At 60.9% G+C, this 54,964-nt stretch carries 60 protein-coding genes and 3 tRNA genes (1 of these 63 cut by a window edge); 30 read left to right on the top strand and 33 right to left on the bottom strand.

Annotated features, from left to right (window positions below):
* On the top strand, positions 1 to 308 hold the 3' portion of the coding sequence (locus QFX32_03915; protein MDI9633184.1) for a histone deacetylase. It extends 676 nt beyond the left edge of the window; the window shows 308 of its 984 coding nt (coding positions 677–984); its start codon lies beyond the left edge, outside the window; the stop codon is at positions 306 to 308.
* A gap of 25 nt (positions 309 to 333) precedes the next feature.
* Here the strand turns inward: QFX32_03915 and QFX32_03910 are convergent, their stop codons facing one another.
* Entirely contained in the window at positions 334 to 1,512 is a 1,179-nt protein-coding gene (locus QFX32_03910; protein MDI9633183.1) for a YcaO-like family protein, read from the bottom strand.
* A 56-nt stretch (positions 1,513 to 1,568) separates the two neighbouring features.
* Between QFX32_03910 and QFX32_03905 the strand changes: the two genes are divergently transcribed.
* A complete protein-coding gene (locus tag QFX32_03905) occupies positions 1,569 to 1,862 on the top strand; it encodes a DUF2098 domain-containing protein (protein ID MDI9633182.1) in 294 nt (97 codons plus the stop codon).
* Here the strand turns inward: QFX32_03905 and nikR are convergent.
* The gene (nikR, locus tag QFX32_03900; GenBank protein ID MDI9633181.1) at positions 1,859 to 2,281 is read right to left on the bottom strand and encodes a nickel-responsive transcriptional regulator NikR; all 423 of its coding nucleotides are present in this window, start codon (positions 2,279 to 2,281) and stop codon (positions 1,859 to 1,861) included. The genes QFX32_03905 and nikR overlap by 4 nt on opposite strands.
* 152 nt (positions 2,282 to 2,433) lie before the next feature.
* Between nikR and QFX32_03895 the strand changes: the two genes are divergently transcribed.
* From QFX32_03895 to QFX32_03840, 12 genes are all read left to right on the top strand, one after another.
* Complete coding sequence (locus QFX32_03895; GenBank protein MDI9633180.1) at positions 2,434 to 3,093, top strand: SpoIIE family protein phosphatase; 660 nt, start codon at positions 2,434 to 2,436, stop codon at positions 3,091 to 3,093.
* 45 nt (positions 3,094 to 3,138) lie between these two features.
* Positions 3,139 to 4,029: a metal-dependent hydrolase gene (locus QFX32_03890; GenBank protein ID MDI9633179.1), complete on the top strand. Its 891-nt coding sequence runs from the start codon at positions 3,139 to 3,141 to the stop codon at positions 4,027 to 4,029.
* 93 nt (positions 4,030 to 4,122) lie between these two features.
* Positions 4,123 to 5,358 carry a translation initiation factor IF-2 subunit gamma gene (locus QFX32_03885; GenBank protein ID MDI9633178.1) on the top strand — a complete coding sequence of 412 codons (1,236 nt, stop codon included), beginning with the start codon at positions 4,123 to 4,125 and terminating at the stop codon, positions 5,356 to 5,358.
* The gene (locus QFX32_03880) at positions 5,355 to 5,735 is read left to right on the top strand and encodes a DUF5615 family PIN-like protein (protein ID MDI9633177.1); all 381 of its coding nucleotides are present in this window, start codon (positions 5,355 to 5,357) and stop codon (positions 5,733 to 5,735) included. The genes QFX32_03885 and QFX32_03880 overlap by 4 nt, the downstream gene beginning before the upstream one ends.
* A gap of 16 nt (positions 5,736 to 5,751) precedes the next feature.
* Positions 5,752 to 6,339: a DNA-directed RNA polymerase gene (locus QFX32_03875; protein ID MDI9633176.1), complete on the top strand. Its 588-nt coding sequence runs from the start codon at positions 5,752 to 5,754 to the stop codon at positions 6,337 to 6,339.
* Positions 6,326 to 6,529 (top strand): transcription elongation factor subunit Spt4, encoded by a 204-nt coding sequence (spt4, locus tag QFX32_03870; GenBank protein MDI9633175.1) that lies wholly within the window; start codon positions 6,326 to 6,328, stop codon positions 6,527 to 6,529. Before QFX32_03875 ends, spt4 begins: the two co-directional genes overlap by 14 nt.
* Positions 6,529 to 7,035, top strand: coding sequence for a GTP-dependent dephospho-CoA kinase family protein (locus tag QFX32_03865; protein ID MDI9633174.1), 507 nt, complete (start codon positions 6,529 to 6,531; stop codon positions 7,033 to 7,035). The genes spt4 and QFX32_03865 overlap by 1 nt, the downstream gene beginning before the upstream one ends.
* Before the next feature lie 135 nt (positions 7,036 to 7,170).
* The gene (locus tag QFX32_03860) at positions 7,171 to 7,467 is read left to right on the top strand and encodes a 30S ribosomal protein S24e (protein MDI9633173.1); all 297 of its coding nucleotides are present in this window, start codon (positions 7,171 to 7,173) and stop codon (positions 7,465 to 7,467) included.
* A 3-nt stretch (positions 7,468 to 7,470) separates the two neighbouring features.
* Entirely contained in the window at positions 7,471 to 7,662 is a 192-nt protein-coding gene (locus QFX32_03855) for a 30S ribosomal protein S27ae (GenBank protein ID MDI9633172.1), read from the top strand.
* A 60-nt stretch (positions 7,663 to 7,722) separates the two neighbouring features.
* The gene (locus QFX32_03850; GenBank protein ID MDI9633171.1) at positions 7,723 to 9,294 is read left to right on the top strand and encodes a bifunctional N(6)-L-threonylcarbamoyladenine synthase/serine/threonine protein kinase; all 1,572 of its coding nucleotides are present in this window, start codon (positions 7,723 to 7,725) and stop codon (positions 9,292 to 9,294) included.
* Complete coding sequence (gene rdgB / locus QFX32_03845) at positions 9,291 to 9,833, top strand: RdgB/HAM1 family non-canonical purine NTP pyrophosphatase (GenBank protein ID MDI9633170.1); 543 nt, start codon at positions 9,291 to 9,293, stop codon at positions 9,831 to 9,833. Before QFX32_03850 ends, rdgB begins: the two co-directional genes overlap by 4 nt.
* Before the next feature lie 87 nt (positions 9,834 to 9,920).
* Positions 9,921 to 10,067, top strand: coding sequence for a 50S ribosomal protein L40e (locus tag QFX32_03840; GenBank protein MDI9633169.1), 147 nt, complete (start codon positions 9,921 to 9,923; stop codon positions 10,065 to 10,067).
* A gap of 4 nt (positions 10,068 to 10,071) precedes the next feature.
* Here QFX32_03840 and QFX32_03835 read toward each other — a convergent pair whose 3' ends face one another.
* Together QFX32_03835 and QFX32_03830 are read right to left on the bottom strand one after the other, a co-directional pair.
* Positions 10,072 to 10,722, bottom strand: a complete 651-nt coding sequence (locus QFX32_03835) for a DUF1917 domain-containing protein (protein ID MDI9633168.1) — start codon at positions 10,720 to 10,722, stop codon at positions 10,072 to 10,074.
* A gap of 44 nt (positions 10,723 to 10,766) precedes the next feature.
* Positions 10,767 to 11,531 carry a sulfide-dependent adenosine diphosphate thiazole synthase gene (locus QFX32_03830; protein MDI9633167.1) on the bottom strand — a complete coding sequence of 255 codons (765 nt, stop codon included), beginning with the start codon at positions 11,529 to 11,531 and terminating at the stop codon, positions 10,767 to 10,769.
* A 112-nt stretch (positions 11,532 to 11,643) separates the two neighbouring features.
* On the opposite strand from QFX32_03830, the gene htpX reads away from it, so the two are divergent.
* From htpX to QFX32_03810, 4 genes are all read left to right on the top strand, one after another.
* Complete coding sequence (gene htpX, locus QFX32_03825) at positions 11,644 to 12,522, top strand: zinc metalloprotease HtpX (GenBank protein MDI9633166.1); 879 nt, start codon at positions 11,644 to 11,646, stop codon at positions 12,520 to 12,522.
* A gap of 125 nt (positions 12,523 to 12,647) precedes the next feature.
* Positions 12,648 to 12,718 (top strand) — tRNA-Gly (locus QFX32_03820).
* 3 nt (positions 12,719 to 12,721) lie between these two features.
* A tRNA-Val gene (locus QFX32_03815) sits at positions 12,722 to 12,795 on the top strand.
* Positions 12,796 to 13,096: 301 nt separating this feature from the next.
* A complete protein-coding gene (locus QFX32_03810; protein ID MDI9633165.1) occupies positions 13,097 to 14,041 on the top strand; it encodes an IS5 family transposase in 945 nt (314 codons plus the stop codon).
* Positions 14,042 to 14,261: 220 nt separating this feature from the next.
* Here the strand turns inward: QFX32_03810 and QFX32_03805 are convergent, their stop codons facing one another.
* The 5 genes from QFX32_03805 to QFX32_03785 form a co-directional block, all read right to left on the bottom strand.
* Positions 14,262 to 14,591, bottom strand: coding sequence for a type II toxin-antitoxin system PemK/MazF family toxin (locus tag QFX32_03805; GenBank protein ID MDI9633164.1), 330 nt, complete (start codon positions 14,589 to 14,591; stop codon positions 14,262 to 14,264).
* Positions 14,588 to 14,779 carry a hypothetical protein gene (locus QFX32_03800; protein ID MDI9633163.1) on the bottom strand — a complete coding sequence of 64 codons (192 nt, stop codon included), beginning with the start codon at positions 14,777 to 14,779 and terminating at the stop codon, positions 14,588 to 14,590. Before QFX32_03800 ends, QFX32_03805 begins: the two co-directional genes overlap by 4 nt.
* A 67-nt stretch (positions 14,780 to 14,846) precedes the next feature.
* Positions 14,847 to 15,323 (bottom strand): hypothetical protein, encoded by a 477-nt coding sequence (locus tag QFX32_03795; protein ID MDI9633162.1) that lies wholly within the window; start codon positions 15,321 to 15,323, stop codon positions 14,847 to 14,849.
* A 373-nt stretch (positions 15,324 to 15,696) separates the two neighbouring features.
* Positions 15,697 to 16,467: a hypothetical protein gene (locus QFX32_03790; GenBank protein ID MDI9633161.1), complete on the bottom strand. Its 771-nt coding sequence runs from the start codon at positions 16,465 to 16,467 to the stop codon at positions 15,697 to 15,699.
* A 159-nt stretch (positions 16,468 to 16,626) separates the two neighbouring features.
* Positions 16,627 to 16,902, bottom strand: coding sequence for a DUF4405 domain-containing protein (locus QFX32_03785; GenBank protein ID MDI9633160.1), 276 nt, complete (start codon positions 16,900 to 16,902; stop codon positions 16,627 to 16,629).
* 568 nt (positions 16,903 to 17,470) lie between these two features.
* On the opposite strand from QFX32_03785, the gene QFX32_03780 reads away from it, so the two are divergent.
* The gene (locus QFX32_03780) at positions 17,471 to 18,334 is read left to right on the top strand and encodes a tetratricopeptide repeat protein (GenBank protein MDI9633159.1); all 864 of its coding nucleotides are present in this window, start codon (positions 17,471 to 17,473) and stop codon (positions 18,332 to 18,334) included.
* 17 nt (positions 18,335 to 18,351) lie between these two features.
* On the top strand, positions 18,352 to 19,479 hold the full coding sequence (locus QFX32_03775) for a TIGR04084 family radical SAM/SPASM domain-containing protein (GenBank protein MDI9633158.1): 1,128 nt from the start codon (positions 18,352 to 18,354) through the stop codon (positions 19,477 to 19,479).
* A gap of 4 nt (positions 19,480 to 19,483) precedes the next feature.
* Here the strand turns inward: QFX32_03775 and rlmH are convergent, their stop codons facing one another.
* From rlmH to QFX32_03725, 10 genes are all read right to left on the bottom strand, one after another.
* Positions 19,484 to 19,963: a 23S rRNA (pseudouridine(1915)-N(3))-methyltransferase RlmH gene (gene rlmH, locus QFX32_03770; GenBank protein ID MDI9633157.1), complete on the bottom strand. Its 480-nt coding sequence runs from the start codon at positions 19,961 to 19,963 to the stop codon at positions 19,484 to 19,486.
* 306 nt (positions 19,964 to 20,269) lie between these two features.
* The gene (gene sepS, locus QFX32_03765; GenBank protein ID MDI9633156.1) at positions 20,270 to 21,850 is read right to left on the bottom strand and encodes an O-phosphoserine--tRNA ligase; all 1,581 of its coding nucleotides are present in this window, start codon (positions 21,848 to 21,850) and stop codon (positions 20,270 to 20,272) included.
* Complete coding sequence (twy1, locus tag QFX32_03760; GenBank protein ID MDI9633155.1) at positions 21,847 to 22,749, bottom strand: 4-demethylwyosine synthase TYW1; 903 nt, start codon at positions 22,747 to 22,749, stop codon at positions 21,847 to 21,849. The genes sepS and twy1 overlap by 4 nt, the downstream gene beginning before the upstream one ends.
* Complete coding sequence (gene argS / locus QFX32_03755; protein MDI9633154.1) at positions 22,721 to 24,391, bottom strand: arginine--tRNA ligase; 1,671 nt, start codon at positions 24,389 to 24,391, stop codon at positions 22,721 to 22,723. The genes twy1 and argS overlap by 29 nt, the downstream gene beginning before the upstream one ends.
* 1 nt (position 24,392) lies before the next feature.
* Positions 24,393 to 25,667: a peptide chain release factor aRF-1 gene (gene prf1, locus QFX32_03750; protein ID MDI9633153.1), complete on the bottom strand. Its 1,275-nt coding sequence runs from the start codon at positions 25,665 to 25,667 to the stop codon at positions 24,393 to 24,395.
* A 34-nt stretch (positions 25,668 to 25,701) separates the two neighbouring features.
* Positions 25,702 to 26,592, bottom strand: coding sequence for an alpha/beta fold hydrolase (locus QFX32_03745; protein MDI9633152.1), 891 nt, complete (start codon positions 26,590 to 26,592; stop codon positions 25,702 to 25,704).
* A complete protein-coding gene (locus QFX32_03740; protein MDI9633151.1) occupies positions 26,589 to 27,098 on the bottom strand; it encodes an NUDIX hydrolase in 510 nt (169 codons plus the stop codon). Before QFX32_03740 ends, QFX32_03745 begins: the two co-directional genes overlap by 4 nt.
* A complete protein-coding gene (queC, locus tag QFX32_03735; protein MDI9633150.1) occupies positions 27,095 to 27,766 on the bottom strand; it encodes a 7-cyano-7-deazaguanine synthase QueC in 672 nt (223 codons plus the stop codon). The genes QFX32_03740 and queC overlap by 4 nt, the downstream gene beginning before the upstream one ends.
* Positions 27,767 to 27,770: 4 nt before the next feature.
* On the bottom strand, positions 27,771 to 28,379 hold the full coding sequence (locus QFX32_03730; GenBank protein MDI9633149.1) for a radical SAM protein: 609 nt from the start codon (positions 28,377 to 28,379) through the stop codon (positions 27,771 to 27,773).
* Positions 28,366 to 28,779 carry a 6-carboxytetrahydropterin synthase gene (locus QFX32_03725; protein MDI9633148.1) on the bottom strand — a complete coding sequence of 138 codons (414 nt, stop codon included), beginning with the start codon at positions 28,777 to 28,779 and terminating at the stop codon, positions 28,366 to 28,368. Before QFX32_03725 ends, QFX32_03730 begins: the two co-directional genes overlap by 14 nt.
* A gap of 170 nt (positions 28,780 to 28,949) precedes the next feature.
* Here QFX32_03725 and QFX32_03720 point away from each other — a divergent pair, with 170 nt between their 5' ends.
* From QFX32_03720 to QFX32_03705, 4 genes are all read left to right on the top strand, one after another.
* Positions 28,950 to 29,378, top strand: coding sequence for a 30S ribosomal protein S12 (locus QFX32_03720; protein MDI9633147.1), 429 nt, complete (start codon positions 28,950 to 28,952; stop codon positions 29,376 to 29,378).
* 6 nt (positions 29,379 to 29,384) lie between these two features.
* Positions 29,385 to 29,966: a 30S ribosomal protein S7 gene (locus tag QFX32_03715; protein ID MDI9633146.1), complete on the top strand. Its 582-nt coding sequence runs from the start codon at positions 29,385 to 29,387 to the stop codon at positions 29,964 to 29,966.
* A 31-nt stretch (positions 29,967 to 29,997) separates the two neighbouring features.
* Positions 29,998 to 32,190 carry an elongation factor EF-2 gene (locus QFX32_03710; GenBank protein MDI9633145.1) on the top strand — a complete coding sequence of 731 codons (2,193 nt, stop codon included), beginning with the start codon at positions 29,998 to 30,000 and terminating at the stop codon, positions 32,188 to 32,190.
* A 181-nt stretch (positions 32,191 to 32,371) separates the two neighbouring features.
* Positions 32,372 to 32,872 (top strand): GTP-binding protein, encoded by a 501-nt coding sequence (locus QFX32_03705; protein MDI9633144.1) that lies wholly within the window; start codon positions 32,372 to 32,374, stop codon positions 32,870 to 32,872.
* A gap of 27 nt (positions 32,873 to 32,899) precedes the next feature.
* Here QFX32_03705 and QFX32_03700 read toward each other — a convergent pair whose 3' ends face one another.
* The 7 genes from QFX32_03700 to mptA all read right to left on the bottom strand — a co-directional run bounded on the left by QFX32_03700 (position 32,900) and on the right by mptA (position 39,316).
* Positions 32,900 to 33,382, bottom strand: a complete 483-nt coding sequence (locus QFX32_03700; GenBank protein ID MDI9633143.1) for a DUF2124 family protein — start codon at positions 33,380 to 33,382, stop codon at positions 32,900 to 32,902.
* Between the two features lie 166 nt (positions 33,383 to 33,548).
* Positions 33,549 to 34,193 carry a protease inhibitor I42 family protein gene (locus tag QFX32_03695; GenBank protein MDI9633142.1) on the bottom strand — a complete coding sequence of 215 codons (645 nt, stop codon included), beginning with the start codon at positions 34,191 to 34,193 and terminating at the stop codon, positions 33,549 to 33,551.
* A gap of 132 nt (positions 34,194 to 34,325) precedes the next feature.
* Complete coding sequence (frhB, locus tag QFX32_03690) at positions 34,326 to 35,204, bottom strand: coenzyme F420 hydrogenase subunit beta (GenBank protein ID MDI9633141.1); 879 nt, start codon at positions 35,202 to 35,204, stop codon at positions 34,326 to 34,328.
* Between the two features lie 11 nt (positions 35,205 to 35,215).
* Positions 35,216 to 35,977, bottom strand: a complete 762-nt coding sequence (gene frhG / locus QFX32_03685) for a coenzyme F420 hydrogenase subunit gamma (GenBank protein MDI9633140.1) — start codon at positions 35,975 to 35,977, stop codon at positions 35,216 to 35,218.
* Between the two features lie 25 nt (positions 35,978 to 36,002).
* Complete coding sequence (gene frhD / locus QFX32_03680; GenBank protein ID MDI9633139.1) at positions 36,003 to 36,551, bottom strand: coenzyme F420-reducing hydrogenase, FrhD protein; 549 nt, start codon at positions 36,549 to 36,551, stop codon at positions 36,003 to 36,005.
* A gap of 10 nt (positions 36,552 to 36,561) precedes the next feature.
* Complete coding sequence (frhA, locus tag QFX32_03675; protein MDI9633138.1) at positions 36,562 to 37,929, bottom strand: coenzyme F420 hydrogenase subunit alpha; 1,368 nt, start codon at positions 37,927 to 37,929, stop codon at positions 36,562 to 36,564.
* A 415-nt stretch (positions 37,930 to 38,344) separates the two neighbouring features.
* Positions 38,345 to 39,316, bottom strand: coding sequence for a GTP cyclohydrolase MptA (mptA, locus tag QFX32_03670; protein ID MDI9633137.1), 972 nt, complete (start codon positions 39,314 to 39,316; stop codon positions 38,345 to 38,347).
* A 98-nt stretch (positions 39,317 to 39,414) separates the two neighbouring features.
* Here mptA and ilvC point away from each other — a divergent pair, with 98 nt between their 5' ends.
* The 3 genes from ilvC (at position 39,415) to QFX32_03655 (ending at position 41,736) form a co-directional block, all read left to right on the top strand.
* Entirely contained in the window at positions 39,415 to 40,416 is a 1,002-nt protein-coding gene (gene ilvC, locus QFX32_03665) for a ketol-acid reductoisomerase (protein ID MDI9633136.1), read from the top strand.
* Between the two features lie 280 nt (positions 40,417 to 40,696).
* Positions 40,697 to 41,392 carry a transposase gene (locus QFX32_03660; protein MDI9633135.1) on the top strand — a complete coding sequence of 232 codons (696 nt, stop codon included), beginning with the start codon at positions 40,697 to 40,699 and terminating at the stop codon, positions 41,390 to 41,392.
* Entirely contained in the window at positions 41,356 to 41,736 is a 381-nt protein-coding gene (locus tag QFX32_03655) for a transposase (protein MDI9633134.1), read from the top strand. The genes QFX32_03660 and QFX32_03655 overlap by 37 nt, the downstream gene beginning before the upstream one ends.
* Before the next feature lie 140 nt (positions 41,737 to 41,876).
* Here QFX32_03655 and QFX32_03650 read toward each other — a convergent pair whose 3' ends face one another.
* Positions 41,877 to 42,839, bottom strand: a complete 963-nt coding sequence (locus QFX32_03650) for a glycosyltransferase (GenBank protein ID MDI9633133.1) — start codon at positions 42,837 to 42,839, stop codon at positions 41,877 to 41,879.
* Positions 42,840 to 43,221: 382 nt separating this feature from the next.
* Between QFX32_03650 and QFX32_03645 the strand changes: the two genes are divergently transcribed.
* Entirely contained in the window at positions 43,222 to 44,262 is a 1,041-nt protein-coding gene (locus QFX32_03645) for a transposase (protein ID MDI9633132.1), read from the top strand.
* Between the two features lie 255 nt (positions 44,263 to 44,517).
* Here QFX32_03645 and QFX32_03640 read toward each other — a convergent pair whose 3' ends face one another.
* Positions 44,518 to 45,525, bottom strand: coding sequence for a D-glucuronyl C5-epimerase family protein (locus QFX32_03640; protein MDI9633131.1), 1,008 nt, complete (start codon positions 45,523 to 45,525; stop codon positions 44,518 to 44,520).
* Positions 45,510 to 46,568 carry a GDP-mannose 4,6-dehydratase gene (gmd, locus tag QFX32_03635; protein ID MDI9633130.1) on the bottom strand — a complete coding sequence of 353 codons (1,059 nt, stop codon included), beginning with the start codon at positions 46,566 to 46,568 and terminating at the stop codon, positions 45,510 to 45,512. Before gmd ends, QFX32_03640 begins: the two co-directional genes overlap by 16 nt.
* Positions 46,569 to 46,708: 140 nt before the next feature.
* On the opposite strand from gmd, the gene QFX32_03630 reads away from it, so the two are divergent.
* A tRNA-Arg gene (locus QFX32_03630) sits at positions 46,709 to 46,780 on the top strand.
* A 31-nt stretch (positions 46,781 to 46,811) separates the two neighbouring features.
* Here the strand turns inward: QFX32_03630 and QFX32_03625 are convergent.
* Positions 46,812 to 47,762 carry a radical SAM protein gene (locus QFX32_03625; protein ID MDI9633129.1) on the bottom strand — a complete coding sequence of 317 codons (951 nt, stop codon included), beginning with the start codon at positions 47,760 to 47,762 and terminating at the stop codon, positions 46,812 to 46,814.
* Positions 47,763 to 47,914: 152 nt separating this feature from the next.
* Between QFX32_03625 and QFX32_03620 the strand changes: the two genes are divergently transcribed.
* Entirely contained in the window at positions 47,915 to 48,319 is a 405-nt protein-coding gene (locus QFX32_03620; GenBank protein MDI9633128.1) for a pyridoxamine 5'-phosphate oxidase family protein, read from the top strand.
* Positions 48,320 to 48,667: 348 nt separating this feature from the next.
* Here the strand turns inward: QFX32_03620 and QFX32_03615 are convergent, their stop codons facing one another.
* From QFX32_03615 to carA, 3 genes are all read right to left on the bottom strand, one after another.
* Positions 48,668 to 49,873 (bottom strand): argininosuccinate synthase, encoded by a 1,206-nt coding sequence (locus QFX32_03615; GenBank protein ID MDI9633127.1) that lies wholly within the window; start codon positions 49,871 to 49,873, stop codon positions 48,668 to 48,670.
* A gap of 321 nt (positions 49,874 to 50,194) precedes the next feature.
* Positions 50,195 to 53,362 carry a carbamoyl-phosphate synthase large subunit gene (gene carB, locus QFX32_03610; protein MDI9633126.1) on the bottom strand — a complete coding sequence of 1,056 codons (3,168 nt, stop codon included), beginning with the start codon at positions 53,360 to 53,362 and terminating at the stop codon, positions 50,195 to 50,197.
* The gene (gene carA, locus QFX32_03605) at positions 53,362 to 54,417 is read right to left on the bottom strand and encodes a glutamine-hydrolyzing carbamoyl-phosphate synthase small subunit (GenBank protein ID MDI9633125.1); all 1,056 of its coding nucleotides are present in this window, start codon (positions 54,415 to 54,417) and stop codon (positions 53,362 to 53,364) included. Before carA ends, carB begins: the two co-directional genes overlap by 1 nt.
* Positions 54,418 to 54,964 lie beyond the last annotated feature (547 nt).

Raw genomic sequence — 54,964 nt, 5'->3', positions numbered from 1 at the left:
CACTCGCGCACTTCGAGCCGGACGCGCTCATCGTCTCGGCGGGGTTCGATCCCCTCCACGACGACCCGAAGGGTGGGATGAGGCTCCATCCCCGCGACTTCGCCGTCCTCTGCTCGCTCCTGCGGGAAGCCGCGTCCTGCCCGCCCGCCCTCGTCCTCGAGGGGGGTTACGGCCCGTCGCTCGGGGAGGCGGTCCGCGCCGTCCTCGAGATACTCGGGAGCGACGAGGCCTGTCCCTGCCCCCCCGGACTCGTGCCGCGGGCGAGCACGGCGAGAATCGCCCGGCTCCTGCGGAAAGTGATGTTCTGAAGGGACAAGGTCCGACCCGCGACCCCTATTCCTGCCGCCCCGTCGCCACCCGGTCCTTGTGGTGGTGCGAGACCTCTAGGCCGGGGACGACCACCCTGACGACGGGGAGGGGAGGGGGTTTTAGGTCCACCACGCAGACCCGTCCGGTCCAATGCCGGAGGTCGTCGAGGAGGGCCGCGATGTCCCCGTCGATGAAGGTCGTGCTGCAGCCGGGGATCGACGAGAGGGAGACTTCCGGCGCGGGCGCAAACCACTCCCGGTTTATCCGCTTCATCCTCTCGTACCCCGCGCGAGAGAGGAACATGTCCCGCTGCGGCGTCGAGATCTCCCCCGAGAGGTAGGAGGCCCGGGAGAACGCGACGTCGAGCAGTGCCCTCTCGACCGCGATCTCCGGGTCTGTATGGCAGGACGCCCCCATGACGAGGAGTCCCGGGTCTTTCTGCTGCGTGTCGTCCGCCGCGGCGGCGACGACGGGGGCCCTCGTCCTGCCGTCAAGCAGCCAGAGGTGGATATCGATGCCGGCGGCCGTGAACTTTTCGAGCAATTCCCGCGCGAATCCCCCTGTGTCGACCACGATCTTCCTGCCCATGTCCCTGCGGCGTTCCGCGCGGCTCATTGCATCCCTCTCGAGGACCTCGAGGAGGCCGTGGAGGATGGCCTCTTCCCTCGTGTTCCCGCACGCGAGGCCGACCGGGTCGCTCTGGAAGAGCTGCGCCGCGAGACCGCGCGAGACGTACGGGTGGAAAACAGCGTTGCTCGGGACGAGAACTCCCTCGCCCGCGAGGAGGTCCCACCCCTCCGACCAGTGGAGAACCTCCCCGGCGGGAAGCGGTCTAGGGAGGATGAGCGACCGGGGGTCGATCGCACCGCGGGAAGAGAGGGCTTCGTAGCTGTCCGTCTCCAGCGGCTGTCCCTGGTATTCCCCGAAAGAGCGCTCGATTGCGGCCACCATCGCGGCGACCCGCGCGAGGAGGCGTGTCCGGCCCGTGCCGGGGAGGAGCCGCGATGCACCGCGGGGAGCCCGGCGGCGCCGGGCAGCGAGGCAGGGGATGCCGAGCCTGTCCTTCTTCCCGAGGTCCACGATCTTCTCCACGCCGACGGCATCCATCAGCGGCCTTGCAGCCTTCTCGGTGTCCCGCGGGTGCGCTGCCCTGTGTGTCCCGTCCTGGAATACCTTTTTCGTGCGGGAGAGCCCGGAATTCATGGTAAACCCGTATACACGGGAAGCGTTTTATATTTTCCACGCACCGGTGAGACTGTATGGAGACTCCAAGGGTCGAAGTCGGGATGCGGGTGCGGTACCCGCGGACCGGGACAACGGGCACCGTGGTCGCTCTCACGGTCGAGGGTGGGCAGACGTTCGCGGAACTGGACTCGACCCACCTCCGCTACCGCGTCGACCAGCTCGTCCCCGCGAGGAGCGTCGAACAGGAGAAGGGCGGCGCGATCGAGGACGTGGTCGAGAAGGTACGGAAAGAGAGGGACATCTACTCCGTGTCGGGGTTCCAGGAGGCAATCGCCCGCACGGACCAGAGCTGCGAGGGTGGTGGCTAGTCGGACACGGGGATCGTCGTGAGCTTCACCGACTCCACGCCCTTTTGTGACATCAGCCGCTCCGCGAGTGCCTTCAGCTGGGACCCGTCGCCCCTCACGAGGACGACCTCGAGGCACCTGTCGTGCGTGAGATGGGAGTGGAGCGATGCCTGGATGATGCTCATGAACTCGTGCTGGATGTCCGTGAGGGTCTGGAGGAGATTCCGCTGGCCGTGGTCGTAGATCATGGTGATCACGCCCTGGCGTTCCCCCTTCACGTCTGACATCCACTTGTAGTACGTGATGTAATTCCGGATCGCGTCCCTGATCCCCTCGGACCGGGAAGAGTATCCCCTGTAATTGATGATCTCGTCGAACTTGTCGAGCAGGTGTTTCGGGAGCGAGATGCCGATACGGGCGAGTTCCGTCTCAACTGTCATGCGATGATGCCTCTCTCACACTATCTTCCCAATGCCACGACTTAAAACTTCGTAACACCAGGATTTATTGATGCGAATTCGTGCTACCGGCACGGCGTCCCCGGGGGCATACAGGCTTTAAGAGGTCAGGGTGCAGAGAATTGGGGGAGAAGATGCAGGCAGTCGAGTTCTTCGGGCTCTCCGAGAAGGGGTTGCGGGAGAGGAACGAGGATGCCTTCGTTGCAGCGGACCTCGGGGGCATCCACGTCTTTGCGGTCGCGGAGGGGATGGGAGGGCCCCGCGGGACCCGGACTGCCGCGGCGGTCGCGGTGGAAGCCCTCGGGAAGGGCGAGGTCGCGCGGGACAAGCCCCTCGCCGGGATCCTCGAGGACCTCCTCGGAAACGCGGAGAGGGCGCTCTACACGTTCGAGTCCGAGAATCCGGGCGTCGAGCCGTCGGCCGTCGCGATGGCGGTCGCGGTCCTCTCGGCTGACGGCAGGTGCGTGGTGAGCAGCCCGGGTCCCCGCAAGGTCTTCTTCCTCGCGGAGGGAGACCCGGGTCAGGCCGGGGACGCGGGAGACGGGGGACAGGGACGGTTCGTCGTCCACGATCCCGGCGCCGGGATGCACGAGGCAGAGCTGCCCCCCGGGTACCTCGTCTTCTGCTCGGACGGCATCACGGACTTCCTGAGCGATGCCCGCATACAGGCGATAATTGCCGAACGCGGCGGGGATCTCGAGGGTGCCTGCCGGAAGATAGTCGCAGAGGCATTCAACAACGGCAGCGACGACAACCTCACCGTGGTGCTGGTCAGGCGCCATGGCGCGCGGTGAGGGTTCCCCCGCGGCACTTTGGGTTCTCAAGGAGGAGTCGGCCCGGTGGACAGCATCACCCACGCGATAGTCGCAGTCGCGTGCTTCCACGTCTCGTTCCACGGGCACGCCCTCGTCGCCTGCGTGCTGGGGGCGGTCCTCTCCGACATCGACGTGTTCCTCCACGCGGTCGCGGAACGGAACCCGCACCTCTTCCTCTTCACCCACGGCGGGTTCACCCACACGGTCCCCGGCGTCCTCGTGGTCGCAGCCGGGATCTCGGCGGGCTTCTCGGCATTCGCCGCGGCAACGGGGCAGCCGGGTTTGATCCCGGAGATCCCCGCGGTGGTTTTCGTCCCCGCACTCGCGGGCGCGCTGACGCACGTATCCCTCGATGCCCTCGCCCTCCCCGGGATTCCGCTCCTCTATCCCCTCTCCGAGAGGAAGGTGACGGCGGGGATATTCCCCGGGCCGAGCATCCTTCTCCTCTCGACGAGCGCCGCGTACCTCGCGCTCTCCCTCTCGGTGCCGGGTGCGTCCCGGTGGCTCCCCGCCTACGCGGGATTCGTCGCCCTCGTCATCCTCGCGAGGGGCGTCCTGCGGGCGGTCGCCGTGCACCGTTTCGGGAAGGGGGCGATCCCCACGTTCGACCCGCTGCAGTGGCTCATCGTGGAGGATGCGGGCGATTCTTTCAGGGTCTCCACCGCACGCCTCTTCTCGGGGCCCACCACGGAGAAGGTGTACGCGAAGGGGACGGGGGATCTCCCCGGGAACGCTCCTGCACCGCTCCCCGACCCCGAGGTCCGGCGGTTCCTCTACAACTCCTACATCGTCGTCGCCGAGAAACAGGAGGGGGGGACGCTGTTCCGCGACCCGTTGAGGGAGGATGGTTTCGTCTTCTACCCGCCCCGGCACACGCGCGTCCTGATCAGGAGGGAGGGCGGGGGGAAACACTGATCTCGTATCCACGCCGTCCCCGGGGGCCGGATCGCCGTCCAATGGGTATTAAGTAGGTGTGTTTTTATATAGTAAAGGGAGGTTCGATCGGCATTGCAGGACGTGTTGATTCCCAGCGTGAATATCGGGGTGGTAGGGCATGTTGACCATGGGAAGACGACCCTCGTCTATGGCCTGACCGGGACGTGGACCGACCGCCACAGCGAGGAGATAAAGAGGGGGATCTCGATACGCCTGGGATACGCGGATGCCACCTTCTACCGGTGCGAAAGGTGCGAGGGTTCCGAATCCTACACGACGCATCCTACCTGCCCGGTCTGCGGGGGGAAGGCAGTGCCGTTCCGGTCCGTCTCGTTCGTCGACTCCCCGGGCCACGAGACCCTGATGGCGACGATGCTCTCGGGGTCCGCGCTGATGGACGGCGCGATGCTCGTGATCGCGGCAAACGAGGCGTGCCCGCAGCCCCAGACGAAGGAACACCTGATGGCACTCCAGCTCGTCGGCATCCGCAACATCGTCATCGTCCAGAACAAGGTGGACGTCGTCTCGCAGAAGGAGGCGCTCAAGCACTACGAGCAGATAAAGGCGTTCGTGAAGGGGACGATCGCCGAGAACGCGCCGATCATCCCTGTCTCGGCCCAGAAGGGCATCAACCTCGGGGCGCTCGTGGAAGCCCTCGACCAGACGATCCCCGTGCCTGCCCGCGACCCGACCGCGGATCCCCTCATGCTGGTCGCGAGGTCCTTTGACATCAACAAGCCCGGATCGAGCTGGCGTGACCTGAAGGGAGGGGTGATCGGCGGGTCCCTGATAAGGGGAGTCTTCCACGAGGCAGACGACATCGAGATCAGGCCGGGTCGCCAGGTCCAGGTGGAGAACAAGATCCGCTGGGAGCCGATCGGGACGAAGATCACGACAATCCACAAGGGGCAAAGGAGGGTGACCGAGGCCACGCCGGGCGGGCTCCTCGGGATCGGGACGAAGCTCGATCCCGCGCTCACGAAGAGCGATGCCCTCGCGGGCCAGGTAGCCGGGTACCCCGGGCAGCTCCCGCCGGTGTGGGACAGGATAAGGTTCCAGGTGACCCTCATGGAGAGGGTGGTCGGTGCGACCGCGGAGACCCAGATAGAACCCTTGAAGCACAACGAGCCCCTGATGCTCTCGGTCGGGACGGCGGTCACGGTGGGAATCGTGACGAACGCGAAGAAGGACGTCGTGGAGGCCACGCTCAAGAGGCCGGTATGCGCGGAGACGGGTGCGCGGATTGCCATCAGCCGCCAGGTGGGGGGGAGATGGAGGCTGATAGGGATGGGCGTCCTCCTCGAGTGAAGGTCCTCTTCGATTCGAATGCCCTCATGATGCCCTCGCAGTTCAGGCTCGACCCCTTCGCGGAGCTCGGAAACATTATTGGGGCATATGAACCATTGATACTGCAAGAGACGCTCTCCGAGCTTAGCGGACTCTCCCGCAGCCGCGGGAAAGAAGGGAGCGCCGCCCGGGTTGGACTGGCGTTCGCCCGAAAGTGCCGCGTGGTCCAGAGCGGGTATGCGCAGGGGAGCGTGGACGAGAAGATTCTCAAGTACGCGACGGAGCACGGGTGCATGGTGGTCACGAACGACAGGGAACTCCGGGATCTCCTCCTCTCTGAGGGTGTCCCCGTGATCACCCTCCTGCAGCGGAAGAGGCTTGGCCTGTTGAGGAGATGACGGGGGAAAGCGGCGGATGTACTACAGGATGGAGCTGTCCGACAAGGTGCGGGTCCCGCCGCACCGGATGGGCGAGGAGCTGTCACGGGTCATACTGGACGTCCTCCAGGAGCAGTTCGAGGGGAGCATCGACAAGGAGATAGGGATATTCATCGCCGTCACCCGGGTGATCTCGATCGGGGAGGGGGAGATCGTCCCGGGAGACGGGGCCGTCTACTACGACGTCGATTTCGAGGCGGTCGTGCTCCGCCTCTCCCTGCAGGAAGTGATCGAGGGTATCGTCGTGGAGACCACGAGTTTCGGCGCGTTCGTGAGCCTCGGCCCCATCGACGCGATGCTCCACGTGAGCCAGATCTCCGACGAGTACATCAACTACGACGAGAAGAACGCGAGGCTCATCTGCCAGGATTCAAAGAGGTTCATCGCGGTCGGCGAACCCGTCAGGGTGAGGGTGGTCACGCTCTCGCTGAACGAGAGGGAACCCCGCGACAGCAAGATCGGCCTCACCATGAGGCAGGCCGGCCTCGGCACGGCCCGCTGGCTCGAGGAAGAGATGCAGAAGGAGGCAGAGAAGGCGAGGAGTGGGGAGCGTGGCAGCCGCTAGGAAGAAGCTCGTCACCGTCTGCAGGGAGTGCCACCGCGTCGTGGAGGGCGAGGCGTGCCCCGTGTGCGGGACCTCCAACCTCTCCACGGACTGGGCCGGGTACCTCGTCGTGATCGACCCGAAGAACTCGGAGATAGCAAAGAAGATGAACATCACGCTCCCCGGCAGGTACGCGCTGAAGGTCCGCTGATGCTGCGCCTGCCGGACCAATCCCGCCACCATTTCAGGATCCCCTTCGGGAGGCTGGAGCAGGACCTCGGCACCCTCGTCCCGGAGCTCCGGGACACGGAATTTTATACCGTGGGGGACATCGTCACCCAGAACGCGCTCCGGCACGGCCTCGTCCCCGCGGTGGCCGTCATCGACGGCCACACGATGAGGAGACCCTACGGGAAGATCCCCACGGAATTCCCCCGGGTCTTCAGGGCGAGGAATCCCGCGGGCACGATCACGCAAGAGCTCGTGGAGGCCCTGAGGGGTGCCGTCTCCTCTCCCCCGGCCCTCGTCCTCGTCGAGGGGGAAGAGGACCTCGCCGTCCTCCCCCTCGCGCTCCTCGCGCCGGACGGGGGCACCATCCTCTACGGCCAGCCGTGCGAGGGTGTCGTGGTGCGGAAGATCGACGGGGAGGCACGGGTGGAAGCCCGACGTCTCCTCGCGTTCTTCGTCGCCGAGCCGGGGAACGGGCTGGATCTCTAGTCTCCAAAGGCCAAATTTGCCATTGGGAGAATGGCCGTCGAGCCCCGGCATTTCCCCGGTCGGTGCGGCGGGTGGCGCGGGAGAGGCTATAAATAACTACGGCGCGTATAATAGGAGGATACCGGGTTGGTCATAATGGAGATAGTGGTGGAAAGGGACATCCGGAACGAGCTCCTCGGCCGCAGGGAGATCGAGTTCACCGTCCGCTTCGACGGCCCGACACCGTCGCGCGTGCAGATCCTCGGGAAACTCGCGGCGATGCTGAATGCAAAGGAGAACCAGGTCGCGCTGGATTCCCTCAAGACCAGTTTCGGCATGACGTCCTGCAAGGGGAAGGCACGCATATACGACACGGAAGAGCAGAGGAACAGGACGGAGAGGGCATTCCTGCTCTCGCGCGGCATCCCGAAGCCAAAGGAGGGGGAGGCCTGATCCATGGCCGCGAAGAAGAAGGAAAAGGGAAAGAAGGCCGGCAGGGGTTCGTACTACACGGTCTCCGGGGGGAAGGTCACGTTCTCGCGGAAGTTCTGCCCCCGTTGCGGTCCCGGGGTGATCCTCGCGAACCACCCGGACCGTGCCGCGTGCGGGAAGTGCGGGTACACGGAATTCAAGAAGGCCGCGTCGTGAGAGACCCGGGGAGGCCGGACGATCCTCCCGCGGGGGGAAGGACAAGACCTGTAAACCGCGATGCCTGACATCGGTCCGGTTCTCGGGATCGAGGGGACGGCGTGGAACCTCTCGGCCGCTCTTTTCGACAGGGAACTCATCTCCCTGTATTCTAAGCCGTACCTCCCCGCGCAGGGGGGCATCCACCCCCGCGAGGCAGCCCAGCACCACGCCTCCGCGATGAGGGACGTCATCGCCCGCGTGATGCCCCCCGACGGGCGGATAGCCGGGGTCGCGTTCTCCATGGGCCCCGGCCTCGGACCGTGCCTCCGGACCGTGGCGACCGCCGCGAGGGCCCTTGCGGTCGCGCTCGGCGTCCCGCTCGTGGGGGTGAACCACTGCGTGGCCCACGTGGAGATTGGGAGGTTCGCGACGGGGGCACGTGACCCGATCGTCCTCTACGTGAGCGGCGCGAACACGCAGGTGATCGGGTACCTCAACCGGCGGTACAGGATCTTCGGGGAGACGCTCGACATCGGGCTTGGAAACGCGCTCGACAAGTTCGCGAGGAGCAGGGGACTCCCCCACCCGGGGGGGCCCGAGATCGAGAGGCTCGCGAAGAAGGGCAGTTACGTCGAGCTCCCCTACACGGTCAAGGGGATGGACCTCGCCTTCTCGGGCCTCGTGAGCGCGGCGAAGGACCACCCGGCCCCCCTCGAGGACGTCTGCTACAGTCTCCAGGAGACGGCGTTTGCCATGTGCGTCGAGGTGACGGAGAGGGCACTCGCGCACGCGGGAAAGGACGAGGTTCTCCTCGTCGGCGGGGTCGGCGTGAACGCCCGTCTCCAGGAGATGCTCGCCATCATGTGCGAGGAGAGGGGTGCGACACTCCACGTCCCCGACAGGATGTACATGGGGGACAACGGGGCGATGATCGCGTATACCGGCCGGCTCATGCTCGAGAGGGGTCTCGCGATGCGCCCGGAGGAGACGCGCGCGAACCCCGTCTTCAGGGCCGACCAGGTCGAGGTGACGTGGTGGGACGGCGACACCGTGCCCGCGGGGCGGGTGGAAGTGAGTACGGGTACCGCACGCGGTGCAGAGGCAATCGTCACCGTCGGGGAGGGGGACGTGACGAAGCGGCGCCAGAGGAAGTCGTACCGCCAGCCCGCACTCGACAGGCGCCTCGTCGCGGAGCGGACGAGGGCAGAGGCGCGCCTCATCTCCGCGGCACGCCGGCACGGCGTCCCGACGCCCGTTATCCGCGACGTCACGGAGGACACCATCGTGATGGAGAGGGTGAGGGGGACCCTCCTCAAGGACGACCTCTCCCCCGCAAACCTCGCGCTCGCGGGGAGGGTCGTCGGGAGGCTGCACTCCGCGGGGATCGTCCACGGGGACCTCACGACAAGCAACATGATCTGCAGGGACGGGACAATCGTTCTCATCGACTTCGGGCTCGCCCACGTCTCCTCGGAGGTCGAGGCGCGCGGCGTGGACATCCACGTCCTCTTCCAGACGCTCGAGAGCACGACCGATGACGCCCCCGCCCTCAAGGAGGCGTTCATCGAGGGGTACAGGCAGGAGTTCGCGTCCGCCGACGAGGTCATCTCCCGCGAGCAGGAGATCGAGCGCAGGGGCCGGTACCTGTGAAAATCACCGTCGTCACGAACAATCCCCACAAGGCGAGGGAGATCGCGCTCTTCCTCGAGGGATTTGCAGAGGTTAACAGTGTCGCCCTCGAGTGCCCGGAGATCCGGGACGAGAGCGTGAGGAAGGTCGCGGAGAAGAAAGCCGAGTACGCGTACAGTATCCTGCGCACCCCCCTCATCTGCGACGATACCGGTTTCTACATCCACGCCCTCCAAGGGTTTCCCGGGCCCTACGCCGCGTACGTGCAGAGGACGATAGGAAACGAGGGGATCCTCCGCCTGATGGAGGGGATCCCGGACAGGAAGGCGCACTTCGAGACAGCCATTGCCTACGCGTCGGAGGGGGGGATCCGCGTGTTCTCGGGGAGGATACAGGGCCGCGTGGTTCCCCCGCGGGGGAAAGGGGGTTTCGGGTACGACCCGATATTCGAGTGGAGGGGCAGGACGCTCGCGGAGATGTCGCCCCAGGAGAAGAACAGGATCTCGCACCGGGCCCGCGCTCTCGAAAAGCTCCGCAAGTTCCTCGCCGCGGGGGGATAGGGGGACCGGCAGGCTTTCCCCGCGCGACGCAAACCATTATGTGATCAAAAATGCCTCACTTTAAGGTACTATCCGCGGAGTTGGACCATGTCACGGTTCCCTGAAGCTGAAGCAAGGCTGCTCAACGTGAAGATATGCATGAAGTGCAACGCGAGGAACGCGGTCCGCGCGACGCGGTGCCGAAAGTGCGGGTATCAGAACCTCCGGCCGAAGAACAAGGAGCGGAAGGCCTGACCGGTCAGGCCGAGTAATAGGTCACCTTTTTTCCCCGCTGGCTGTACTCGCCGCGGTATGTCTCGATGTTCCTCTTGTACCCGATCTTCTCGGTGAACCCGAGCTCGCGGAGCTTCTCGCGGACCCGCATCACGTCGGCCTCGTCCCTCCAGTCCCGGGTGTAGACGTAGATGACCCTCCGTTCGTCGCGGGAGTCGGGGTTGGGGCGGGCCGTGCTCACCTTCGACGATATCCCGAGTTCTCCGCGGCACGTCGCGTCCCTCACCTTCGCCCACGCGGAGTCCACCTCGCTCGGCGGGACGAAGATGAGCCACTTGCCCGCGTGCTCGTCCTCCATTTCGCCGGGCGAGACGCCGGGGGCATCCTGGATGATCCAGTGCATCGTCGTGGTCTTCCCGGGGACGACCCCCTCCCCACCGCGGATGAGCGCGTAGACCCCGTCCGGCCCGCCGTACTTCTCCGCCATCGCCGCGCAGAACTCGGGGTAATCGGTGCAGAAGGATCGGAACACCTCGTCGAAGACGTCCCGGAAGTCGACCCGGTTCTCGACAAGGGAGAAGAGAAAAAGTCCCCTCTCGTGGAGCTCGCGGTTCAACAGGTGGAGGAAGAGACCGCAGCCGAGGTCAGAGAGCGAGTCCGGATCGATCTCACTCATACATTAGGGTTGAAAAGACCGACTAAAAAAGGGTATGGGGACTCTCACGCGCGGAGGAGGGAACACGCGATCTCCGCCGCCCGCTCGCCGGAAAGGAGCATGCCGCCGAATACCGGGCCCATCCGGTGCTCTCCGGCGACCGCGTTTGCAGCCATCCCGCAGGCCACGAGCCCCGGGAAGATCTCCCTCGTGTGGGACAGGATCTCCCCCTCCGCCCGGGCCGCCCACATGAAACCCTCGCCCCGCACGCTGACGCCTCCGCCTTTCCGCTCGACGAGGCGGGCGAGGACGGCGTCGTGCCCCGTCGCGTCCACGGCGACGCCGCAGCCCACGGTGAGGGGATCGATGTGGAGACCGGCGATCTCCACGGGCGTCCAGTTCAGGACCAGCCCCGAGAGCCTCCCGTCCCCGCGGATCATCACGTCCTCGACGGAGAAGAGCGTGAAGAACTCGACGCCCGCGTCGCACGCGGCTGCGGTCAGCTTCGAGACGGCCTCGACCGAGGAGGAGACGAAGTAGCCTTCCCGGTATTTCGTGTACCGGATGCCAAAGCGGTCGAGGATGCGCCGTGCCTCCTCCTGGACGACGATGCGGGGGAACATCATCCCCCCTCCCCACATGCCTCCCCCCACGGAGAGCCTCTTCTCGATGAGGCCGACGCGGTGGCCCTTCTCCGCGATCAGGGTCGCTGCCGTGAGGCCGGACGGGCCCCCGCCGACGACGGCAACGTCCATGTCCATGTACTCGAGGAACTTCTCGAGCTGCGAGGACACGATGGCCCTGCTGATAGTGATCTCGTCGATGTCCATCGGTTTCTCCATTGTATCCGCCTGCTCCCGCAAATTCCGTCAATCACCGGATAACCTGTCAGAATGTCGCCTGGGGAATATTTATAGATTTTACAGGGGAAATATGTAACTTATGAAAGTGTGGAAGCGCGATCTCGGACTCACGCTGAGGATCTGGCTGACCCTGTTCCTCCTGTTCCTGGTCTACCTCGCATTCCTCGCGGTGCTCTCGATGCTCGGGATAGGCTTGCCGTTCCTGTTCATGTTCGTCCTCCTGATGGCGGCAATCCAGTACTTCTTCTCCGACAAGCTCGTCCTGTGGAGCACGCGGGCGAGGGTGATCGAGAGGGAGGAGAACCCGGAGCTCTACGCCATGGTGGAGAGGCTGGCAGCGGAGGCAGACCTGCCCATGCCCCGGGTCGCGATCATGCAGTCCCCGGTACCGAACGCGTTTGCCACGGGCAGGAGTCCCCGCCACTCCGTCGTCGCGGTGACGGATTCCATCCTCCGGCTCCTCTCGCCCCGCGAACTCGAGGCAGTCCTCGCGCACGAGCTCTCGCACATCAAGAACCGGGACGTCCTCGTGATGACGGTCGCAAGTTTCGTCGCGATGATCGCGGCCCTGATCATGAACAACTTCCTCTTCGCGAGCATGTTCTCCCGGCGCGAGGACAACCCGTGGATCATCGCGGGGATCGTCGCGGTCGTCGTGTACTTCGTCTCCCAGCTCCTGATCATGGCCCTCTCGCGCTACAGGGAGTTCTCCGCGGACCGGGGGAGCGCGTTCATCACGGGGAGGCCGCGTGACCTCGTCTCGGCGCTCGTGAAGATCAGCGGGAGGATGGATTACGTCCCGCCCGAGCACAAGAGGATCGTCGAGAGCGCAAACGCGTTCTTCATCATCCCGGCCCTCTCGGGCGCGACTCTCATGGAGCTCTTCTCCACGCACCCGCCCCTCGAGAAGAGGATCGCGGCGCTCGAGAGGGTCGAGCTCGAGATGCGGGGCTACTGACCGGGGAATACCTGTCCATCTTTTTTTTTCCTGCAGCACCACCCAGGATTCCCACGGATCCCGGCACGCGAATCCCACGAACAAAAAGCATAATACGCATCGTTTCCAAATTTCAAAGGCTCCTTGCATCGATGGTCTAGTGGCATGACTTAGGCCTTCCAAGCCTATAGCCCGGGTTCGATTCCCGGTCGATGCACTGGGGCTCGTGGTCTAGCTGGCTATGACGTCGCCTTCACACGGCGGAGGTCAGGAGTTCGAATCTCCTCGAGCCCACCTTCTTCTGAAGAAAGCGTGAAGTGTGCAGGCTGAATCGTGCTATTGACATTCATGATGAGAGCATTTAGGAAACGCGGGGCAGTCACGACGCTGCTGCGCAGGAACTCACGCGATGCGGCGGAGAGCGTGAAGGTGGCAGGGAGGAGGTGGAAGTGGTATTAAATTGGATGGTGATTACTCAATTAGCCCCTCCCCAAATCACCACTCAGTCAACCGTTGTAATTGAATCTATCGAGGTTTTCGAAAAACCCCTCTTCAAACCACAAAAGCTATATCTCAGCCGATCAAAAACTCCCCAATGACCTTCGAAACATTCGGGCTGCACGAAGCATACAAGAGGGTACAAAAGGTTGGGGACCGCCTTTCAGAATTTGAATCGATAATTGACTGGGACCAGTTTCGCCCGATACTTGAAGACCTCTACAAAAACAAGAAAGGCAAAGGCGGGAGGCCAAATATCGATCCTGTCGTGATGGTCAAACTCCTCGTGCTCCAGAAACTCTACAACTTCTCAGACCCCGAACTGGAACGCCAGGTGACGGATCGCATCTCATTCAGGAAATTCATCGGGTTCCACCACGGAGTTCCTGATTTCTCGACGGTCTGGTTCTTCCGGGAACGTCTCAAGGAATCAGGCAAATACCAGGAAATCTGGGATAATTTCCAGGCACAGATCGCGGCCAAGGGTCTTGCAATCACTCGTGGAGTCATCCAGGATGCAACGATCATCACCGCGGACCCGGGGAAACAGTCTTCAGAGACATCACCGCGCGAAGAGGGGAAAACCCGGAGAAACAAGGACGGGACGTGGACGAAACGGGGAGATACACCATATTTTGGATACAAACTCCACGTGCTCATTGACAAGGAGAATCACCTGGTCCGTCGCATTGAAACGACGACTGCATCTGTCCATGACAGCCAGGTGGACCTCTCGATGCCCGGGGAGACAGTTTACCGCGATAGGGGATATTTCGGAGTGAAACCCCGTGCCTCGATCGATAAAACCATGAAAAGGGCTGTCCGGGGTTGTCCGCTGACTATCAAGGAGAAGCGCAGGAACCGTGCGATCAGCAAGACACGGAGAGTTATTGTCCGGGTCTTCGCCGTAATCAAACGGACATTCCACTACGATCACGTTCTCGTGACGACTGTGGAGAGGGTGCATGTCAAAAACGTGTTTGCATCGTTTTTGTTCAATCTGGTCCAGTTGAGTACTCTCAAACGAAAAGGAGCTTGGTAGCGGGAGCTATCGAAGACTTCTTAAAAATCGGAAGAAAATCCCGATAATTTGGTGAAATCTTTAGGGAATTCTCCCATTTTGAGTTCTCAAATTTCGAGAGAGCGTTTGCTTTCTTTCGATGTCACTGGTTTTTCGAAATCGTCGATTGTATGAGGCTGGGTTGGTGCCATAGCAGGAGGCACTTCACTCGAATGGATATTGTGATCCGCCTCTATCATGCTCAGAGTCTGAAAAGTGCAACGACTTTTGCATTGACTTCTGCTTTAAGGTCATCATCCAGTTCTCCGATCTCACCGATTATCAGGTCTTTCAGAATCGTTGCAATCTTATCCAATCTGATCACAGAATCGACCTTGAGGCCTGTTCTCGAAAAACCTGCGTGAGAGGAGTTTATTATAATGCCGGATAAACCAGTTCTCTCGTGAGTTTTTGACGAAATAAAGGCGACAACAACATCGCGATCCCCCTCGTGGAGGACGAGCGCTGGTCGAAGTTTGGTCGCGGTGAAATCGGTGAAGGGAAACGGTATCAGAACGATCTTCCCCTTCATCGGTACACAACCCTGATATCCCTGACAGTGTAGAGATCAGGCTCCTCCTCCAGAAAGGCAGAGAGTGACCGCTCGGAGAGCTTCATCATTGCAAGGGTCTCCCTCTCGTGAAGGAGAGTCTCGATCTTTTCGGCGAGCGCTCTGATGCTTTCTTTGATCTCCTTGACGTCAGTTTCGATGCTGGTCATAGTGTATCCTCACGGGGATTATGCAGGTGATTGGTCTGGTATGCCATCAATCTTTGTGTATCTGTGGTCATTCGACAATCAGGTTATCGTAGCTCTTCTCGATGCACCTGCACTCAGCAGGACACCGGCGATACGCCTCGACGATCTCCTCGTCGGTCGGATAAATCTCAACCACCCCTGCGGGTTTGATCCTGAGGTTGCTCTTCCACTTCGCAATCGGGTAACCTAAGGGGGAGTCGATATCCGCATCCGAGAGGTAGTTCAGGAAATTCCTCAACTCTCGCATCTGCTTATCGTCTTCGATACCGGAGAGGTCCAGAGGCCTGGTTATCCTCCTGCTCCTGAGTACCTTCCTGATCGCAGCGAGGTAATCCTTCACGGTCTGCTCCGATACTCTCTTCCTTAGCCACTCGGTAAACCGCCTTTCATGTATCCGGAAGAGCTGGTGCATGTCCTGCGTCTCGCTTATCTCCTGTGCTCCTTCCTCTGCTTCTGCTGGGATTTCTTCACCTGCGGCTTCTTTCCCGAATTCCTCGGTATTCATTGCCTGATTTCCTTCTCGCCTCGCCTTCACACAGCGGAGGTCAGGAGTTCGAATCTCCTCGAGCCCACTTTCTTCTGAAGAAAGCGTGAAGTGTGCAGGCTGAATCGTGCTACTGACACTCGTGATGAGAGCATTTAGGAATCGCTGGTCATTCGTGACGCTGCTTTGCGCGAGAAATGAGGCGGCGTTGCGGGGAGCGCGAAGGGGGGCGCCAGTGGAAATGCGGGGGACTTGCGGTTTAGGGTATTCCGAGACATTCTCCCCACCGCGTGCACGGTCGGGTCTCCCGAAAGGCTCATGGGGACGACAGGTCGCGGGAAACACCAAATCGTGCACGCGAGATTTTTGGAGGAAAACGAGGAGCATTTGTGGATTATTTCCACAACCAGCCGAAAATCCCCTTGTCTTGCCTCTCCCTCTGGGCAAGCTGCTGGATCCGGGCCTGCTGCTGCTCCATCTCCCGGAACTGCTCCTGGAGTATCTCACGGACCTCGGGATCGCAGTCCTCGCACTGTGCAATGAGCTCGCGTGCCTGCTGGATCCGTTCCTGGTTGCGGACAGCCTCCTGCGCGAGCAACCTCGCAGCCTCCTCGTCTCCCCCGGCGAGGAAGCGGACGAACATATTCCGCGTCTCGATCCGCTCTTCTGCCCTGACCTGGGCCTGGAGGGAATTGTTGAATTCGCGGGCAAAGGCCGAGACCTGCGGACCTATCCCGCCCAGCATCTCCCGGGCCTGTCCCTCGTCGAGAAGAGTGTGGACAAAGGCACTCACGTTGCTGTAACGCGAGTGGACGCGTTGCTGCTCCGGAGGCAAGGTCGCGTGCAGGCGATCCTGTTCCTGCTTGCGATCCTGAATCTGCTTGTGGAGCTGGGCGCCCCTCAATGCCCTCGTCTGGTTCCGGAGACGTTCTTCCTCCCGGATCCGGTCCCCCGAGGCGTTCAACTGCGCTTTTGATTGGCTCTGGACCTTGTCAATGTTCTGTTGTTGGGACTGTTCCTGCGGCCTATCCTGTACCTGAGCCTGTTCCTGAGCCTGTTTCTGGACCTGCTGCCCCGCCTTCCCGCCGGGTCCGCCCGCGTTCCCCGCAACGGCGACCACGACGATCGCCGACAGGAGGATGGAGACAAGGAGTACCTTTTTCACATCCACATTCGATCCCTCCCGGTGTAATGGGTGTCATGCTCCCGTATTTCTCCTCCCATAAATAATCGTGGAATGGGGGTAGTTCTCCATTCGAAGTACTGCGATCCACCCCGTGAGTTCGCGGTTGGCGCCACGGTCTCACCCGTCCTGGCTCTCCCCCTATTCACCGGCACTTGTCTCCAGGTACCGGGGAAAGTTCCAGAAGAACTTCCAGTGGAGGAGGAGGTGGAGAACCAGCAGTGCGATGAAGAGGAGACTAGAACTGTTGTGCACGGCGACCCACTGGTTGCGGGGTATGCCCAGGAATTGCATCCACCCGCTCCCCCGTCCACCGGGTGGCAGGACAAAGGAGAGCACCAGCCCCGAGAGAGCGGATGGAACGAGAGTAACCAGGCAACATACATCCACTAGTGCATTGATGACGACCCGTTTCATGCGATCCCGGTGGAATCCGGGTAATCATAGACATTTCCATGATTCCCCGACTCACCGTTATCCGGGTCCTTTCCAGAGACGGTCCAGGATTCATTCAGATTATGCCCGGATCCTCGAGGATGCTCCCGCGTCAAGAATCGCTCTATTACCTTTCGACCATCGCGTGGCGACTGGGAACAATCCTCCCCGTTCCACACCACGGTCCCACGAGGAGGGGGCGTGACCGGCCGCGTCACCGGGGGAACGAGGAATTTCCCGCCGAAAGGGAAATTCCGAGCCGGTCCGTATCGATCGCGAGGGTACCCGCGAGGGGTGTGACCGGGACGCGGGCGAACCCTACGGCATCCGGGTCCTCCGATGCGGGGATCGCCCGGGTCCCGCGATATCGGGCGGGATAGCCCGGTAGCCGTACACAGTCCCCGGCAAAGAGGTCCTTCCCGGGACGGGACGTTGGGGTGAGGTCCTGCCCACCTCGTCCCATCCGCACCCGTCCACCCCGGCCTCCCTCCCGGCAGAACATTATATGCTATGGCCCGCAAGAAAATACTACACCGGTATGGAGGGTGGTGTGTTCTCCCTGGGAGGTGGGAGGCTCGCGTGCATCTTCGCGTGCCTCGCCATCCTCGTCCTGTCGGCATCTCCGGCAGCTGCCGATACGCCCGCGGAGAAGGCACAGAACCTCGCGAGGAGGGCAGACGACCTTGTGGTCCAGGGGCAGTTCCTGGAGGCGCTCGACCTCTACGAGGAAGCACTCGACCTCGACCCCTACAGCAGCCAGATCTGGAACAGGTTCGGGATCGCCCAGATGAAGGTCGGAAGGTTCCCCGACGCGGTTGAATCGTTCCAGAGGGCACTCGAAATCGACCCGTACTACACGATTGCCTGGAAGAACAAGGGCGACGCGCTCCAGGTCCAGGAGAAGTACCAGGCGGCAATCGAGGCGTACGACAGGGCGCTCGCCATCAACGCGAACGACTTCTACACGCTCTACGAGAAGGGCGTCTGTCTCCAGAAGATGGGGAAGCCCGAGAAGGCGATGGAGATCTACACGGAGGTCATCCGGCTCGCGGAGAGGGAGCTGCGGCGCAACCCGAACGAGGCGAAGTACAACGCGCTCCTCTGGGCCACGATGGGGGACGCCCTCGCGAGGCTCGGCCGTTACCAGGAGGCCATCGACGCGTACGGGGAGGCCATCGCGGTGAACCCGAAGATGGGGCGGGCGATCGCCGGGCTCCAGCGGGTGAACGAGACGCTCCTCCGGGGAAGGAGCTCGCCCGAGATCCTCCAGACCCCCGTCGTCCCCGAGACGAAACCGACGAGGAAACAGACGACACCCCTCCCCTCCCTCCTCCCCCTCGCCGCGTGCGCGTGGGGGGTATTCTCGCGTTCGTGGGCGCAACGCCCGCGACGCCGGGATTTCCCGACCGATTGACACCTCCCCGTGGGAAGATGACCTTCTTTCACCTCATCCTCACCGACGACTGCAACCTGTGCTGCAGCTACTGCCGGGGGAGGATCCACGCCGGGGTCTCGGACATGGCATGCGGGCGGGACGTCGAGATCGACACCGATCTCCCCCCGGATCTCTCGGTCGACCTGCAGGACCTCTACTCCTTCCTCGGGAGGGACCGGGATGCATGCCTGACCTTCTACGGCGGGGAGCCCCTCCTCCGGATCCCCCTCGTCATGGAGATCATGGACAACGCCCCGGTCCGGAGGTTCATGGTCCAGACAAACGGGCTCCTCCTCGCAGACCTCCCGCCCGCGTACCGCAACAGGTTCGAGACAATCCTCGTCTCGCTGGACGGGACAGAGGAGCTCACCGACAGCCACAGGGGGGAGGGGACGTACCGGCGGGTCATGGAGAACCTCGGGGAACTCGTGCGGGGGGGGTTCCGGGGAGAGGTCATCGCGCGGATGACCGTGGGAGAGGATACGGACATCCACGAGGCGGTGTGGGCACTCGCGGAGAACCCCTCCATCCCCTTCTGGTCGATCCACTGGCAGCTCGACGCGGAGTTCTCCGGCGACGCGGCGGCACGGAGGTTCTGCGAGTGGGCGGAAGAGAGCTATAACCCGGGGATACGGCGGCTCGTGGACGACTGGGTCTCGTGCATGGAGGAGGGCGGGAGCGTCCGTCGCTGGTACCCCTTCCTCCAGACAATGGAGGACCTCCTCTCGGGCCGGGAGAGTGCCCTCCGGTGCGGTGCGGGCCATGCCAACTACACCATCATGACGGACGGGCACATCGGCCCCTGCCCCGTGATGGTGGGGATGAAGGGATACTACGTCGGGCACGTCGCCACGTCCGACCCGTGCACCCTCCCCCGCGTGGAGGTCGACTCGGAGTGCCGGGCCTGCCCGATCCTCGGGTTCTGCGGGGGGAGGTGCCTCTACGCGCAGGTCGTGCGGCCGTGGCCGGACGGGATGCGGAGGGCCGTCTGCCGGACCGTCGAGAACCTCCACGCGAGCCTCTCGGGCGTGCTGCCCCGCGTGAGGGAATGCATCAGGAAGGGACTCGTAAAGATAACGGACTTTTCCCACACGCGCTACAACGGCTGCGAGATAATCCCGTGATCCCTCACCTGTGGTATGCCTCGCCGCTGTTGATCCGGCAGGCCCTGTAGATCTGCTCGAGGAGGACGAGGCGCACGAGCTCGTGGGGGAACGTCATCCGCGAGAGCGAAAGCCTCTCGTTTGCCCACGAGAGGACGGACGGGGCAAGGCCGAGGGGTCCCCCGATGGCGAAGGTGACCCGCGGCTGGCCGGAGATCTCCCAGCTCTTCAGGCGATATGCGAATTCCTCGCTGCTCCACTGCGCGCCGTCCACCGCGCACGCGACGAGGATTCCCGTCCCGCCCGCGGCGGCGAGGATCCTCTCCCCTTCCCTCGCGAGGAGAGACTCCCTCTCCCTCTCTCCCAGCCGGGGTGGGACCTTCTCCTCCTGCACGTCGATGAGCTCGATTCTATGGTACGGCGCGATCCTCGCGCAGTATTCCCGCATCCCTTCCCGGATGTACCCCTCCCTCGCGCGCCCGACCGCGACGATCCGGATCTGCATCACCCATTGGTGGCCCTCGGGCGGAAATCAATGTGGGGGAAGGGGGATCCCCACTTTCACCCCCCACGGCGGGTGTTTATAGGCCACGTCCCCGACACAGGGATCGTGGAGGCCGGGGGAAAACCGGCCTCCCTCTGCAACCCTCCATGAGCCACCTTGATTCGTGAAGGACCCGGCAAACTCCCCCGTTTTTCTCGGGTCCTCCAGTTTCTCCTGATGGAACACGCGGACACTTCCGGGGGGGTTTTGGGTCCTCCCCGAGGCCCGTCCCGCAACCGGCCGATGGGAGACCGTCAACGGCGGGTATCAGGCGATCTCTGACCTCGCCGCGAAGAAGACCGGCCCGCGGACGTCGACCTTCTTCTTCCTGTCGGTGATGTCCCGCATCACGTGGTCCGCGATGCGGAGGTTGACGTCGCTAGGGAGCTTTGCGACCTTCACCTGCACGTGCGTGGGTCTCCCGCAGGCGGCCGCCTCCTCGATGCGGGCCGCGGCGAGGAGGCTTACTGCCCTGAGGTATGAGATCCCGCAGGGGACTCCCTCTGACCGGACCCTTGCCCACTGCGGCGTGTCCGGGACGCCGAGGACCGACCCGTCCCACACGAAGACCTCGTTTTCGCACGCGGGGCCGAGGAGCTTTGCCCCCTCCTCCTGCTCCTCGACCCAGACGCGGACCCTTTCGCCGGAGAGTGTCCCCTCGTAGGCGAGGAACGAGCAGGGCCCCGTCTCCGCCGCATGCTCCCTCGCGGTGCGGGCGATCGCGCGCGCGAGCATCCTCCCCTCGACGGTCGCAGGCTCGCTCCGGACTGTGACGCCGCGTGCAATCTCGAGGTCGGTGAGGGGCCGGGGGTGGAACTGGGGGTACACGAGGGCGCGCATGTCCCCCGCGCCGGTCACGATCATCGCGAGCCGCTCCACGCCGAGCCCGAGGTTCATCACGGGAACGCCGATCCCGTACTCCCCGAGCGCGGACGGGGAGTACATCCCGAAGGTGGCCACCTCGACCCAGCCGTGGACCGGGTGGCGGGCGTAGACCTCTGTCTGCGTCCCGGGCATGTAGTACTTCGACCTTTTCTCGTCGGGGCGGAACCGGAATTCCGTGAATCCGAACGCGGAGAGGAGCGACTCCGAGACGGCCTTCCCCTCCTCGTTCGTGACATCCTCGCCTGCGACCACGCAGGAGGCGGAGTGGTAGCTCACGAGGCGCGTAGGCCCCTCCTCCTGCTCGCGCCGGAAGCACCGGTCCACGGAGAAGAGCCGGAGGGGGAGGGGACTCCGCTCCCAGAGTGCGGCGAGCGTGAGGAACCACCCGCTCGTCATGTGGCTGCGCAGCGTGGAGCGAGAGGCACGGGGGGAGAGGTCCCGGAACGCCGAGAAGACCTTCTCGTAGATCTCCACCGTGAGCCCGTCGTCGATCCCGAGGGCTTCAGAGGTCGCGTGGACGAGCTCGTCCCCGTCGATGGCCGACCTCTTGTAGTCCTGGAGGATCTGCCGGAGCCGCTCCTCCTCTCCCGGGGAGACGGGCCTGCCCGTGATGGCCGCGATACCCTCCAGTTCCTCCTTCCCAATCCCCTGGTTGGGCCGGTCGAGCCCCCCGAGGTAGAAGACCCTGTCGAGGACCGCCCTCGCCTCCGGCCCGAACTGCCTGAACACGTCCTGTTCCTCGACGATGATGGGGTTGCAGGTCTCTGCGAAACCGAGGCGGAGGTACGTCTCGCGGAGGCGGTGGACCATCTCGAAGACGGGGTGGGGACGCGGGTCGGGGTACCGGAGCCTTGGATACGTCTCTCTCTCGCGCGGCGGCGTGAGGACCGACGGGCCATCGTGCCACGCCCGCTCGAAGTTCTCGCGGGACCTCGCCTTCCAGGCGGCCGGGTCGAACCTCATCCCGCACGCTCCATGCAGACGACCCGGCTCGCCGCGTTCTCGTCCTTGACGCGGTAGTCGCACCCCCGGGCAATCTCTCCCGCGAAGGCCTTCACGTGCGCAAAGCTCGGCATGTTCTCCCGATCCATTCTCCTTCTACTGTATCCGAGGAACATATATCCCTTCACTTCCACGAAGGTCGCCCCCGAGTCCTGGAGCATCCGTGCGTAGGAGAGGGGGTCCTTGTCGTTGTACCCCCGCACGAGGGTGATCCTGACGGCCGACCGGCGCCTCCCGAGGAGCGCGAGACTCTCCATGATGTCCTCCCAGAAGTCTCCCTCCGGCCGACAGAGGCGGAGGTACGTCTCCCTGTCCGGTGCGCAGAGGGAGACGTAGGTTTGGAACGGCCTGCACCGCGAGAGGACGTCGGGATTCGTCCCGTTGCTCACGAGGAACGTGGAATACCCGTTCTCGGCGAGGAGGTCGACGAGCGCGGGGAGGTGAGGGTAGAGGGTCGGCTCGCCGGAGAGGGAGATCGCGACGTGGCGCGGCCGGAGTGCCTCCTCGAACCGCGCGGGGTCCACGTGGGGCGAGGGCTTGAACCCCGAGAGCGCCCTCTTCTGGAGGGCGGGGATGCGCGCGCAGATATCGGCGGGCGCGCAGTCCCTCTCCCCGGCGTAGACGTGCTCGAACGACCTCCAGCAGAAGAGGCACCGCTGGTTGCACCGGAGCGTGGGCGTCATCTGGGCGCACCGGTGGCTCTCGATCCCGTAGAACTGGTGCTTGTAGCACTGCTCGCCGCCGCGGAGCGCCTTCTTGCACCAAAGGCAGGGCTTGAGGGCAGCAGATGACCCCTCGGAGAAGAACTGGTAGCCCTGCTTCCGGAGGGCGTCACATGGTGGAGAGGGGTTCGATGCCAAGGGACTGCAATGCCTCCGCGAGCGTGTTTCTGGCCGCAAGGACGAGCGTGAGACGGGAGTCCCGGAGGGTGCCCGTGCTCTTTAGCACGGGGACGTAGTGGTAGAACGTGTTGAAGAGGTCCGCGAGGTCCCGGGCGTACACGGCGAGGAGGTGGGGTTTGAGCTCCCGGACGACGTTCTCGACGACGAGGGGGAACCGGATGACGTGGCGGGCGAGGGCGAGCTCGCGGGGATCCTCGAGTGCGAAGGCGTGCCCGAATTCCCCTGCCTTCTCGAGGATGCTGCAGGCCCGGGCATGGGCGTACTGGATGTACGGCCCGCTCTGGCGCTCGAAGTCGAGGGCCTCCTCCCAGTCGAACACGGTGCTCTTGTCGGGGGATATCCTCACGATGTCGTACCGCACCGCGGCGAGCGCGACCGACTGCGCGATCCTCCGCCTCTCTTCCTCCGGGAGTTCCGGCCTCCTTTGGGTCACCTCCTCGAACGCCCGCCGCGTCACCTCGTCGAGGAGCTCGTCGGCGGAGACGAACTTCCCGGCCCGGGTGCTCATCGACCCCTCCGGCAGGGACACGAACTCGAAGAAGACGATCTCGGGGGGCCGCTCGCCGAGGAGGCGGAGGGTTGTCACGAGCTGCGCGCCGATCAGCTTGTGGTCCGCGCCGAGGACGTCGATGACCCTGTCGAAGTTCCGCGCCTTCCAGACGTGGTACGCGATGTCCCTCGCCGCGTACACGGTCGTGCCGTCGCTCCTGCGCAGCACGTACTCCTTCCCAAAGCCGTGTGCCGAGAGGTCGAGCCAGAGCCGCCCGCCCTCTTCCCGGCACTCCTCCATGTGCGAGAGCCTCGAGAGGACCCGCTCCGTGTCGCCGTTCCGGACGAAGTCGCTCTCCCAGATGAACCGGTCGTGCCTCGCGCCGAGGCGCGAGAGGGTCGTCCTGAACCCTTCAAGGCACGCGGTGACCGCCGACCGGAACTCTCGGACGGTCCCGGGATCGCCAGCCTCGACCGACTGCATCAGCCGGTCCACCTCCGCGACCAGCTCGGGCCGCTCCTCGAGCGCCCTGTTCGCGGCGATGTAGACCCGCGCGACGCGGTGGTCGCCCTTCTCCCCCGGAATCTCCTCCCGGGGGACGTTGCGGAACCCCCAGACCACGATCGCGATCTGGCGTCCCATGTCGTTCACGTAGTACTGGACCTCCACCGGGTAACCTGCCTTCCGCAAGCACCGCGCGAGCGTATCCCCGATGACGGTGTTCCTGATGTGGCCGACGTGGAGGGGACCGTTGGGATTTGCGCTCGTGTGCTCGAGGACGACGCGCTCCTCCCGGGCGGGGAACGAGCCGTAACCGGGCCGGGTGGCCTCGGCGAGGCATTCCTCGAGGATCTCCTGCCCGAGGTGGAAGTTGAGGTACGGCCCCGCGGCCTCGACCCTCACGCCCCGGAGCTCCCCGCGCCGGGAGAGGTTGGCCGCGAGGTCCCCCGCGATCGCCGCGGGAGGTTTCCGCATGGCCCGCGCGAGCGAGAACGCGACGGTGCTCGCAAGGTCCGCGTGCGGTCCGCCGTCCGCGAGGGACACGTTCTCCTGCCCCGTCACCTCGCGCAGCGCGGATCCGATCCGCGAGTAAACATCGAGGAACGACATCCTAGTACCCCGTCCTGTACCGTAGAATCGCGGCGATCCCGCCGAATGCCGAGGCGAGCATCGCCCCTTCCTCGAAGTCGTCGGAGATGATCTCGACCCGCGTGCTCGTCTGGTCCGCGAGCCTCGTCAGCTCCTCGATGATGTCCGTCTCTTCCTCGACGACGAGCGGCCCGCCGCACGACTTGCAAGTCTGGGCCGAGACGATATCGGCGATCGTCTTTCCCGGCTCGAGCTGGACGGTCCGCTCCCCGGAGTGGCCGCACGCCTGGCAGCGGACCTTCACGCGCGACTTCCGGAGGGAGGCGGAGAGGAGGAGCGTGTCGACAGAGCCCATCGCGAGGTTCCTGCGCACGCTCTCCTCCCCGTACGCGGCGAGCCCGTCCTCCTTCACGAGCTCCCGCAGGAACCGGTTCATGAGCTCCTTCTCCTTGATCACCTCGACCCCCTTGAGTGCGTCGCGCGCGGCCTCCACGAGCTCCGCGAGCCCGCTCTCGTTCGTGTAGGCGACGTCGAAGAGGCCGATGATACGCTTCTGGATCTCGTGGTGGAGGTAGTGCCCCGCCTCGAACTCCTCCTTCGTCGGGCTCGGGCCGCCGATCAGGACGCCCTTGAACCGCTCGTAGAAGTCCTTCTCGGCGAGGAAGGTTGCGCTCGCCCGCTCCCCTATCTTCGTGTAGAACTCGTGGATGGCGATCTCCCGGAGTCTCTGGAACCTGACGCTCGACTGGCCCCCCTTCCTCTGCTTGCCGGGGACCGTGGACGTGACTCCCCCGACGGGCTCGATCCGGTTGCCCCGGAGGAACCCCCAGTACGCCTCGCGGCGGTCGAGGACGAGGAGCCCGTAGACGTTCTTTTCCTCGAGCATCTGGAGGAGCGGTTCCAGCTCGAAGACCGAGCTGCACCGGTACATGTAGAGGTTGAGGGGTTCTGGTGGCTCGATGATCGTGCACTCGAGGTCCGTCTTGTCCCCCTGCAGCTGGACCGTGCCGCAGAAGATCGCCATCCCGTGCGGCGGCGGCGTCTTGTAGTACTTGAGGCGGGAGAGGATGGACGATATCGCGCTCTGGACGTTCGTCCGGGTCTGCTTGCTCTTGATGTTCGCGCACTGCCCGAACTCGTCGCGGAGCTGGGCGACGACGTCGTGGATCTGCTTGTCAGGCGGGATGTAGAGGGATATCAGCTCTGTCCCGCTCCCCTGCTTGGACTGGAGTCTCTCGAGAGTCCTGCGGAACTCGTACTTCCTCCGGCCCTCGTCCATCTCCTGTACCTCGGTCATCGCCCTCTCCCCGTCGCCCAAACTTCAATACATTTCAACCCCCGGTCCCATAAATTTGCGCACATTCCGAGAGGATCGTCCGGTGCACCAGCTCGTTTGACCCGTGGGTCCCCTCGAAGGGGAAGAACGCCTTCGGCTCGGGGAGGGCATCGAAGAGCGCGCGCCCCTCGTCGAAGGGGATGACGGGGTCCTCGGGCGCGTGGAAGATCCACGACGGCCGGCCGGAGAGGGAACCCGCGAGGGTGACGGGGTCGACGGAGAGGAGGAACCGGCGGGCGTCGCCCGTGTACCTGTCCCCCGCCCGGGAGAACCCGGACGTCGAGATGCCGATGTACCCCGCGAACGCGGGATCCACCTCCGCGGCGATCGCGGCGTACCTCCCCCCGTTGCTCTCCCCCACCGCGTGGACGGGGATACCGTACGTCTCCTGCAGGAACCTGCGGGCGGCAATCACGTCGCAGATGGAGAGGTAGTACTGGGGCCACTCCCCGGACCTGAATTTCCCGAAATCGCGCGCGAGGTCGAGGGGGTACCCGGGGGTCTCCCCGCCGTGGCCCCGCACGTCGAGGACGAGGAAGGCGTAGCCGTTCTCCGCGTAGGAGCGGGCGATCTCCACGTACCCTTCCTTCCTCACCCCCGCGCCCGGCGAGAGGACGAACCCTGCCCTCGGGGCAGGGGGTACCGCGGCGACTGCGTAGACGTCTCCCTGCCCCGACGAGAAGACCACCCGCAGGAGGGTCACGTTCCCGGAGACCGAGATCACGCTCGCGTTCGCCGTGCAGGGGGGGCACCGGAGCGAGAGCCTGCCGGATTCGTCGACGGAAAAGTTGCCGCCGCGGGGCGGGATCTCCCCCACGCACCCCGCCGCGAGGATCCCTGCCGCGAGGATGACGGCGGGGAGGATGCAGGGAGCAGCGCCCCTCATGCCCCGCCCGCCGCGCACCGGAAGACGAGGCAGATCGTCTTTGCGTCGTTGATGCGGCCATCCCTGACCATCGCGGGGAGGTCCCCTGCCCGTACCTTCACGACCTCGATCACCTCGTCCTCGTCCTTCTCCCGCTTCGGGGCGGGACGGAGACCGCGGGCCTCATACAGGTATATCACCTCGTCCGTGAACCCCGGCGTCGTGTAGATCCACCCCCGCGGGACGAATTCAGCGGCATCGTACCCCGTCTCCTCGACGAGCTCCCTGCGGGCGGCGTCGAGGGGGTCTTCCCCCGGCTCGAGCGTCCCCGCGGGGGCCTCGAGGATGTACTCCCCGACGACGAACCGGTACTGCCTGATGAGGCAGCACGACCCGTCCCCGAAGAACGGGAGGACCGCGACCGCGTTCCCCGGGTGGACGGAGACCCTCTCGACCCTCCTCCCTCCGGGGAGGACGTACTCTTTCCTCTCGACGGAGAGCCTCTTTCCCCTGTACAGCTCTGTCATTCGCCGCTCCTGTAGGGGAGGGGATCCCGGACCCCGAGCGCCGCGAACGCAGCGCGCCGGAAGTGGCACGCGCCGCACACGCCGCACGCGATTTCGTTGTCCTGATAGCACGACCACGTGTGCTCGTACGGGACGCCGAGCGAGAGGCCGAGCGAGAGGATCTCCCTCTTCGACATGGAAATGAACGGCGTGACCAGCCTGATCCGGTCCCCGCTCCGCGTCCCCGTCGCGATCACCTTCCGGAACGCCTCGATGAACTCCGGCCTGCAGTCCGGGTACCCGCTGTAGTCCTGCGACTGGACGCCGATGAAGATCGCGTCCGCGCCGCGCGACTCCGCGTAGCTCGTCGCGATGGAGAGGAGGTTTGCGTTCCGGAACGGGACGTACGTGTTGGGGATGCATTCCCTCTCGGGGCTGTACGGCTCGACCGGGATCGCGTGGTCCGTGAGGCTGCTTGCGCCAAAGACCTTCAGGTAAGAGATGTCCACCTCGAGGAACTCCTCCGCGCCCACGAGGCGGGCGATCGTCCTCGCCGCGGCCCGTTCCCGTACCTCGGTCCTCTGGCCGTAATTGACATGGAGCGCGAGGATGCGGTACCCCATGTCACGCGCGACGTAGGCGAGCGTGGACGAGTCCATCCCGCCGGAGAGGAGGCACACCGCCCGCATCGCCCTACATCACCCCGATGACCTTGTGGATCTGGAGCTGGAGGCGCGCGGGGAGGTCCTCGTCGATGAGGAACCTCGCGATCCCGCGGGGATCTGTCCCCCACACGGGCGAGAAGAAGACGTGGCCGCGCGGCGAGTACCTCCTCATCACGTCCGCGGCGTACTCGCAGTCCTCCCTGTCCCTGACGACGAACTTGAGTGCATCGGCGTCCGTGAGCCGCGGGACCAGCGAGAGGTCGCTCTCCTCGCCGGAAGACGGGCACTTCACGTCCATGCAGATCGAGGCATAGGGCTGGAACGGCGAGAAGTCGAGGGTACCGTTCGTCTCGATGTCGATTGTGTACCCGGCATCGGAGAGGTCCCTGATGAGGGAGAGGAGGGGAGGACCCTGGAGGAGGGGTTCGCCGCCCGTGATGCAGACGTACCGTCCCCCGAGTCTCCTCACGTGGGACAACACCTCGTCCCCATCCATCTCTTCGCCCCCCGTGCGCGCAGGCCGCGTGTCGCACCAGGCGCAATCGAGGTTGCAGCCCGCGAACCTGACGAACGTGCAGGGCATCCCCTGGCGTATCCCCTCACCCTGGAGGCTCCTGAAGATTTCATGCACTCTCATAGGTCACTTCCGCGTAGCACGCGGGGGATTCCCACACCCTGACGCGGGTGATGCGGGCGTCGAGTCCCTGGCGCGTGCACTCCTCGCGCAGGAGCCCGGCGATGAGGGCAGCGAGGTTCTCGCTCGTCGGCTCGCCCTGTGTGGTGATCACGGGGTGGAACTCCCGGACCGCGGCCACCATGGGGTCGTCGCGGTTGAGGATTATCTGGTGGTCGAACCTGCAGACGACTTCCTTTACCATGTTGAAGTCGGCGACCATCCCGCTCCTCTCCCCCGGGATCCCCTCCATCCAGACCTCGACCTTCCACCGGTGCCCGTGGAGGCGGTTGCACTTCCCCCTGTCGTGGAGGAGCCTGTGGCTCGCGTCGAACTGCACTTCCTTGAAAAGGCGGAAGATCATTCAGAGAATGTTGGGCAGAACGGGATATAATATTATTAGCAATGGGGTCCAACAGGATAAGGCAATCGTGGACGTGTGCAAATGTATAAATCGCCTCCGCGCGTTTATATATACCACACGGGGACATGACCGTCCACTCTCTCCAAGGAGAACACTGACGAGGGTATTTCATGGGTAAGGGCAAGTTTGCAGCGAGGAAGCTCATCAAGGACGCGAAGAAATTCCGGTGGAGCGACCCCAAGTACGTGCGCAGCCACGGCGGGGTCAACATCAAGGCGGATCCCCTCGAGGGTGCACCGCAGGCCCGCGGGATAGTGCTCGAGAAGATCGGGGTCGAGGCCAAGCAGCCGAACTCCGCGATCCGGAAGTGCGTGAGGGTGCAACTGATCAAGAACGGGCGCCAGGTGACGGCGTTCGCGGTCGGCGACGGCGCGATCAACTTCATCGACGAGCACGACGAGGTCGAGATCGAGGGCATCGGTGGCAGGCTCGGGAGGTCGATGGGGGACATCCCGGGCGTAAGATACGTCGTGACGAAGGTCAACAACGTCTCCCTCCGCGAGCTCGTCATCGGGCGGAAGGAGAAGCCGCGCAGGTGATGCGGGATGGCGGAGACAGAGACCCCCGCACGCCTCCTCTTCAACAAATGGGACCTCGGGGAGGTCCAGGTACCGGACCCGAGCCTCGTCAAGTACATCGGCCTCACCCCCGTGATCGTCCCCCACACGACCGGCAAGCTCACGCGGCAGGAGTTTGCCAAGGCACACATGCTCATCGTGGAACGCCTCATCAACCGGCTGATGCAGTCCGAGATGAACACGGGGAACAAGCAGCTTGCCACGCGCATCGTCCGCGAGGCGTTCGAGATCATCCACAAGAAGACGAAGAGGAACCCGGTCCAGGTCCTCGTGGATGCCATCATCAACGCCGGGCCGAGGGAGGAGACGGTCCGCCTGAAGTACGGGGGGATAAACGTCCCGAAGTCAGTGGATACTGCCCCTCTCCGGCGCGTCAATACGGCCCTCTTCTTCATCGCCGAGGCCGTCTACAAGGCCGCGCACAAGAGCCGAAAGCCGGTCGCCCAGTGTCTCGCCGACGAGCTGATCGCGGCCTCGAAGGGGGACGCGAAGGCGTACTCCGTGAGCAAGAAGGAAGAACGCGAGCGGATTGCAAAGTCCGCCCGATAGAAAGGATTCAATCCCTTTTTTGTGGTGTTTTATGGCCCGAGGCAGAAAATCAATCGAGAAAATGGCAGAATTGATGAGCGACCCGACCCACATCAGGAACATCGGGATCGTCGCCCACATCGACCACGGCAAGACCACGCTCTCCGATAATCTCCTCGCGGGTGCCGGGATCATCTCCGAGGAGCTCGCGGGCAAGCAGCTCTTCATGGATTCCGACGAGGAGGAGCAGGCCCGCGGGATCACGATCGACGCGTCCAACGTCTCGATGGTCCACGAGTACGAGGGGCAGGAATACCTGATCAACATGATCGACACCCCCGGCCACGTGGATTTCGGGGGTGATGTGACGAGGGCCATGAGGGCGGTGGACGGCGCGGTCGTCCTCGTCGACGCGGTCGAGGGGCCCATGCCGCAGACAGAGACCGTCCTCCGGCAGGCGCTCAAGGAGGGTGTCCGCCCCGTCCTCTTCATCAACAAGGTCGACAGGCTCATCAACGAGCTGAAGGTCGACGAGATGGAGATGCAGATCCGGCTCGGGCGGGTGATCGACAAGGTCAACAAGCTCATCAAGAGCATGAACGAGGAGGCCTACAAGTCCGGCTGGCGGCTCGACGCCGCGCAGGGAACGGTCGCGTTCGGGTCGGCACTCTACAACTGGGCAGTCTCGGTCCCCTTCATGAAGAAGAGCGGCGTGTCGTTCAAGGACGTCTTCGAGAAGTGCCGCAGCGGGAACATGAAGGAACTCGCAAAGAGGAGCCCCCTCTGCGACGTCGTGCTGGACATGGTCGTCAAGCACCTGCCCAACCCCCTCGAGGCCCAGAAGCGCAGGATCAAGGTGATATGGCACGGTGACCCGGAGTCGCCGGAGGGCAGGGCGATGCTCAACTGCGACCCGAACGGCCCGGCGACCCTCATGATCACGGACATCTCGTTCGACCCCCACGCCGGCGAGGTCGCGACGGGCAGGCTGTTTTCCGGGAGGATCCGCCGGGGGACCGAGATGTACGTGATGGGGACCGCAAAGAAGGTCAACCGCCTCCAGCAGGTCGGCGTCTTCATGGGGCCGACGAGGGTCGAGGTGGAGGAGATCGTGGCAGGGAACATCGCGGCCGTGACCGGCCTCAAGGACGCGATCGTCGGGTCCACCGTGACCACGCTCCAGGAGATGGTTCCCTTCGAGTCCCTCAAGCACTACAGCGAGCCCGTCATGACGGTGGCCGTGGAGGCCAAGAACATGAAGGACCTCCCCAAGCTGATCGAGGTGCTCCGCCAGGTCGCGAAGGAAGACCCCACCCTCCAGGTCACCATCAACGAGGAGACGGGCGAGCACCTCATCTCGGGGATGGGGGAGCTCCACCTCGAGATCGTGACGGGGCGCATCAAGAGGGACAAGGGGGTCGAGATCGTCACCTCCGAGCCGATCGTCGTGTACAGGGAGACCGTGACCCAGAAGGCAGGTCCCGTGGAAGGGAAGTCCCCCAACAGGCACAACAGGTTCTACATCGAGGTCGAGCCCCTCCCCGAGGAGATTGTCAACCTCATAAGGGAGGGCAAGGTCTCGATGAACCAGACGGCGCTCGAGCGCAGGGACATCCTGATGGCGGCGGGGATGGACAAGGAAGAGGCGAAGAATGTCCGGGACATCTACGGGTACAACATGTTCCTCGACATGACGAAGGGTATCCAGTACCTGAACGAGACGATGGAGCTGATCATCGAGGGGATCCACGAGGCGCTCGACGGCGGCCCGCTCGCCGACGAGAAGGTCCAGAACCTGAAGATCCGTCTCGTCGACGTGAAGCTCCACGAGGACGCGATCCACCGCGGCCCCGCGCAGGTCATCCCGGCCGTCCGGTCGGCGGTCAAGGCAGCGATGCTGATGGCAGGCGACACCCTCCTCGAACCCGTCCAGAAGATCCAGATAACCGTCCCGACCGAGCAGATGGGGAACGCCACGGCCCAGATCCAGGGCCGGCGCGGGCAGGTGCTCGACATCCAGAGCGAGGGAGACACGGTGACAGTCATCGGGAAGGCGCCGGTCTCCGAGCTCTTCGGGTTCGCCGGCGACATCCGGTCCGCGACGGAGGGACGGGCGATGTGGAGCACGGAGTTCGCGGGGTTCGAGCTCGTTCCATCGAACATGCTCAAGGAGACCGTTGCGAAAATCCGGAAGAGGAAGGGGCTGAAGGAACAGATCCCGACGCCCGCGGACTACCTCGCGTGAAAATTACCTGTTTTTCCTTTTTTGGATCCCGCGGTGCAGCGGCAGACGGACTTTTCCCCCTTTCATTCCCTCGTTGGGGGACCGCGGGCACCTCCCCGCGCCCGCGAGAGCACCAGATAAACCACGCTCCCGCCGTGAGATACCGAAAGCGGTAAACGAATCGGGGGTCAACCGGTTATCCGTGGAAGGCAGGAAGATCAAGGTCGTCGTCTTCGGCGCGTACAACGCGGGGAAATCCACGCTGATCCAGACGCTCGATCCTTCTTCCCGCCACGTCGAGGCGCACACGGAGGACGGCGACACCACGGTTGCGCTCGACTATGGGCGCGTTTCGGTCGGCACGCACCAGGTCTACCTCTTCGGCACACCCGGGCAGGACCGGTTCGCATTCGTCCGCCAGATCATCGCCCGGGGGATGGATGCCGCCCTCCTCGTCGTCGATTCCTCCGTCCCCCCCGACGAGTTCACCCTCCACCTCTATTCCGCCCTCCTTGAGCGGAAGGTCCCCCTCGCGGTGCTGCTGAACAAGTGCGACCTCCCGCACGCGTGCCCGCGGGAACTTTCGGGAACGTTCAGGGACGCGATGGTCTTCTGCGTGTGCGCGCAGGACAGGGAGGCGGTCAGCGAAGCGCTCGGGAGGTTCGTGGAATCGTTCGCGGGGAAAACGGGGGAGGCGAAGTGACGGGGGGAGGAGGGGGAAGCGTCCCCCTCACTTCCAGACGGTGACCGGGTCGATCGTCGCGTCGATCAGGAGGTCGAACTTCATCTCCTTCGTCCAGCCCGCCTTCTCGAACATGTTCATGAAGCAGACCCCGATCTTCAGCGCCGACGGGTACTTCCCGATGGCGCCGGCCACCTGCCCGAGCGTCACCGGGACGTTGGGCATCGAGAGCCCGCCCATCACGACCACGGCAGCGGGGTCCGCGATGGCTGCAGCGCCGGAGACCTGCATCCCGACGTCCGGGACGAGGGCGATCTTCCGGGCCTTCGACTCGTCGACGTAGGGGACGAAGACCTGGTCGAGCTCGAGGCTCCGGACCGCGAATCCGAGGAGCTCGACGAACGGCGTGCACGTCCCTGGGCACCCGTAGTACACCACCTGGTCACCCTTCTTCAAGCCCTTCTTCTCGATGAAGTCCCGAAATGGCCGGAGCATTCCCGGCACTCCCTGGAAGACCTCTCTCTCTGCCATCTCGATTATGCTCCTTTGAGTAAGAATTGAGCCACCGGTTCATATGAAGGTATGGGAAAATCGCGGGGGCCGGAGAGAAAAAGCGATGAAAGGGAGGAATCCGGGGGAAGAGGACGGCCCTACCCGTGGCCTAGCCCCATCCCGGGGAGACCGGTCCTTCCACCCCTCACTCGACGACGACGAGGAGGTCGAAGGTCTCTGTCTTCTCGATGAACGTCAGGTTGACGGGGGTGCCCCACATCTGGATCGTCGCGACGTCCGGGACCTCCTCGGCCTCGAATGCCACCCGGAGCCCGTCGGCGTGGAACTCTTCGCCGAGGGCGAGGGGCAGGTAATTCCTCCCGTCGTCACCCGCGATTCCAAAGAATCCGCCTTCGAGCGGGACGTGCACGATGGTCCCGGCGGGGACCCAGGGCCTGCGGTACTCGGCGTGGAGGGGGAACGCGCCCTTCTCGCCCGCGGAGACGATCCACCTGTGGGTGCCACCCACCCCCACGAGCCTCGTGTCGGGAGCGAGGAACTCGTCCCTCGCGACCGCGAGGCCCGGCGGGACGCTCATGTTCCACGTGTACCCCGTCGTCGGGTTCTCGGGGAGCTGCACCGCGAATTCTGTCCCCGCGGGGAGAGTGACGTTCTTCCCATTGTCGCCGGGCCCAAAGACGGGCATGGTGGTCTCCTGTGCGGGAGAGGGGGTGGGAGGCGGGGTCGGGAGCCCCTCCTGACCCTCCTCTTCCTGCAGGCAGCCGGTCGAGAGAACCATGCAGACAGCGAGGAGGACGGCGGGGACCGCGACGAGGATGGAGCGTGTCATATCTCTGATTCACCTTCGTGGTAGAACATAAGAAGAACCCCGGAGGATATACGTCTTCCTATCGCTGCGGGAAAACCTGCAGTCATTGCGCAACGAAAAAAGGGGGGAATCCGCCTACTTGTAAAAAAAGGTTTATTTCGGTCCGAGGTAGGGGTTCCGCAGGGCCTTGTTCACGCCGAACTTCGCCCTCTCCTCGATCGTCTTCTGGTTCTTCGTGATCTTCTCGTTCGCGAGCTTCGTGACGAGCTCGAGGCCCGGCTTCACCTGCTCTATCGGCTTCGTCTCGAAGCAGCCGGCGGCGACAGCCTTGTTCCAGATGTCATCGCCGTTGCGGGTCCTCACGAAGACCGTGCTCCAGCCGTCCGGGCTCCCGACCGAACCCGTCGAGATGTCGGCGAGGTTCGCGACGTAGTCGAGGCAGACGTGGCACGCGGGCTGCTCGTACTTGTGGGTCACCTTGAGCGGCAGCTGGACGACCTGGCCGCGGTACCCGTAGACCCAGAACTTGCCCTTCCCGATCTCCATCTTCTTGACGGCCTCGAGCTTCATCCCCGCGTGGTCCTCGACGAGCTGCTTGATGCTCTGGTACGGGAAGTTCTCCATGCAGAAGATGCCGATCGCGAGCTTGATCTTGTCGTCCACGTCCCTCCACCCGAACGGGTAGAGCTGGCCCTTCCTCACCGCCTGCATCTGGCACGGCGTGCCCACGATGCCGATCTTCTCGAGGCCAAAGCTCCTCGTCGCCTCCTTGATCCAGGAGACGTTGGGGCTGATGTTGTACTTGGTGCCACCCGAGGTCATCAGCTCCTCGACGGTGGTCGCGATGAACGGGCGGGGCCTCCACGGCTCGTCGCTTGGGCCGGCCACGATCGCGCCGTCGATGATCCCCTCCTCGAGCGCGAACTTGAAGAGCTGGGTGACGATGCCCCCGTCCTGTGCCCTCTTCAGGATCTCCTTGTCAGTGCTGCGCGCCGAGACACAGAGTTTGTACTTTCCGAGTTCTCCTGCCATTTTCTCTCACCTCACTTGAGCGCCGCCCCGATGGCGTCCATGATGGCCTCGAATTCGGGCACCACGTCGAAGTTGAAGAAGCTCCTCGGGCACTGGGCGTAGCACGCACCGCACTTGATGCACATCTCCCTGTTCACGTTGGGCTTCCCGTACTCGTGGGTGATCGCCCTGACCGGGCACGCGGCCGCGCAGGACCCGCACCCCATGCAGAGGCCCTGGTTGACGACGTCGTACATGAGGTCGCAGCCACAGGCCTCGGTCCCGCGCTCGGCAAGCTGCATCAGCGGGGCGAGGTACTTCTTCGCGAGCTCCTGCTGCTCCTTGTTGCCCTTCAGGAGGAGGTACGCCATCACGCACACGTTCCTGATGAGCTGGGGGCACGGAGCGCACCCGGGGATGTAGACATCCACCTTGATGAGATCCCCGATGGGCAGGTACGACTCGTGCTGCGGCTGGTTGGGCTGGCCGCCACGCGCAAAGCGCGTGATGTTCCCGTAACACGCGCAACCGCCCACTGCAACGACGATCGCTGCCTTCTCGCGGGTCTCCTTGATCTCATGCACTGCAAGCTTGTCCTGGATGCACACCGACCCCTCGACGAGAGCGACATCCATCTTTGGGATGTGCCTCACGTCGGCGAGGGTGAGGCCATAGACAAGGTCGGCGTATTTGTCAAGAATCGTTAACAATCCACCATAGTTGTCTGCGAGGGATACCAGACAGCCCGTGCACCCGCTCATGTGCACGTGGCCAACTGTAATCTTGTCTGCCACAGGCTTTTCCTCCTTTTTTGTCGTTTCAGCCTTCTTCTCCACACCAGTGACCGCCGCGGGCTTCGCCTCCGGCTGCTCGCTGGTGCTCTTCTTTCCGAAGATTCTCGAGAGTAGTCCCATAATCCACCCCTATGAGGGCGAGTACTTCGCGCACTGCCAGGGGAACCGCCGATCTCACCTCATCCGAGAGACCGATTTCAAATTCCGCCACGCGTCCGGGCTGGCACCCGATAACCGTGATCTCCATCTTGTCCTTCAGCCGCTGGAGGGGTTCCGTGAGGTCCCACGAGTGGGCATCGCGGTAGCTTCCGGGCGGGAGGTCATCGGCAGAGAACCGCGCGAGCTGCCCGGGTTTTCCACCGAAGTCCACGGTGTCGACGATGATGAGCCTCCTCGTCACTGCGGGGTCGAGCAGCGTGAAAACGAAGTGCGGGCCCCCGAGGCCCGCGTCGATGGCTTTCACATTGTCGGGGAGGTCGATGCGCCGGAGCTCCTCGATCACCGCGGGTCCGAAACCGTCGTCCGCGAAGAGCGGGTTTCCGCACCCTGTGATCACGATCTCGGGGTAAAGCATGCCGGGACTCTCACTGGATGAGCTTCTGGGCGATGACTTTCCTGTCCTGGTCGATGACGATCATGTGCGTCGCACACGACACGCACGGGTCGTACCCGCGCACGACCAGTTCTGCGACCTGCCACGGGGCTCCCGTGAGTGCACGGCTGCACGTCGGGAAGTTCCAGGTGGTGGGGACGAGCATCTCGTAGTAGAGGACCCGGCCGTCCTTGACCTTCGCGAGGTGGACGTCGGTGCCGCGGGGCGCCTCGTTTGCGGCCCACCCGAGGGAGCCGTCACCCTGCGGGATCTTGTCCGCGACGACCTTGCCGCTCGGGTTGTACTCGTCGAGGGCGTTGAGGATGGTGTAGCAGCAGTCCGTGTACTCGAGCTGCCGGGCGATGTGCTGCCCCCACGTCCCCTTCTCGTCGAAGTTCTTGAACCGCACAAGGCGTGCCCGCGGGCCGACCTCGACGGGTGCACCGTCGTACAGGGGCACTCCCGTGCAGGCCTCCATCTGGGGGTTGACCTTGGTCCCTACCGGGGAGGTCCCGCCGATGGGGTAGCTTGGGTCCGCGAGGCTGACTTCACCCTCGCCCATGTACCAGTCCCACGGCCTCACGTCGGTCCACCTGTTGGGGTCCCACGTAGGGTTCTCGTCGAGGTTGCTCGTGCCGTACATGGGGTGGACGGCCATGTACCCCTGGTCGTGGTACCCGAGGGTCTTTGGCAGGGGTATCTGCTTCCCGCCGACCTCCACCCAGTCCCTCTTCTTCATGTTGTTGATGACGGCGAGCATGAACTCCATCTGCTCGCGTGCGAGCACGAGCCCTTCCTTGGCGAGGTCGTACATCTTCGTGACCGCCTGCTTCGTGCAGGCCTTGTACATCCCCCCGACGCGCGGGTTGCTCGGGTGGACCGCCTCTCCGCCCGCGATCTCGCCGATCGTCTGGCCGATCTCGCGGAGCCTCACGATCCTCTTTGCAACACTCCGGACCGGTTCCTGCGGGGAGAACGGGTTGATCTTCGTGTCGGTGCCCGGCAGGTAGAAATCGGGCAGGATCAGGATGTTGTGGAGAGCGATACTGTGCAGCCTGTTTGCGGCCTGCAGGATGATGCGGAGGAGCTTTGCGTCCTTAGGGATCTCGCAGCGGATCGAGCCTTCCATCGCCTCGATGCCGGCCAGTGTGTGGGCGATCGGGCAGATGCCGCACACGCGCGATGCGATCTTCGGGACCTGGTCCATGGTCTTGCCGATGGCCAGTTTCTCCACACCCCGGACGGGTGTGATCGAGAGCCAGTCACCACGCTCGATGATACCGGCATCATCGACCTTCAGGACGAGCTTCGAGTGTCCCTCGTGCCTCGTGGTTGGAGAGATCTCTACTATCTTCGACAATGTAATCGCCTCATGGTATTTGCGTGTTCACAGAGCGATACGGGTGTTGTTCCACACTCACCTCCCGCGCGGGGAGATGGTTGACCGTACGATGTACGTTCAGAAGATTTTGGTAACCTTCTATTATTTATCTCCTCTGCAATGACTCGAAGCCCACAATAAATCGCTATAAAAGGCGATCGGGGCAGTCGGCCCACTTAAAGGGCACTCCGTGAGGGCGGCAGGGCGGGGGAGGGGTGCCGGCGGGCCGGGCACGGGCCCCCCCTGGTACCCGGATCTCCCCCGGAAAAAGGTTTATTCGGATCGCCCGTATGCGCTCTCTCCCGGAAGATGGGGGGACGACACCTGCCGCGCGGAATCCCCGTGGCGATGAAAAGAGGACGTTTGGGATGAGATTTTCTACGTCCCCCTCGTCCTAGATTCCCTGGGAGTCCCCGTTCAGCTCGACGAAGAGTTCTGCCATCGTCGCCTTGCGCTCCGCGTACGCGTCGTGCTGGTGGATGCTCTCCTCGTTCGTCTGCTTGATGGTGACGAGCGAGTCGCCGGGGAGGTAGTGGAACTCGTGGATGACCCTCTTTGCGATCTCCCTCACGCAGTCCTCCACGAACCGCGGGTTCTTATGCGCATTGAGGACGACGTAGCTCTCGTCGCTCCGCTTGAGGAGCTCGTAGATCGAGGCACTCATGGACTCCTTGAGGATCGCGATGATCTTCTCGAGCTTCACGTGCTGGTCGTCGTCGATCTCGATGCAGAGGAATCCCCTGCCCCTCTGGTTGTGGGTCGCCATCGGGACCTCCTTGAGGAAGAGGTCTATCTTGTCGTCCGGGATCCCGAGTCCCTGGAGGACAGATATCGCCCTCTCCTTCATGATATCCTGGGCGCAGGGGCATGCGGTCATCCCGGTCACCTCGGCCCCGATGCTCTTGCGGACGATGGGCTCGCGGAACGTCCGGCGGGCGATGGCACGTGCGTGGACCGTGACGACCTCGTGGCAGTGTGTCCGCGAGATAGGGGTCTCCCTCTTGACCATGAACTGGCTGTTCATCAGGACTTCCGTCCTGTCCGCGTACTCGTGGCGGTCGAGGAGCTTGCGGGCAACGACGCTGCAGAGGTTCTCGATCTCATTTACCTCGCCGTCGATTGCCTGCTGGAGTACCTCGTCTATCACCTCGAAGTTCCGCGAGAGGTTCGCGCCCTTGAGGCTCCCGGGAAGGTCGACGAAGACATCGAAGTTGGAGATGAAGATGACCGGCCTCTTCTCCGGCCGCGAGACCTCGACGAGCTTTTTCACGTTCTTCACGCCCACCCTCGTGAGGTTGATCCGCACGTCGGGTGGCGTCGACTGGATATCGGGGAGTTCACGACCGGATCTCTTCATTGTGCCCATGGAAATAGGACATCTCTCCAGGTCTGGTGTGGAATGTAATTTTTCCATATAATATTTAAGTTTAAGTGCTCTGGTACCGATAGTTCTGGGATGGAACCATGATGGAAAAATATTACGATTCTGACGCCGACCTCGGCGTCCTCGCGGGGAAGAAGATCGCCGTCATCGGCTATGGGTCGCAGGGGAGGGGACAGGCGCTCAACCTGAGGGACAGCGGGCTCGACGTCGTGGTGGGCCTTCGGCCGGGCCGCTCGTGGCAGGCCGCGACTGCCGATGGATTCTCCGTGTACCCCGTCGCCGACGCGGTGAAGATGGCCGAGATCGTCCAAGTCCTCGTCCCCGACGAGCACCAGGCGGCGCTCTACCGGGAGGAGATCCGTCCCCACCTCTCCGAGGGCAAGTGCCTGATGTTCTCGCACGGGTTCAACATCCACTACGGCCAGATAGTCCCGCCGCCCGACATCGACGTGATCATGGTCGCGCCGAAGGGGCCGGGGCGGATGGTCAGGAAGATGTACGAGGAGGGGAAGGGAGTCCCCGCGCTGATTGCGGTCCACCAGAACTACACGGGCCGGGCGAAGCAGATCGCGCTCGCGTACGCGAAGGGGATCGGTGCGACGCGGGCGGTCGTGCTCGAGACCACGTTCCGCGAGGAGACCGAGACCGACCTCTTCGGGGAGCAGGCGGTCCTCTGCGGCGGGATCACGTCCCTCATCAAGGCGGGGTTCGAGACCCTCGTCGACGCGGGATACGCGCCCGAGATGGCGTACCTCGAGGTCCTCCACGAGACGAAACTCATCGTCGACCTCATCTACGAGGGCGGGTTCACGAAGATGCGCAATTCAATCAGCAACACGGCACAGTACGGCGACCTCACGAGGGGGCCGAGGGTGATTGGGCCCGAGACCTACCTCGCCATGCAGGAGATCCTCAGGGAGATCCAGACGGGAGAGTTCGCGAAGGAGTGGATCCTCGAGAACATGGTGAACCGGCCGGTCTTCAACGCCCTCACGAAGGCCGACGAGGAGCACCTGATAGAGAAGGTCGGAAAGGAAGTGAGGGCGATGATGCCGCAGTTCCGGGACGCCGAAAAAACCTGAAATAATATCTTTTTTATTACTCAATTTAAGCAATTTTCCTACATCCAACCAATACTTTAACAAAATCGTCAAAAAAAAAAATTTAACCCCCTCCATTTCTCTCACCCAAAATACGCATGATAATCACCTTAATTCACAATACACAAGAGATTCACGCGCCTAGTATAAAAGTACATTTCGAAATATCTCTAAATCGAAAAATACGCAAGAATAAATCGTAAAATTGATCGTACTCGGAGGGGAATACATATTTGGTGAAACGATGCATCCCCCTCTGGTAGTGGATCGCAAGGACCCAAAATGGTTTCTCCTCGAACGAGTCCTGGAACTCGTCACCAGTCGTCCCGCCCAACAGGTATTTGCGAGAAACGAGATTGAGCCCATTCCCGCAACTTTAGATGCAATCGCGATCGTTCTCACCGCGATGTTCTTCTCTTGTGATTGTTCCTTTGTCATCCAGGAATTGGTAAATCGCAGGAGACTCCGTAAATTCCTGGACATTCGCACGGTTCCCACAGTCGATTCAGTCTATAAAACGCTGAGCAGGTTCGATGAAACCCAGTTCATCTCCCTCGTGAACGGGATCCTCAATTCCTGCTGCACGAGGAAGAGGAGATGGAGGAAGAACACGTTTATCGTGGATGCAACCGCGATTACCCTCGATTTGAACTGGTTCAGGAAAAAGTATACGAAGAAACAGCTGGAGAACAGGGACTACGCGTGGGGGTATTGTCCTACCCACGGCCACTATATCGGCTACAAACTCACTCTCGCACTCGACGCGCATTCCCTGCGGCCGGTCTGTTTCCTTCTCCATCCGGGATCTCCCCACGACTCAACCATTTTCCGCGAGATTGTGAGTGAATTGAAAAGGCGCAGAATCGTCCGGATCGGTGATACAATCGTCTTTGACAAGGGTACTACGCGTACGATAACTACGTGGAGGGAATCTTCGAGTTCGGCATCGTCCCGGTGATTTTTACAAAGAAGAACTTTTCATTGTCCAAACTGCTCAGGAAACTCAATTTTCCCCTCTGGATTTTCGGGAGGTCTGATACGAAAGAGCACGTCCAGAGATACACTTCCCTTGCGCGCCGGTTGGTGATGTACCTCCGCGATGAGATCCACCTTGTGGAGAAGAGATCCCTCATCGAGGATGTCTTCAAAACGGCGAAAAATGCATTCGGATTGAAGAGGATTCACAAGTATAAGACGCGATCTGTGAAAAAGACGGTCTTCCTGAATGTACTTTTACTCGGAATCGTTATTTCTCTCGGATTTGGCGATAAGATTCAATTACAACGGTTGGCTGAGTGGTGATTTGGGGAGGGGGCTAAAAGAATTTCTCTACCTGCGAAATGTGGGATATGTCTCGGGTTAAAGTTATTTCAAGATTCTAGAAATTAATGGAGAGTTTTTATAAAACCTCTTTAACTAAAATTATCAGAACTTTCTTATTTTTACCATCCTACTTGTATATATTGCCTAAAAACGATTTTTGTTATTTTTTTCTTGACAATTTTTTCAATACGCAAAAAAAGAATAGTAAAAAATGGGATTATATTATTAATAATAGTAGTGGGATTTCGAATAATAAAATGGAAAATTTTCTTTATTAGCTTTAGTATATAGTGCTTCTTGCCCTCCATGAAAATGCAATAAAGAAGATCGACATAATAATGAGAATATGCAAAAGGCTTTATTTTCCAATAGATATTACAAGAATCATTTTTAAAAGTTTTATCAAGATAATGCTTGTAATCATTTACCATTAATCTCAAATTCCGGGAGGCATTTGAACTATGTCTTCGATACAAAATAAGTGGTTTCTGAACATATCCAATGGGATAGTTTTGTGTTATTCTCGTATAAAGGTCGTAATCTTCTCCTCCACGTAGTGACTCATCGTAAAGTCCAACTTCAAATAATACGCTTTTTCTAAACAAAGGATATCCAATATGACATCCCCTGCGCCATAATACTTCACCACATATCCACCCTTTTGAATACTTTTCCTTTCCGATTATTTTCCCCTGTATCACTCCTTTTTCATCAATTACATAAATATCAGAGTGAACTAGTCCATAATCCGGATTCTTTAAAATCTCATTGTATAATTCCTCTATGCGCGTTGGTAACATAACATCATCAGATGCAAGTAATGTGATAAACTCCCCTAGAGAGGCAAGAATACCATCATTTGTCGTTTTAGAAACTCCATAATTTTTATCGTGAATAATAACACGAATCCTCGGGTCTTTTGAGGCATATTTCCTGATTATATCCATTGAATTATCGCATGAACCATCATCAACAATAATAAGCTCTATATCTGAAAAAGTTTGATTCAAAGCGCTCTCTATACATTCTGGTAAGAATCGTGCATTATTATAAGATGGGATCACAACACTGACTTTGACCATCGTTACCGCAAATGAAAAACCAATTTATTTTCAATATCTAATAAACATTAACCCCATCCATTTCTGTCACCCAAAATCTACTTGATACTCTTTTCAATTCAAAATACACAAGACGATTTCGAAAAACCTGTGACATCGAAAAAAGGAGAACGCTCTCTCGAAATTTGAGAACTCAAAATGGGAGATAGCCCCCTCCATTTCTCTCACCCAAAATACGCATGATAATCACCTTAATTCACAATAAACAAGAGATTCACGCGCCTAGTGTAAAAGTACATTTCGAAATATCTCTAAATCGAAAAATACGCAAGAATAAATCGTAAAATTGATCGTACTCGGAGGGGAATACATATTTGGTGAAGAGATGCATCCCCCTCTGGTAGTGGATCGCAAGGACCCAAAATGGTTTCTCCTCGAACGAGTCCTGGAACTCATCACCAGTCGTCCCGCCCAACAGGTATTTGCGAGAAACGAGATTGAGCCCATTCCCGCAACTTTAGATGCAATCGCGATCGTTCTCACCGCGATGTTCTTCTCTTGTGATTGTTCCTTTGTCATCCAGGAATTGGTAAATCGCAGGAGACTCCGTAAATTCCTGGACATTCGCACGATTCCCACGGTCGATTCAGTCTATAAAACACTGAGCAGGTTCGATGAAACCCAGTTCATCTCCCTCGTGAACGGGATCCTCAATTCCTGCTGCACGAGGAAGAGGAGATGGAGGAAGAACACGTTTATCGTGGATGCAACCGCGATTACCCTCGATTTGAACTGGTTCAGGAAAAAGTATACGAAGAAACAGCTGGAGAACAGGGACTACGCGTGGGGGTATTGTCCTACCCACGGCCACTATATCGGCTACAAACTCACACTCGCACTCGATGTGCATTCCCTGCGGCCGGTCTGTTTCCTGCTCCATCCGGGATCTCCCCACGATTCTGTCATTTTCCGTGAAATCGTGAGTGAATTGAAAAGGCGCAGAATCGCCCGGATCGGTGATACAATCGTCTTTGACAAGGGATACTACGCGTATGATAACTACGTGGAGGGAATCTTCGCGTTCAGCATCGTCCCGGCGATCTTCGCTAAGAGGAACTTCTCATTACCCAAACTGCTCAGGAAACTCAATTTTCCCCTCTGGATTTTCGGGAGGTCTGATACGAAACAACTCGTCCAGAGATACACTTCCCTGGCGCGTTGGTTGGTGATGTACCTCCGCGACGAGATCCAACTCGTGGAGAAGGGATCCCTCATCGAGGATGTTTTCAAAATGGCGAAAAATGCATTCGGTTTGAAGAGGATCCACAAATATACAACGCGATCTGTGAAAAAGACGGTCTGCCTGAATGTACTTTTACTCGAGCTCGTTATTTCTCTGGGATTTGGCGATAAGATTCGATTACAGCGGTTGGCTGAGTGGTGATTTGGGGGGGCTATTACTGTACTTTTAGCCGGGGAGCACAGAAACCGCGCAGATGTGTATTATCTCTTCATATTCATGTTAGAATTTTCATTGATTTGAAGGATGGTTATGGAGAGGGTTAATACCATTTTGAGTTATCATATTTGGAAAGGGCCGGATCTTTCTCTCAATATCATGGGTTTTTCGAAATCGTCGGTTATCTGAGTGGTGATTTAGAGAGGGAGCCACACCTTATTATGAACGGCACATATTAATTTAAAGAATTGTTTTATGAAATATGTAATAGATTGTTGTATTCCAATACCAAATAAATATTTCTTTAAATAAATTACAATTTTTCATAATATACCCCTCTCTTATTATTTCAAGCTCAGGATCATAATTCGATAGATATTTTAACCAAGCCAAATTACACGAATAATAACTTGGATTAGGAACGATTTTACTGTTATCAAAGTAATGTCCAAAAAAAGTACTTCTAAATTCGTGCGAAGATTTTTTAAAACCATCTATAGAATCTTTCAATAAACTCTCTACTAAATATTTATCTGGATCAGATTCATCAAGTGATCTATACAAGTCATATACCCCCGCAATTGCAGCCAAAGAACCGTCAAGAACTTCATATTTATAATGAGGGTATTCCTTTAACCATTTTCCTCCATTTTTTTGTTTGATAAATGGGACAGATGAATTCTCTTCAATTAATGCGAGTATGGACTTCTTTGCTCCTTCATAAAATCTTGTCTCATTGGAAATTCGATATCCCCACAAGAAAGCAGATGCTGCTTGTCCTTGAGCCATGGATGAATACCATGGTGCACTCTCATTATTCGTCGGCCAGTCAAAATTATAGGGATGGATTATATTACCTTTAGGAGTGATATTTGCATTTAACAATAAAAATTCTAAATTTATTCTCATTGAATCATACGCTTCTTCATTTGTATAGGCATATGGTGCAATTGATAAAACATATTGAGATATAGTGACCGGATTATATTGTTTTCCAATTGTCCCTCCGTAATCATATACTACGACCCCTTTATTATCAAAAGTTCGTTCACTTCGAATTGTTGAAAAGTTTTCAGATGGCAGATAATAATAACCATCTTTTGTTGGTAGAGAATAACCATTTAAACTACAATAATCCACTTTTTCCGAAAAATCAATTGCTTTTGGTAATGTTACAGCGAGAAAAAATAATAAAAAAATGAAAATTATAATAATAATAGATTTTTTCACCCTCAGTCCCCCCTCCACCACTTCTCCCCAAACCTCTTCTCCACGATATTGTCCCCTTCTCCGATGGGCTCGAGGCCGAACGCCCGCATGTCCGCGTCCACCATGATCTTCACGAGATCCGAAAATTTCACCCGTGCCTTCCAGCCCAGTTTCCGCTCCGCCTTGCGCGGGTCGGCCACGAGGGCATCCACCTCTGTCGGCCGGAAGTACTTCTTGTCGATGACGACGTGCTCGTCCCGCTCAAGCCCCGCGTACTCGAATGCCGCGTCGAGGAACTCCTGTACCGAATGCGTCTCGCCCGTCCCGATCACGAAGTCATCGGGGCTCTCCTGCTGGAGCATCATCCACATGCACTCGACGTACTCGGGTGAATACCCCCAGTCCCGCCTCGCCTCGAGGTTCCCGAGGGCGAGGACTTTTTCTTTCCCCGCGAGGATTTTTGCAATACCCCTCGTGATCTTCCTCGTGACGAATGTCTCGCCCCGGCGAGGGGATTCATGGTTGAAGAGGATGCCGTTGCAGGCAAACATCCCGTACCCCTCCCGGTAGTTCCTCGTCATCCAGTAGGCGTAGAGCTTCGCACACGCGTACGGGCTTCGGGGGTAAAACGGGGTATCCTCGTTCTGGGGCGGGGGTGAACCGCCGAACATCTCGCTGCTCGAGGCCTGGTAGAACCGCACGTCGGGGTTGCTCCTCCTCGCCGCCTCGAGGAGACGCGTCGTCCCGAGGCCGGTGATGTTGCCCGTGTACTCCGGTGTATCGAAGCTCACCCGGACGTGGCTCTGGGCTGCGAGGTTGTAGACCTCGTCGGGCCGAACGCGGTGCATGACGGTCGAGATCTGGTCGGAGTCCGAGAGGTCTCCGTAGTGGAGGAAGAGCCCTGTCCCGCTCGACGCGGTTCCCGCGATCTCCGTCTCGGGGAAAATGTGGGCTATCCGGCTCAGGTTGAGAGTGGATGACCTCCGGACGAGGCCGTGGACCTCGTAACCCTTGGAGAGGAGGAGTTCCGCGAGATACGATCCATCCTGTCCCGTAATCCCGGTGATCAAGGCTTTTTTCATGGTTTGCCCCGCACGTGGTGAGTTATATCTGACCGGAAAGGGGATATAATTTCCCCACAGCGGTGGCGATTCTCAAAAACAGAACGTGCAAACGGAATGGTGAATTATTTAAATCCGCGAGGATGATAATTGTACTCAGTGTCCCGGTGGGGTAGTGGATATCCTAGAAGCCTGCGGAGCTTTTGACCCGGGTTCAAGTCCCGGCCGGGGCGTTTTCCTTTTCGGCAGTTTTTAACGGTTATTTCACTCATCCCCGAGGGGAATGCCGCGGTGCAGTCCGGCCCTCTTCGCGGCCTCGACTGCAGCGAAGAACTCGCGCGGCGAGAGCCTCCTCGTCAATGCGTCGTAGCGTGGATCGTCCTTGAACATCCGAACGCGGCCGCACGGGTGGTACTGGTCCATTATGTTCACGTACGCGTCGATCGAGACGTTCTCCGCGATGAACCGGAACACCTCTTCGCTCTGCGCGAGGTTGCCGGGGAGGACGAGGTGGCGGATTATCAGGCCCCTCGTGGCTACGCCTTCGACTGTGACGAGGTCGCCGACCTGCCGCTGCATCTCGACAATTGCATCCTGCATGATCTCGACGTAGCGGGGGGCGTCCGAGAGTGCAATGGCGACATCGTCCGACCCGTACTTCGCGTCCGGCATGTAAATGTCAAAGATCCCGTCGAGGATCCGCAGCGTATCGACAGAGTCGTACGTCCCTGTATTGTACACGAGGGGTACCGTGAGCCCGTCATTTACCGCAATGGTGAGAGCACGGAGGATCTGCGGGACAAAATGGGTCGGTGTCACGAAGTTGATGTTGTGGCATCCCCGCTCCTGGAGGAGGAGCATGGTCCGAGCGAGGTATTCGCAGCTCACCTCCCTCCCTATTCCATCCTGGCTTATCTCGTAATTCTGGCAGAAAGCGCACCGCATCGTGCACCCGGTAAAAAAGATCGTCCCCGAACCGTGGAATCCCACGAGCGGCGGTTCTTCCCCAAAATGCGGGCCGTATGATGAAATCTTCGGCATCTCACCCCCGCCGCAATACCCCGTTTCCCCACCGAGCCTGTCCACCCCGCACCTCCTCGGGCAGAGGCGGCACGAGGAGAGTATTTCCCACGCGGCATCGACGCGGTGCTCCAGCTGGCCCGATTCGTGGAGTCCCACGTAAGAGGCAACCGGGTTCTCCTGCCACACTGCCATGCCTTCTCTCCCAAGAGTCCGTCCCATGCAGGGATATCCCCCTCTGCAATCAGGGTTGTTCTCCCAAAAAGAATATGGGGTGTGGTGCACACCGGTGTATTGTCGGTTCATTGTGCCGAGATACCCGTCGTTGTTCCGAGGTGGATGGAAAGATGGTCAATCTGACACCCGAGATGAAGGAGACATTCTCCAAGATAAAGCTATTCCCGGTGGCAACCGCGTCAAAGAACGGTATCCCGAACGTCGTTCCCATCGCGTTTGTCTCGCTGGTCGCCGATGATACAATCTGGCTCGCGGATAACTACATGCACAAAACACTCGCAAACGTGATGGAAAACCCCCACGCGGCGATCTACATCTACGACGCGGACGCGAAGAAGTGCTTCCAGGTAAAGGGAACGGTGGAAGTGAAGACTTCGGGTCCCGATTACGAGAAAATGAAGAAGATGGTCAACGAGAAGAAACCGGGGTTGCCGGCAAAGTCCCTCCTCGTGATGAAGGTCACGGAAGTCTACGAGTGCAATCCCGGTCCGCACGCGGGCAAAAAACTCCTCTGAGAGATTCCACGCGAACAGGTAGTGAAGGGATACATTTCCCCTTTTTTTTCAAGGTATCTTCCTAACCGTTTCTCTCACCCGGAAAAACGGGCTCCGCGCGGAAACTTTCTTTTAAGCCAAGATTTGGGCATTTTAATGGTTTTGAGGAGGTATTCGAGCCGAGGATTCGCGCCATCGAGGGAAATCGCAATTCCCAGAAAGGAAATCCGGTTTTGGGATCCCACCCGCCTCGGCTTACCCGATCCACAGGGGGCATGGAAATATGTTTTCACGAGTGAGGACAGACCATGCGGGAAGTACTGATTCTTCCAGGAAAAAAATGAATCAGAGTAATCGGACCACGTGAGACTACTTTGGCCTTGACTTCCCCTCTTTTCGCCCCTGCCTGACGAGACGTGCCTGAATGCCATAGTAGGCAGACACCCCAATGGCATGGCACTGGTCGATTGTCGTCGAATCGAACGAGACGAGGTCTCCCGAGTAGATACCCTCGGGCGACGATCTCCCGAGGACCCTGCAGCACCCCTTGTACATCTCGACCTCGACCCGCCCCGTCACCCTCTCCTGCGACCTCTCGATGAACGCGTTGAGGTCATGGAAGAGCGGCTCGTGGACGAGGCCCATGTACGCGAGCTCCGCCCACTTCTCCTCGACGATTCGCTTGAACGAGAGCTCGTGGCGCGTGAGGGTGAGGTGCTCGAGGTCGCGGTGCGCGCACAGGAGCACCGTCGCGGCCGGGTGCTCGTAAATCTCTCGTGCTTTCAACCCGAGGATACGGTCCTCGATCATGTTGTTCCGGCCTATCCCATGCCGGCCTGCACGGAGATTCAACTCCCTGATGAGGTCGTAGGGCGCGTACTCCACGTCGTTTAGCCGGTGGGGAATTCCCTTGATGAAGTCGATTGCAATGACCTCCGGTGTTGCGGGAGCGGACGAAGGGGACACCGTCCACGCATATATCTCCTCGGAGGGGTGGAACGCGGGATCTTCGAGAGCACCTCCCTCGATGCTCCTGCTCCAGATGTTCTCGTCGACGCTCCACGGTTTTTCCTTCGCCGCGGGAACGGGTATCCCGTGCTCCCTCGCGTACTCGATTTCCCACTCGCGCGTGAGGTTGAGGTCCCTCACGGGGGCGATCACCTCGAGCCCCGCCATCCGGAAGACGAAGTCGAACCGGAACTGATCGTTCCCCTTCCCCGTGCACCCGTGGGCAACCGTCCGCGCCCCCTCGCGTGCGGCGATGCCGACGACCTCCTCCGCGATGAGCGGCCGGGCGAGCGCGGTTCCCATCGGGTACCCCTCGTAGGAACCGTTCGCCCTGATCGCGGGGAGGATGTAGTCCGTGACGAACTTTTCCCGGGCATCTATCGTGTAGTGGACGTCGGCGAGTCTCTGCCCCTTCTCTGTCGCTGCCCTGATCTCCTCGTCGCGTTGGCCCACGTCGACGACGACCGTCACGACGCGGTCAAACCCGTACCGTTCCCGCAGGAGCGGGATGCAGACAGACGTATCGAGCCCGCCGGAATAGGCAAGGACAACAGTTCCCTTTCCCATCTCTCGTGCGCTCCTCCAAGGTCTCTTTGCGAACTTGATACCTATTCATTGCCCTTCGCCGGGTAATAAGGCTGCGTCATCGTGATGGAGGGAAATCCCGCCGGGATTAAATAGCGGGAGAGGATGGGTTCTTCGGAGGTGCTTGAAATCCCGAAACGGATTAAAATGGGGAGTATCGTGCGCGGAGGCACGCGAAAGGTGCCGGGGAGTCGCCGGGGAACGGGACTCGTCGTTTCGGCGAGCAGTCCGTTATTCGGGCGGAAACGGAGAGGAGGATTTCGCGGTCATCCCCCCCGCGATACGCGGTTGGAATCCCGGCACTCACATCGTCCCGATGTAGTGGGAGAGCGGCTCGATGGTGACCTGCTGCTTTCTCATCGCCTCGATTGCCATCGTCGCTGCCCTCGCTGCCTGAATGGTGGTGATGTACGGGACTCCGTAGTCCACCGCTGCCCTCATGATCTGGTAGTGGTCCTGCCGGGACTGCTTGTCAGCCGGCGTGTTGATTATCAGCTGGATCTCGCCGCCCCTGAGGAGGTCGATCGCGTTCGGCGAGCCTTCCTGGACCTTCCGCACCTGTTCTGCAGGGATGCCCGCGTCGTTGAGGTACTCCACTGTCCCGGCTGTCCCGAACAGGCGAAGCCCCATCTCGTGGAGCTTGCGCGCGATGGGGATGACCTCGTCCTTCTGGTCCTTCGAGATGGAGATGAAGATGTTGCCCTCGAGGGGGAGCGTGTTGTCCGCGGAGACCGATGCCTTGTAGTAAGCACGGCCAAAGTCGTAGTCGATGCCCATCACTTCTCCCGTGCTCTTCATCTCGGGTCCAAGGACAGTGTCGACTCCCGGGAGCTTGTTGAACGGGAGGAGGACTTCCTTCACGGCAACGTGGGATATGGGTCTCTCCGTGTACCCCAGATCCTTGATTTTCTTCCCGATCATCACCTTCGCGGCGATCTTCGCGAGGGGGATTCCCGTTGCCTTGCTCACGAAGGGAACTGTCCTGCTCGCCCGTGGATTTGCCTCGAGGACGTAGACCACGCCATCCTTGACCGCGAGCTGGATGTTGATGAGCCCGACGACACCGAGCGCGAGCGCGATCTTCCGCGTGTAGTCCTTCACGGTCTCGATGACGGGTGGGGAGAGGGACTGGGTGGGGATGACGCACGCGGAATCGCCGCTGTGGACTCCCGCCTCCTCGATGTGTTCCATGATCCCCCCGATCAGGACCTCTTCCCCGTCACAGACAGCGTCCACGTCAAGCTCGATCGCGTTCTGGAGGAACGAGTCGATCAGGACGGGGTGGTTCCTGCTCACCCTGACGGCCTCCTTCATGTAGCTCTCCAGCTCTATCTCGTCGTGGATGATCTCCATCGCCCTCCCGCCAAGGACGTAGGAAGGCCTGACGAGGACGGGGTACCCGATTGCCGCCGCCTTCTCCCTGGCCTCGGAGAGGGAGTAGGCCGAGCTGTTCGGGGGGGTCGGGATGCCGAGTCTCCCGAGGAGGAGGCTGAACCGGTCCCTGTCCTCGGCGATGTCCATGGAATCGGGGGAAGTCCCGAGTATCCGCGTGGGCAGACCGAGCCTCTTTATCTCTTCGTGGAGGGGAACGGCGAGGTTCACCGCGTTCTGCCCGCCGAACTGGACCATGACACCGAAGTAGTTGTCCTTGCGGAGGATGTTGACGACGTCCTCGAGAGTCATGGGTTCAAAGAAGAGGCGGTCGGACGTGTCGAAGTCGGTGGAGACCGTCTCGGGATTGTTGTTCACGATGTGGACCTCCACGTTCTCCTCGCGGAGGGCCTTGACCGCGTGGACGGTGCAGTAGTCAAACTCTATTCCCTGTCCGATGCGGATGGGCCCGGACCCGAGGATGAGGACCTTTGGCGTCTCGGTCCTGTGGATCTCGCACTCCTGGTCCCACGTCGAGTAGAAGTAGGGTGTGCGCGCGGGAAACTCCGCTGCGCACGTGTCCACGATCTTGTAGGCGGGATCCCCCGCGATGCTGCGTATTTCGTCCGCCGGGAGTCCAGTCAGCGCGGCGATCTCCGAGGCAGTGAATCCGTACTTCCTCGCGAGAAGGATATCCTCCCTCGTGGGAGAATCCCGCAGCCGCCTCTCCACGTCGACGATGTTCTTCACCTTCTCGATGAAGAACGGCGAGATGTGCGTGAGTTCCGCGATCTCCGCGACGGAGAATCCCGCCCGCACGGCGTCAAAGAGCGTGTGGAACCGCTCGTCGGTCGGTCGGGAGAGGATCATCCGTATCTCCGCGGGGTGCGTGTGGGGTTCCACGTCGGTATCGAGGGAACGGAGCGCCTTCTTGAACGCTTCTTCCACGCACCTCCCGATCGCCATCACCTCCCCCGTGCTCTTCATCGAGGTCGTCAGTGTCCTGTCCGCGTTCCTGAACTTGTCGAATGGCCACCGGGGTACCTTCACCACGATGTAGTCGATGGCCGGCTCGAAAGACGCGGGGGTGCACCCCGTCACGCTGTTCATTATCTCGTCGAGTCGCAGACCGATCGCGATCTTCGCCGCGACGCGGGCGATTGGGTAACCGGTCGCCTTCGAGGCGAGGGCGGACGAGCGGGAGACCCTCGGGTTCACCTCGATGACGCGGTACTCCCCGTCCCTGTACGCGAACTGGATGTTACAGCCTCCCTGCACGTCGAGTGCCCTTATGATCTTGATGGCCGCGGTCCGCAGCGTCTGGAACTCGTCGTCCCGGAGGGTGAGGATGGGCGCGACCACGACGCTCTCGCCGGTGTGGATTCCCATGGGATCCACGTTCTCCATGCCGCACACGATGATGCAGGTGTCTGCTGCATCCCGCATCACCTCGAACTCTATCTCCTTCCACCCGACGACCGACTCCTCGACGAGGACCTGGTGGATGCGTGAACGCGTGAGACCTATCTCGATGATGCGTGCAAGCTCCTCCTTCGTGTGCGCGATCCCGCCGCCGGTTCCCCCGAGTGTATATGCGGGCCTCACGATCGCGGGGAGCCCGACGGTCTGCAGGGCCTCCTCGACCTGGTCCAGGCTGGTGAGGATCATGCTCCGGGGGACGGGTTCCCCTATCCGTTCCATGAGCGACCGGAACTTCTCGCGGTCCTCGCCGTGGTAGATTGCCTCGAGGGGTGTCCCGAGGATCTCGACGCCCTTGAGGGCTCCCCTCTCGGCAAGTTCCGCGGTCATGTTGAGACCCGTCTGCCCCCCCATGCCGGAGAGGATCCCGTCGGGCTTCTCCTTCTCGATGATCTTCTCGATGATTTCTGCCTTGATCGGCTCGATGTAGATCACGTCTGCCATTTCCGGGTCGGTCTGGATCGTCGCGGGGTTGGAGTTGACGAGGACGACCTTTACCCCCTCTTCCCGCAGGGCGCGGCATGCCTGCGAGCCCGAGAAGTCGAACTCGGCTGCCTGGCCGATCTGGATAGGGCCCGATCCTATCAGCAGGACCTTCCTGATGTGGGGTTTCTTCGGCATCAGGAGAGCCTCCGGAACATCGTGTCAAAGAAGGGGATCTCCGTGTCCCTAGGCCCGCCATGGGCCTCGGGATGGAACTGGACGCACGTGATCTCGAGGTAGGGGTCCTCGAAGCCCTCGAGTGTGCCGTCGTTCACGTTCGTGTAGATGACCGAGCATCCCTCGGGGAGGGTCTCTGCATCGACGGCGTAACCGTGGTTCTGGGTCGTGATGGCGATGCTCCCGTCCTTGTACCTCACCGGCTGGTTCGTCCCCCGGTGCCCGAATTTCATCTTGTACGTCCTTGCCCCGAGACCGATGGCACAGATCTGGTTGCCCATGCAGATGCCGAAGATGGGGACTGTCCCCGCGAGATCCTTCACGCAACGGATCGCATGCTTCGCGCGGACGGGATCCCCGGGTCCGTTGCTGATGAAGAGGGCGTCCGGGGAGTGTTCCATGACCTGGTCAGGAGTGCAGTCGTGGGGGTAGACATAGATGTCTGCATCCCTGTGCCTCAAGCTTATGAGCATGTTTTTCTTCAGGCCGAGGTCGATGAACGCGATCTTCTTCCCCTTCCCGGGGATGTGGTACGGCTCCTTGCAGGAAACATCGGGGATGAGCTCTACTTCCGAGAGGACTGGAGTCTTCCTCGCGAGTTCTACAGCGCGCTCATGGTCGTCGGTCCCCACGACGAGGCCAGCCCGCATGGTCCCCTCCGTCCGCGTCCTGATGGTGAGCATGCGGGTGTCTACGCCCTCGATGCCGAGGAGGGCATTCTCCTCGAAGAAGTCCCGAAGCGAGGGGAGGGTCTCGGGAACGGGACAGACCTCCCTGACCACGCACCCACGTGCCCAGACCTTCGCCGACTGGAAATTCATCCTGTCGACACCGTAGTTCCCTATCGTCGGGAAAGTGAACATGAGGATCTGCCCGTGGTAGCTAGGATCCGTGAGCGCCTCCATGTAGCCGCCCATCTGGGTCGTAAAAACGAGTTCCCCCGCGCACTCCCCTTCCACCCCAAACCCTGTCCCGGCAGCATACGTGCCGTCTTCGAGGCCCAGAACCGCCTTCATGGTTTCCATATATGGTATGCAAGGGGAGTTTTAATATGTGTCGAGGGTCGAAACGGGAAGTGTAAATCCGTTATTTTAATGCGCAGTCACCCCTCGATTGCGCGGCGCCCGAAGGGACCCCTCGCCGACACACCCACCACCGTGAAAGTCTATGGCTTCCACAGGAGTCCCCACGATGGTGCCTGACGGTATTCCCGGGAGGTTTGGGGGGGGGCGGGGGTGATCCTGCTCCCACTAGATAGATGCTAAAAAGAGAGAGGCATCTTTCTTTCACACTCTTCATCACGGTCGCCGTGACAGCACACGGGGCGAATTGACGAGACCGCGTGAACAGGTGCGGCCAAACCCATCGCAGTCTTGAGGTTTTACGCTCGCCTTTTCTCACATCGGGCACCATCGGTAATAGTGTGAAGGACACCGCCGCAGTGGCCAATCGCCACCAAAGAACCACTCACAAACAGGTAACCGTCACCTCGACACGGGAGAACAGGCCTTGGGAAACCGTCTCAAGCGCACGTGGGGATGCACTATCATCATCTTCCCCTTT

Origin of the sequence: Methanolinea sp. (assembly GCA_030055515.1) — an archaeon.
GTDB lineage: Archaea > Halobacteriota > Methanomicrobia > Methanomicrobiales > Methanospirillaceae > Methanolinea_A.
The sequence above is the reverse complement of the archived record's forward strand: the minus strand, read 5'-3'. Positions and strand labels throughout refer to the sequence as shown.

What these genes read in the sequence shown, in the direction of transcription:
- QFX32_03910 (MDI9633183.1), bottom strand. Translation starts at nt 1,512, where the DNA reads ATGAATTCCGGGCTCTCCCGCACGAAAAAGGTATTCCAGGACGGGACA.
- QFX32_03905 (MDI9633182.1), top strand. Translation starts at nt 1,569, where the DNA reads ATGGAGACTCCAAGGGTCGAAGTCGGGATGCGGGTGCGGTACCCGCGG.
- nikR (MDI9633181.1), bottom strand. Translation starts at nt 2,281, where the DNA reads ATGACAGTTGAGACGGAACTCGCCCGTATCGGCATCTCGCTCCCGAAA.
- QFX32_03895 (MDI9633180.1), top strand. Translation starts at nt 2,434, where the DNA reads ATGCAGGCAGTCGAGTTCTTCGGGCTCTCCGAGAAGGGGTTGCGGGAG.
- QFX32_03875 (MDI9633176.1), top strand. Translation starts at nt 5,752, where the DNA reads ATGTACTACAGGATGGAGCTGTCCGACAAGGTGCGGGTCCCGCCGCAC.
- QFX32_03865 (MDI9633174.1), top strand. Translation starts at nt 6,529, where the DNA reads ATGCTGCGCCTGCCGGACCAATCCCGCCACCATTTCAGGATCCCCTTC.
- QFX32_03860 (MDI9633173.1), top strand. Translation starts at nt 7,171, where the DNA reads ATGGAGATAGTGGTGGAAAGGGACATCCGGAACGAGCTCCTCGGCCGC.
- QFX32_03855 (MDI9633172.1), top strand. Translation starts at nt 7,471, where the DNA reads ATGGCCGCGAAGAAGAAGGAAAAGGGAAAGAAGGCCGGCAGGGGTTCG.
- QFX32_03850 (MDI9633171.1), top strand. Translation starts at nt 7,723, where the DNA reads ATGCCTGACATCGGTCCGGTTCTCGGGATCGAGGGGACGGCGTGGAAC.
- QFX32_03840 (MDI9633169.1), top strand. Translation starts at nt 9,921, where the DNA reads ATGTCACGGTTCCCTGAAGCTGAAGCAAGGCTGCTCAACGTGAAGATA.
- QFX32_03835 (MDI9633168.1), bottom strand. Translation starts at nt 10,722, where the DNA reads ATGAGTGAGATCGATCCGGACTCGCTCTCTGACCTCGGCTGCGGTCTC.
- QFX32_03830 (MDI9633167.1), bottom strand. Translation starts at nt 11,531, where the DNA reads ATGGACATCGACGAGATCACTATCAGCAGGGCCATCGTGTCCTCGCAG.
- htpX (MDI9633166.1), top strand. Translation starts at nt 11,644, where the DNA reads ATGAAAGTGTGGAAGCGCGATCTCGGACTCACGCTGAGGATCTGGCTG.
- QFX32_03810 (MDI9633165.1), top strand. Translation starts at nt 13,097, where the DNA reads ATGACCTTCGAAACATTCGGGCTGCACGAAGCATACAAGAGGGTACAA.
- QFX32_03805 (MDI9633164.1), bottom strand. Translation starts at nt 14,591, where the DNA reads ATGAAGGGGAAGATCGTTCTGATACCGTTTCCCTTCACCGATTTCACC.
- QFX32_03800 (MDI9633163.1), bottom strand. Translation starts at nt 14,779, where the DNA reads ATGACCAGCATCGAAACTGACGTCAAGGAGATCAAAGAAAGCATCAGA.
- QFX32_03795 (MDI9633162.1), bottom strand. Translation starts at nt 15,323, where the DNA reads ATGAATACCGAGGAATTCGGGAAAGAAGCCGCAGGTGAAGAAATCCCA.
- QFX32_03785 (MDI9633160.1), bottom strand. Translation starts at nt 16,902, where the DNA reads ATGAAACGGGTCGTCATCAATGCACTAGTGGATGTATGTTGCCTGGTT.
- QFX32_03775 (MDI9633158.1), top strand. Translation starts at nt 18,352, where the DNA reads ATGACCTTCTTTCACCTCATCCTCACCGACGACTGCAACCTGTGCTGC.
- rlmH (MDI9633157.1), bottom strand. Translation starts at nt 19,963, where the DNA reads ATGCAGATCCGGATCGTCGCGGTCGGGCGCGCGAGGGAGGGGTACATC.
- sepS (MDI9633156.1), bottom strand. Translation starts at nt 21,850, where the DNA reads ATGAGGTTCGACCCGGCCGCCTGGAAGGCGAGGTCCCGCGAGAACTTC.
- argS (MDI9633154.1), bottom strand. Translation starts at nt 24,391, where the DNA reads ATGTCGTTCCTCGATGTTTACTCGCGGATCGGATCCGCGCTGCGCGAG.
- prf1 (MDI9633153.1), bottom strand. Translation starts at nt 25,667, where the DNA reads ATGACCGAGGTACAGGAGATGGACGAGGGCCGGAGGAAGTACGAGTTC.
- QFX32_03745 (MDI9633152.1), bottom strand. Translation starts at nt 26,592, where the DNA reads ATGAGGGGCGCTGCTCCCTGCATCCTCCCCGCCGTCATCCTCGCGGCA.
- QFX32_03740 (MDI9633151.1), bottom strand. Translation starts at nt 27,098, where the DNA reads ATGACAGAGCTGTACAGGGGAAAGAGGCTCTCCGTCGAGAGGAAAGAG.
- queC (MDI9633150.1), bottom strand. Translation starts at nt 27,766, where the DNA reads ATGCGGGCGGTGTGCCTCCTCTCCGGCGGGATGGACTCGTCCACGCTC.
- QFX32_03730 (MDI9633149.1), bottom strand. Translation starts at nt 28,379, where the DNA reads ATGAGAGTGCATGAAATCTTCAGGAGCCTCCAGGGTGAGGGGATACGC.
- QFX32_03725 (MDI9633148.1), bottom strand. Translation starts at nt 28,779, where the DNA reads ATGATCTTCCGCCTTTTCAAGGAAGTGCAGTTCGACGCGAGCCACAGG.
- QFX32_03720 (MDI9633147.1), top strand. Translation starts at nt 28,950, where the DNA reads ATGGGTAAGGGCAAGTTTGCAGCGAGGAAGCTCATCAAGGACGCGAAG.
- QFX32_03715 (MDI9633146.1), top strand. Translation starts at nt 29,385, where the DNA reads ATGGCGGAGACAGAGACCCCCGCACGCCTCCTCTTCAACAAATGGGAC.
- QFX32_03710 (MDI9633145.1), top strand. Translation starts at nt 29,998, where the DNA reads ATGGCCCGAGGCAGAAAATCAATCGAGAAAATGGCAGAATTGATGAGC.
- QFX32_03700 (MDI9633143.1), bottom strand. Translation starts at nt 33,382, where the DNA reads ATGGCAGAGAGAGAGGTCTTCCAGGGAGTGCCGGGAATGCTCCGGCCA.
- QFX32_03695 (MDI9633142.1), bottom strand. Translation starts at nt 34,193, where the DNA reads ATGACACGCTCCATCCTCGTCGCGGTCCCCGCCGTCCTCCTCGCTGTC.
- frhB (MDI9633141.1), bottom strand. Translation starts at nt 35,204, where the DNA reads ATGGCAGGAGAACTCGGAAAGTACAAACTCTGTGTCTCGGCGCGCAGC.
- frhD (MDI9633139.1), bottom strand. Translation starts at nt 36,551, where the DNA reads ATGCTTTACCCCGAGATCGTGATCACAGGGTGCGGAAACCCGCTCTTC.
- mptA (MDI9633137.1), bottom strand. Translation starts at nt 39,316, where the DNA reads ATGGGCACAATGAAGAGATCCGGTCGTGAACTCCCCGATATCCAGTCG.
- ilvC (MDI9633136.1), top strand. Translation starts at nt 39,415, where the DNA reads ATGATGGAAAAATATTACGATTCTGACGCCGACCTCGGCGTCCTCGCG.
- QFX32_03650 (MDI9633133.1), bottom strand. Translation starts at nt 42,839, where the DNA reads ATGGTCAAAGTCAGTGTTGTGATCCCATCTTATAATAATGCACGATTC.
- gmd (MDI9633130.1), bottom strand. Translation starts at nt 46,568, where the DNA reads ATGAAAAAAGCCTTGATCACCGGGATTACGGGACAGGATGGATCGTAT.
- QFX32_03625 (MDI9633129.1), bottom strand. Translation starts at nt 47,762, where the DNA reads ATGGCAGTGTGGCAGGAGAACCCGGTTGCCTCTTACGTGGGACTCCAC.
- QFX32_03620 (MDI9633128.1), top strand. Translation starts at nt 47,915, where the DNA reads ATGGTCAATCTGACACCCGAGATGAAGGAGACATTCTCCAAGATAAAG.
- QFX32_03615 (MDI9633127.1), bottom strand. Translation starts at nt 49,873, where the DNA reads ATGGGAAAGGGAACTGTTGTCCTTGCCTATTCCGGCGGGCTCGATACG.
- carB (MDI9633126.1), bottom strand. Translation starts at nt 53,362, where the DNA reads ATGCCGAAGAAACCCCACATCAGGAAGGTCCTGCTGATAGGATCGGGC.
- carA (MDI9633125.1), bottom strand. Translation starts at nt 54,417, where the DNA reads ATGAAGGCGGTTCTGGGCCTCGAAGACGGCACGTATGCTGCCGGGACA.